This is a genomic window from Streptomyces sp. LBL, assembly GCF_029893585.1.
GTDB lineage: Bacteria > Actinomycetota > Actinomycetes > Streptomycetales > Streptomycetaceae > Streptomyces.
Genome location: NZ_JARXYX010000036.1, coordinates 55,961 through 110,403 on the forward strand (window position 1 = coordinate 55,961; position 54,443 = coordinate 110,403).

At 69.7% G+C, this 54,443-nt stretch carries 34 protein-coding genes and 6 pseudogenes; 14 read left to right on the forward strand and 26 right to left on the reverse strand.

What is annotated here, in order from left to right; genetic code table 11:
* Positions 1–18: 18 nt before the first annotated feature.
* Complete coding sequence (locus M2271_RS34545) at positions 19–2,805, forward strand: LuxR family transcriptional regulator (protein ID WP_280891376.1); 2,787 nt, start codon at positions 19–21, stop codon at positions 2,803–2,805.
* Positions 2,806–2,895: 90 nt separating this feature from the next.
* On the opposite strand, the gene M2271_RS34550 is transcribed toward M2271_RS34545, so the two are convergent.
* The 6 genes and pseudogenes from M2271_RS34550 to M2271_RS34575 all read right to left on the reverse strand — a co-directional run.
* The gene (locus tag M2271_RS34550; RefSeq protein ID WP_280891377.1) at positions 2,896–3,066 is read right to left on the reverse strand and encodes a hypothetical protein; all 171 of its coding nucleotides are present in this window, start codon (positions 3,064–3,066) and stop codon (positions 2,896–2,898) included.
* A 139-nt stretch (positions 3,067–3,205) separates the two neighbouring features.
* Positions 3,206–3,952, reverse strand: coding sequence for an SDR family oxidoreductase (locus tag M2271_RS34555; protein ID WP_280891378.1), 747 nt, complete (start codon positions 3,950–3,952; stop codon positions 3,206–3,208).
* Between the two features lie 74 nt (positions 3,953–4,026).
* Positions 4,027–5,727 (reverse strand): FAD-binding protein, encoded by a 1,701-nt coding sequence (locus M2271_RS34560; protein ID WP_280891410.1) that lies wholly within the window; start codon positions 5,725–5,727, stop codon positions 4,027–4,029.
* Between the two features lie 324 nt (positions 5,728–6,051).
* Positions 6,052–6,939 (reverse strand): annotated as a pseudogene (locus tag M2271_RS34565) (RNA polymerase sigma-70 factor); the annotation flags it as partial.
* A gap of 233 nt (positions 6,940–7,172) precedes the next feature.
* On the reverse strand, positions 7,173–7,337 hold the full coding sequence (locus M2271_RS34570; RefSeq protein ID WP_280891413.1) for a hypothetical protein: 165 nt from the start codon (positions 7,335–7,337) through the stop codon (positions 7,173–7,175).
* 17 nt (positions 7,338–7,354) lie between these two features.
* Positions 7,355–8,252, reverse strand: a pseudogene (locus M2271_RS34575) (hypothetical protein); the annotation flags it as partial.
* Between the two features lie 503 nt (positions 8,253–8,755).
* On the opposite strand from M2271_RS34575, the gene M2271_RS34580 reads away from it, so the two are divergent.
* Together M2271_RS34580 and M2271_RS34585 are read left to right on the forward strand one after the other, a co-directional pair.
* Complete coding sequence (locus M2271_RS34580; protein ID WP_280891411.1) at positions 8,756–9,127, forward strand: cupin domain-containing protein; 372 nt, start codon at positions 8,756–8,758, stop codon at positions 9,125–9,127.
* Positions 9,128–9,200: 73 nt separating this feature from the next.
* Complete coding sequence (locus tag M2271_RS34585) at positions 9,201–9,758, forward strand: DUF5134 domain-containing protein (RefSeq protein ID WP_280891379.1); 558 nt, start codon at positions 9,201–9,203, stop codon at positions 9,756–9,758.
* 343 nt (positions 9,759–10,101) lie between these two features.
* Here M2271_RS34585 and M2271_RS34590 read toward each other — a convergent pair whose 3' ends face one another.
* The gene (locus M2271_RS34590; RefSeq protein WP_280891380.1) at positions 10,102–10,371 is read right to left on the reverse strand and encodes a hypothetical protein; all 270 of its coding nucleotides are present in this window, start codon (positions 10,369–10,371) and stop codon (positions 10,102–10,104) included.
* Between the two features lie 5 nt (positions 10,372–10,376).
* The gene (locus tag M2271_RS34595; protein WP_280891381.1) at positions 10,377–19,967 is read right to left on the reverse strand and encodes an HYD1 signature containing ADP-ribosyltransferase family protein; all 9,591 of its coding nucleotides are present in this window, start codon (positions 19,965–19,967) and stop codon (positions 10,377–10,379) included.
* Positions 19,968–20,660: 693 nt separating this feature from the next.
* Here M2271_RS34595 and M2271_RS34600 point away from each other — a divergent pair.
* Both M2271_RS34600 and M2271_RS34605 read left to right on the forward strand, forming a co-directional pair.
* The gene (locus M2271_RS34600; RefSeq protein ID WP_280891382.1) at positions 20,661–22,628 is read left to right on the forward strand and encodes a tachylectin-related carbohydrate-binding protein; all 1,968 of its coding nucleotides are present in this window, start codon (positions 20,661–20,663) and stop codon (positions 22,626–22,628) included.
* Positions 22,629–22,722: 94 nt separating this feature from the next.
* A pseudogene (locus M2271_RS34605) lies at positions 22,723–22,943 on the forward strand (aldo/keto reductase); the annotation flags it as partial.
* Between the two features lie 10 nt (positions 22,944–22,953).
* Here M2271_RS34605 and M2271_RS34610 read toward each other — a convergent pair.
* From M2271_RS34610 to M2271_RS34655, 10 genes are all read right to left on the reverse strand, one after another.
* Positions 22,954–23,721 (reverse strand): SDR family oxidoreductase, encoded by a 768-nt coding sequence (locus tag M2271_RS34610; RefSeq protein WP_280891383.1) that lies wholly within the window; start codon positions 23,719–23,721, stop codon positions 22,954–22,956.
* Between the two features lie 107 nt (positions 23,722–23,828).
* The gene (locus M2271_RS34615; RefSeq protein ID WP_280891384.1) at positions 23,829–24,857 is read right to left on the reverse strand and encodes a sugar-binding transcriptional regulator; all 1,029 of its coding nucleotides are present in this window, start codon (positions 24,855–24,857) and stop codon (positions 23,829–23,831) included.
* Positions 24,858–24,939: 82 nt separating this feature from the next.
* Positions 24,940–26,445 carry a sugar ABC transporter ATP-binding protein gene (locus M2271_RS34620; RefSeq protein WP_280891385.1) on the reverse strand — a complete coding sequence of 502 codons (1,506 nt, stop codon included), beginning with the start codon at positions 26,443–26,445 and terminating at the stop codon, positions 24,940–24,942.
* 19 nt (positions 26,446–26,464) lie between these two features.
* On the reverse strand, positions 26,465–27,427 hold the full coding sequence (locus tag M2271_RS34625; RefSeq protein WP_280891386.1) for a substrate-binding domain-containing protein: 963 nt from the start codon (positions 27,425–27,427) through the stop codon (positions 26,465–26,467).
* A 172-nt stretch (positions 27,428–27,599) separates the two neighbouring features.
* On the reverse strand, positions 27,600–28,613 hold the full coding sequence (locus tag M2271_RS34630; RefSeq protein ID WP_280891387.1) for an ABC transporter permease: 1,014 nt from the start codon (positions 28,611–28,613) through the stop codon (positions 27,600–27,602).
* A gap of 118 nt (positions 28,614–28,731) precedes the next feature.
* The gene (locus tag M2271_RS34635) at positions 28,732–29,616 is read right to left on the reverse strand and encodes an SDR family oxidoreductase (protein WP_280891388.1); all 885 of its coding nucleotides are present in this window, start codon (positions 29,614–29,616) and stop codon (positions 28,732–28,734) included.
* Positions 29,613–31,292, reverse strand: a complete 1,680-nt coding sequence (locus tag M2271_RS34640; protein WP_280891389.1) for an FGGY family carbohydrate kinase — start codon at positions 31,290–31,292, stop codon at positions 29,613–29,615. The genes M2271_RS34635 and M2271_RS34640 overlap by 4 nt, the downstream gene beginning before the upstream one ends.
* Complete coding sequence (locus M2271_RS34645; RefSeq protein WP_280891390.1) at positions 31,285–32,271, reverse strand: transketolase C-terminal domain-containing protein; 987 nt, start codon at positions 32,269–32,271, stop codon at positions 31,285–31,287. Before M2271_RS34645 ends, M2271_RS34640 begins: the two co-directional genes overlap by 8 nt.
* A complete protein-coding gene (locus M2271_RS34650) occupies positions 32,268–33,149 on the reverse strand; it encodes a transketolase (RefSeq protein WP_280891391.1) in 882 nt (293 codons plus the stop codon). The genes M2271_RS34645 and M2271_RS34650 overlap by 4 nt, the downstream gene beginning before the upstream one ends.
* A 326-nt stretch (positions 33,150–33,475) precedes the next feature.
* On the reverse strand, positions 33,476–35,551 hold the full coding sequence (locus M2271_RS34655) for an ABC transporter ATP-binding protein (protein ID WP_280891412.1): 2,076 nt from the start codon (positions 35,549–35,551) through the stop codon (positions 33,476–33,478).
* 78 nt (positions 35,552–35,629) lie between these two features.
* Here M2271_RS34655 and M2271_RS34660 point away from each other — a divergent pair, with 78 nt between their 5' ends.
* Both M2271_RS34660 and M2271_RS34665 read left to right on the forward strand, forming a co-directional pair.
* Positions 35,630–36,721 carry a lysylphosphatidylglycerol synthase transmembrane domain-containing protein gene (locus tag M2271_RS34660; RefSeq protein ID WP_280891392.1) on the forward strand — a complete coding sequence of 364 codons (1,092 nt, stop codon included), beginning with the start codon at positions 35,630–35,632 and terminating at the stop codon, positions 36,719–36,721.
* Positions 36,722–37,038: 317 nt separating this feature from the next.
* Positions 37,039–38,136, forward strand: a complete 1,098-nt coding sequence (locus M2271_RS34665) for a mechanosensitive ion channel family protein (protein WP_280891394.1) — start codon at positions 37,039–37,041, stop codon at positions 38,134–38,136.
* A gap of 3 nt (positions 38,137–38,139) precedes the next feature.
* Here the strand turns inward: M2271_RS34665 and M2271_RS34670 are convergent.
* Positions 38,140–38,336 (reverse strand): annotated as a pseudogene (locus tag M2271_RS34670) (M1 family peptidase); the annotation flags it as partial.
* On the opposite strand from M2271_RS34670, the pseudogene M2271_RS34675 reads away from it, so the two are divergent.
* Both M2271_RS34675 and M2271_RS34680 read left to right on the forward strand, forming a co-directional pair.
* Positions 38,307–38,542 (forward strand): annotated as a pseudogene (locus M2271_RS34675) (hypothetical protein); the annotation flags it as partial. The pseudogenes M2271_RS34670 and M2271_RS34675 overlap by 30 nt on opposite strands.
* 191 nt (positions 38,543–38,733) lie before the next feature.
* The gene (locus M2271_RS34680; RefSeq protein ID WP_280891396.1) at positions 38,734–40,953 is read left to right on the forward strand and encodes an NADP-dependent isocitrate dehydrogenase; all 2,220 of its coding nucleotides are present in this window, start codon (positions 38,734–38,736) and stop codon (positions 40,951–40,953) included.
* Here the strand turns inward: M2271_RS34680 and M2271_RS34685 are convergent.
* From M2271_RS34685 to M2271_RS34695, 3 genes are all read right to left on the reverse strand, one after another.
* Entirely contained in the window at positions 40,872–41,264 is a 393-nt protein-coding gene (locus tag M2271_RS34685; protein ID WP_280891397.1) for a hypothetical protein, read from the reverse strand. The genes M2271_RS34680 and M2271_RS34685 overlap by 82 nt on opposite strands.
* Before the next feature lie 344 nt (positions 41,265–41,608).
* On the reverse strand, positions 41,609–42,496 hold the full coding sequence (locus tag M2271_RS34690) for an alpha/beta hydrolase fold domain-containing protein (RefSeq protein WP_280891398.1): 888 nt from the start codon (positions 42,494–42,496) through the stop codon (positions 41,609–41,611).
* Positions 42,497–42,765: 269 nt separating this feature from the next.
* A complete protein-coding gene (locus M2271_RS34695; protein WP_280891399.1) occupies positions 42,766–43,593 on the reverse strand; it encodes a helix-turn-helix transcriptional regulator in 828 nt (275 codons plus the stop codon).
* Between the two features lie 254 nt (positions 43,594–43,847).
* Here M2271_RS34695 and M2271_RS34700 point away from each other — a divergent pair, with 254 nt between their 5' ends.
* On the forward strand, positions 43,848–44,645 hold the full coding sequence (locus M2271_RS34700) for an N-formylglutamate amidohydrolase (RefSeq protein ID WP_280891400.1): 798 nt from the start codon (positions 43,848–43,850) through the stop codon (positions 44,643–44,645).
* A gap of 165 nt (positions 44,646–44,810) precedes the next feature.
* On the opposite strand, the gene M2271_RS34705 is transcribed toward M2271_RS34700, so the two are convergent.
* Both M2271_RS34705 and M2271_RS34710 read right to left on the reverse strand, forming a co-directional pair.
* Positions 44,811–45,680, reverse strand: a complete 870-nt coding sequence (locus tag M2271_RS34705; RefSeq protein WP_280891401.1) for a glutathione S-transferase C-terminal domain-containing protein — start codon at positions 45,678–45,680, stop codon at positions 44,811–44,813.
* A 401-nt stretch (positions 45,681–46,081) separates the two neighbouring features.
* Entirely contained in the window at positions 46,082–47,131 is a 1,050-nt protein-coding gene (locus M2271_RS34710; RefSeq protein WP_280891402.1) for a TauD/TfdA family dioxygenase, read from the reverse strand.
* A gap of 394 nt (positions 47,132–47,525) precedes the next feature.
* Here M2271_RS34710 and M2271_RS34715 point away from each other — a divergent pair, with 394 nt between their 5' ends.
* The 4 genes from M2271_RS34715 to M2271_RS34730 all read left to right on the forward strand — a co-directional run bounded on the left by M2271_RS34715 (position 47,526) and on the right by M2271_RS34730 (position 52,631).
* Complete coding sequence (locus M2271_RS34715; RefSeq protein WP_280891403.1) at positions 47,526–48,734, forward strand: ROK family transcriptional regulator; 1,209 nt, start codon at positions 47,526–47,528, stop codon at positions 48,732–48,734.
* A gap of 59 nt (positions 48,735–48,793) precedes the next feature.
* A complete protein-coding gene (locus tag M2271_RS34720; protein ID WP_280891404.1) occupies positions 48,794–49,915 on the forward strand; it encodes a substrate-binding domain-containing protein in 1,122 nt (373 codons plus the stop codon).
* A gap of 264 nt (positions 49,916–50,179) precedes the next feature.
* Complete coding sequence (locus tag M2271_RS34725; protein WP_280891405.1) at positions 50,180–51,220, forward strand: glycosyl hydrolase 53 family protein; 1,041 nt, start codon at positions 50,180–50,182, stop codon at positions 51,218–51,220.
* Positions 51,221–51,296: 76 nt separating this feature from the next.
* A complete protein-coding gene (locus M2271_RS34730) occupies positions 51,297–52,631 on the forward strand; it encodes a right-handed parallel beta-helix repeat-containing protein (protein WP_280891406.1) in 1,335 nt (444 codons plus the stop codon).
* Between the two features lie 328 nt (positions 52,632–52,959).
* Here the strand turns inward: M2271_RS34730 and M2271_RS34735 are convergent, their stop codons facing one another.
* Both M2271_RS34735 and M2271_RS42650 read right to left on the reverse strand, forming a co-directional pair.
* Complete coding sequence (locus M2271_RS34735) at positions 52,960–53,913, reverse strand: carbamoyltransferase C-terminal domain-containing protein (RefSeq protein WP_280891407.1); 954 nt, start codon at positions 53,911–53,913, stop codon at positions 52,960–52,962.
* A gap of 446 nt (positions 53,914–54,359) precedes the next feature.
* Positions 54,360–54,443, reverse strand: a pseudogene (locus tag M2271_RS42650) (transposase); the annotation flags it as partial.

The following is a 54,443-nucleotide window of genomic DNA, read 5'->3' on the forward strand; positions in this document are numbered from 1 at the left end:
CTGACCACGGAGGCTGCCATGACGAGCCGCGGTCCACTTGTCGGACTCCTCGGGCGGCGAAACGAGTGCCGGGTCCTTGAGGACCTCTTGGCAGGCGTCAGGTCGGGGCGAAGTGGGGTCCTGGTCCTGCGCGGTGAGGCAGGGATCGGGAAGACCGAACTGTTGAACTACGTCTTCGAGCACGCCACCGGATGCCGCATTGTCAGGGCTGTCGGCATCCAGTCCGAGATGGAGCTCTCCTATGCCGGCCTGCATCAGCTCTGCGCCCCCCTGCTGGACGGCATCAACAATCTTCCCGAGCCTCAACGCGACGCCCTCTGTACGGCGTTCGGGCTGCGTGGTGGTGATGCACCCGACCGGTTCCTCGTGGGCCTGGCCACCCTGAGCCTCCTCGCGGAAGCCGGCGGAAACCAACCGCTGGTCTGCCTCATCGACGACGCGCAGTGGCTGGATCGCGTGTCGGCGCAGACTTTGGAGTTCGTTGCACGTCGACTGCTCGCGGAGTCGGTCGTGCTCGTCTTCGCCGTCCGCGAGCCGACCGCCGGCGAGCCAGTTGCCGACCTGCCCGGCCTGCCCGATCTGCCCGATCTGCCCGTGACGGGCCTGACCGAGAGCGACTCCCGAACACTCCTCGACTCGGTCGTCACCGGTCCGCTCGACCACCGGGTACGCAGCCGCATCGTCGCCGAGACGCGCGGCAACCCGCTGGCCCTGCTCGAGCTGCCTCGCGGGTTGGCCCCGGTGGACCTGACCGACGGCTTCGTGCGTCCCGACGCACGGCCGTTGTCGAGCCAGATCGAGCAGGGCTTCCTCCGCCGCGTCCGGTCCCTCCCTGCCGAGACGCAACGCCTCTTGTTCACCGCCGCCGCCGAGCCGGTCGGCGACGTGACGCTGTTGAGGCGTGCGGCCGAGCGGCTCGGGATCGTCGTGGACACCGCTGTGGAGCACGCCGAGGCGTCAGGATTGATCACTTTCGGCACTTGGGTGCGCTTCCGGCACCCGCTGGTGCGCTCGGCGGCGTATCGCGCGGCGGGCCTGGACGGCCGTCGCGAGGTGCACGGAGCGTTGGCAGATGCGACCGATGCTCAGCTCGATCCCGATCGTCGGGCGTGGCATCTGGCGCGTGCGACGGCCGGACCTGACGAGACGGTGGCTGCCGAGCTGGAGCGCTCGGCGGACCGGGCGCAGGCGCGTGGCGGAATCGCTGCGGCGGCAGCCTTTCTCGACCGAGCTGCCGAGCTGACCCCGGACCCCGCACGCCGCGGAGCCAGGGCGTTGGCAGCGGCGCAGGCCAAGTATCAGGCCGGCGCGTTCGAAGCCGCGCGGGGATTGGCGGACGCGGCGGAGCTGGGCCCCCTCGACGAGTTCGGAGCTGCCCAGTCGACATTGCTGCGCGGTCAGATCATGTCTGCGTCGAAGAGCGCCAGCGCAGGTCTGCCGCTGCTGCTCGACGCGGCCAAGCGGCTCGAACCGCTTGACGCAAGGCGCGCCCGTGAAACCTACCGCGACGCGATCTACGCGGCTCTCACCGCCGGCCGGCTCCCGAAGGGCGGCGTCCTCGCAGTGGCGAAGGCCGTACTGAGCGCACCGAGGCCCGCTGAGCCGACACGCGACGATCTACTTCTGACGGGCCTTGCACGGGTGGCCACGGAGGGCTACGCCGCGGGCACGCCGATGCTGCTCGAGGCGCTGGCCGCATTCCGCACCGACAAGGTCCCGACGGCAGAAGGTCTCGGCTGGCTCCCGCTCGCATGCCGTTTGGCCCACAGCACGTGGGACTTCGAGAGCTGGTCCGTGCTCTCAGCGGGGTTGGTCGACCTGGCACGCGAGACGGGAGCTCTGTCCGTGCTGCCGTCGGCTCTCCTGCTGCGCCTGTCGAATCGGGTCTTCGCAGGCAACCTCGCCGACGCCGACTCCCTTGTCGTGGAGGCGACCGCGATCGGCGAGGCGACCGGCAGCAGATTCTTCGCGCACTACGGGGCGCTGGTCGTCGAGCCATGGAAGGGCCGGGAGTCGGAGACCCAGCACGCGATCGAGGCAATCACCCAAGACCTCCTCCTGCGAGGGGAGGGCAAGGTGGTGACCGCGACGCAGTGGGCGGCGGCGGTGCTCTACAACGGCCTCGGCCGATACCAGGAGGCCTATGCGGCCGCCAAGCGCGGTTGTGAGAACCCACAGGAACTCGGCCTGTACCTCCAGTCGATGGTTGAGCTCATCGAGGCATCAGCACGACTCGGAAGACCGGAACACGCAACCGAGACGGTCCAGACCATCCATGACATGGCGCAGGCCAGCGGCACCGACTGGGCTCTTGGCACCTCGGCCAGGGTCCGTGCGCTCGTGAGCGACGGGCAGGCCGCCGACGCTTTGTACCGCGAGGCGATCGAGCGGCTCGGCAACACCGAGGTCCGGACGGAGCTCGCACGCGTCCAGCTTCTCTACGGTGAGTGGCTTCGCCGCGAGAACCGCCGCGCAGACGCCCGTGCTCACCTGGCAGCCGCCCACGAAATGCTGAGCCGGATCGGGGCCGAGGCATTCGCGGAGCGTGCGCGACGCGAGCTGCAGGCCACGGGAGCGAAGGTTCGTAAACGCACCGCCACGACGCATGATGCCCTCACTCCGCAGGAGGCGCAGATCGCGCGTCTCGCCGGCGACGGGCTCACGAACCCCGAGATCGGCGCCCAGTTGTTCATCAGTCCCCACACCGTCGAATGGCACCTCCGCAAGGTGTTCTCGAAGCTCGGCATTTCCTCCCGCAAGGAAATCCGCACCATACAGCTCGAAGGCGAAGCGACGTCGGCCTAAATGCTCACCGACTCGCCTTTCCCCGAGGACACGCCGGCGCCCGGGGCGATCCCTCCTTCACCGGATTCGCTCACGTTCTCCCTCAGGAAGTCATGCGGGCGAGAGCCGGTACAGAGCGGCCGAGACGGCTGTCATGCGTCGGTCGACGTCCACCAGTTCCTGCCGCAGTGCGGTGACGCGAGTCTGCAGTTCGGCCGCTTCTGCGGTCAACACCACGACGGCGACCGCGATATCGGTGCATCCTTCATGGGTTTTGGCCATGGTGCTCCTTGTGCTGTCGCCGCGTTCCCATGGGACGACCGAAGACACATGTCGGTCGCCTTGCGGCGGAATCCGGTGAGCCGTTCCCTAAAATGCCCGGGTGGCCCGTCCCGGAGTAAAGGGCCACCCGAAACGATGTCTACTTCTGCTGTGCGAGCCAGTCGGCGAACCTCGTGCCGGCGATGTGTGCGTCGCTACCCGGCAGAAGCGTGGTCTCCTGCAACTCGGCGCCCCAGTACGTCGCCTGCGGGTCGGTGACGATCTTGCGGGGGTCGTTCTGGGCGGTGAGTCCCATGCGGATGAACTCCTCGAGCTGGAACGCTTCGGGACCGGCGACCTCGACCACGCCACCCACCGGGTCCCCGACCGCGGTGCGGCCGACGGCCGCGGCCACGTCGTCGGAGACGATGGGCTGGATCTTGGCGTCGGGCAGATGCACGGTGTCACCCTCGGTCACCCCGTCGGCGAGTCCCTTCGCGAACTCGAAGAACTGGGTGGCGTGCACGATGGAGTAGGGGTTGCCGGACGCCCTGATCAGGTCTTCCTGGGCCTGCTTGGCGCGGAAGTACCCGCTCCCCTGGAGGCGCTCGGTGCCGACCACGGACAGTGCCACGTGATGCGCCACGCCCGCCTCGGTCTCCGCCTTCAGCAGATTGGTCGTCGATGTGTGGAAGAAGTCCATGACGGCCTCGTCCTCGAACGAGGGCGAGTTCGACACGTCGACCACCACCGACGCACCTTGCAGAACCTCGGCCAGCCCCTCGCCCGTCAGTGTGTTGACGCCGGTGCTGGGCGCCGCCGCGACCGCCTCGTGCCCGTACTCGCCGAGCCTGGCGACCACCTTCGAGCCGATGAGCCCGGTTCCACCGATCACTACGACCTTCATAACGGAATTCCTTTCGGGTTTCCCTGATGCCTGTACCAGTAGAGACCGGGCACGGGCTCTGTTTGTGACAACCCCTACTCAACGAGTTTGCCCGCGGTCGAGACTTCCGCCATCAGCGAGGCAATCTCGTCGGGAACGGCCGGAATGCTCTCGCGGGTGACGCCCGTCGTCGGGGACCACACGAGATTCACCTGCAGAGCGGAATCCAGGCCGGGGTGGTCACTGCGGTTGTGGCAGCCGCGCGTCTCGCGACGCTCGAGGGCCGATTCGAGGGTGGCCCGGGCCGCGAGCGCGGCTGACTTGAGATCGAAGGCGTGCGCAAGGTCCTGATAGCCCGCGATGTCCGGGTGGATACCGACGGCCTCCATGCGCTTCTCGATCACCGCGAGTTCCGCCAGTCCGGCGCGCAGGCCGTCCTCGTCGCGTACGACGCCCGCGTGCTCGGTCATGGTGTCGCGGATGGCGCGTTGCAGGGCACGGACGTTCTCGGCCCCGTCGGCGGCGAGGAGTTCATCGATCTCCGCGCGGGCCTGCGCGATGGCCGACGCCGACCGCGGCTGCGCCTTGAGGGACTGCGCATACGCGGCGGCCGCCTGGCCGGTGAGGCGGCCGAACACCAACAGTTCGATGAGGCTGTTGCCGCCGAGGCGGTTGGCGCCGTGCAGCCCGCTCGACGCCTCGCCGATGGCGTACAGGCCACGGACGTCGGTGCTGTGGTCCTCCGGGCGCACCCACACCCCGCCCATCGAGTAGTGCGCGGTGGGCGCGATCTCGATCGGATCGCGGGTGATGTCCAGCATCTGCAGGTCCAGCAGGGTCTGGTAGACGCGGGGCAGGCGCGTCATGATCGTCTTCCGGGGCAGGTGGGAGACGTCGAGCCACACGCCGCCCTTCGGGGTTCCGCGCCCTTCCCTGATCTCCGTGTACGCGGCCAGGGCCACGCGGTCGCGGGTGGACAGCTCCATGCGCTCGGGGTCGTAGCGGGCCATGAAGCGTTCCCCGAGCGCGTTGCGCAAGATGCCGCCCTCGCCGCGGGCGGCCTCGCTGACCAGGGTGCCGGCGGCGTTCTCCGGTTCGATGATGCCGGACGGGTGGAACTGCACCAGCTCGGCGTCGCGCAGTCTGGCCCCGGCCTCCACGGCCAGGCGGAAGGAGTCCCCCGTGTTCTCGTCGCGCCGCGAGGAGGTACGCCGCCAGATGCGCGTGTGGCCACCCGCGGCGAGAATGACCGCGTCGGCGTGGATCAGGTAGCGCCGTCCGCTCGTGAGGTCGAAGCCGTACGCACCGAACACGGCGCCCTCGTGCACCAGCAGCCGGGTGATGTACACGCCTTCCAGCACAGGGATGTCCAGTTGCTCCGCGCGCCGGATGAGGGTGCGCTGGATCTCCAAGCCGGTGTAGTCGCCGGCGAAAGCGGTCCTGCGGAACTTGTGCGCGCCGAAGAAGCGCTGGGAGATCCGGCCGTCCTCCTCCCTGGCGAAGGCCATGCCATAGCGCTCCAGATCCTCGATGCCCCGGGCGGCACCCTGGGCGACGGTCTCCACGGTGCGGGGATCGGCGAGGAGGTAGCTCTCCTTGAGGGTGTCGGCGGCGTGCTGCTGCCAGCTGTCCTCGGGGTCCATGGTGGCCAGAGCCGCGTTGATGCCGCCGGCCGCCAGTACCGTATGGGCGTCCTCCTTGGAGCGTTTACCGACGGCGAGGACGTCGATGCCGGCCTCGGCCAGTTCGATCGCCGCTCGCAGGCCGGCACCTCCGGTGCCGATCACCAGCACCATGGTGGAAAGACGTTGTTCGGTGACAGCCACGGTCCACTCCGATCGCTGGGGTCGTCACCCAGTACGACCGGACAGCCCCGCGATCTGTGACGCCTCGGGGCCGTCTTGGCCCCACGGCCTTTCGTTTGGATCAGGCCGGGCGGCTGGATCGGCTCGGTCACCGCGTGACTCCCGTGGTGCTGCGACGTGCCGGACCGACTGTGCTGCGAGCCATGGTGAGCGTCCCTTTGGGCGTCCCGGATACCGGACGACTGGATGACCGACGAGTACCCGCTCTGGTGACGCGCACGGCGGCGTTCGGGAGGAGAACGTGGTGCCACCGTCCAGGGACGCCACGTAGGGTGCCAGTTTTTCCGGATTCATGACCCACATGGCCCGCTCGATGCCGCGTTCCGAGATGTCCAGGGTCAGCAGAACCACGGCCGTCCCGCCGGCCGACACGAGGGCGGCCGGCCCGCCGTTGGCCTCGACCCAGTGGATCTCCTTCTGCGGCCAGAAGCGCGGGGCGAAGGCGGCAAGGTACCTGGAGACGTGCACCAAACCGACGACCGGAAACTTGGATGCCCCGCGCAGCCCGTTCCCGTCGGTGTAGCTGACCACGTCGTCGGCGAGGATGCCTTCGAGCACGGCCAGATCGCCGGTCTGTGCCGCGGTGAGGAAGACCTCCATCAGCCGTCGGTGCTCGGTGGCCTCGACGGGCTTGCGGCGCTCCGACGAGATGTGCTTGCGCGCGCGGCTGACCAGCTGGCGCGTATTGGTTTCGCTGGTCTCCAGCATGTCCGCGATCTGCTGGTAGGGGTAGTCGAAGGCCTCCCGCAGAACATAGGCGGCCCTTTCCACGGGGTTGAGCCGCTCCAGCAGGAAGAGCACCGCCGTGTCGAGCGCCTCGGCCCGCTCGGCGCCCAACTGCGGATCCGCGCGCGTGTCGACCGGCTCCGGCAGCCAGGGGCCGATGTACGACTCGCGCCGCACCCTGGCGGACTGGGCGACATTGAGCGCCAGACGGGCGGTGACAGTGGCGAGGAACGCCTTCGGCTCGCGGACGACGTCACGGTCGGCGCCCTGCCACCGCAGCCACGCCTCCTGCAGTACGTCCTCGGCCTCCGTGGTGCTGGCGAGGACTCGGTAGGCGATGCCGAAGAGATGGGGACGCGCCGCCATGAACACGTTCGTCGCCTCGTCGAGGGAGTCCGTGTCGTCCCCGATACTCATGCGTGCCGCCTTCAGTTCCGACCCCGTTCTCGCAAGCGCTTGCCCTGGTACGGCGGGCGGGGCACCACCTGGCAGAACCTGTCGTGGCCGTACGAGGCGCACAGCCAGGGCGGAAGGATCCGGCCGTTTCGGGCAGCGCGATGAAACCGTTCTTCTCCAGTTCCGCAATCATCATCGCACGGGAGGCCGGCCACAGCCGGACCGTCTCGTCGTGCCGACGCAGCACGTGCCCGTCATCGCGCACCCGGTATGCGAACCGTGCGGGACCGGGCCGGCTCCCCCGCGTGCACGGGAACCCGCGATTCCAGCAGACCCAGCAGACCCAGCAGACCCAGCAGACCCAGCAGCGTGACACACCCGGTGCCCGCACCGACGTCCAGCACACCGACCCGGGCCATGCCGACATCGTCACGTGCCGGAACAGGTAGATGCCTCGCACGATGCCTTCCTCGACACCGGGCCCGGCGGGCATCGCCGGCTGCTCCTTGGGTTCGTTGTAGACCGTGAGGTAGTAGAAGACGTCCTCGGGCCGGTCACCGTACATGCGGCGCAGCCCGTCCCGCACGATCACCGCGATCTCGTACGCGAAGGCCGGGTCGTAGGACACGGCGGCCGGATTCGTGGACGCCAGCAGATGGGAATGCCTGTCGGCGTGCTGCAGCCCCTCGCCCGTCATGTGGTACGGCCCGCCGTCGCCCCGATGACGAACCCGCGCCCCATCTGGTCGGCGAGCGCCCAGAACTGGTCGCCGGTGTGCTGGAAACCGAACATGGCGTAGAAGATGTAGAACGGCAGTCCATGACCGTCGACCTCCCGCCGGAAACCGTCCAACTGCGCCTCGCTCAGGCGCCCTTCGAGGAACACACGGGCGTAGATGCCCGGCGAGGCATGCCCCTGGAAGTACAGCTGATCGCCCGAGCCTTCCCCGCCGTCCTTGCCCCGGAAGAAGTGGTGGAACCCGGTCTCGTACAGCCGGGCCGCCGAGGCATAGGTGGATATGTGGCCGCCGAGCCGAACCGGGCGCCGCGGGTCACCATCGCCGCCGCGTTCCACCGGTTCAGGGCGGTGATCCTGGACTCCATGGCGAGGTCACCGGGACAGGCCGGCTGGGCCGAGGCGGGGACGGTGTTGATGTAGTCGGAGGACAGGAGCCCGGGCAGGGACACACCGGACCGGGCCGCGTACTCGTGCACCCGTCGCAGCAGGTACACGGCTCGATCCGGCCCCGCGTTCCGCACGGCGGCGTCGAGTGACGCCTGCCATTCGGCGGTCTCCTCGGTGTCCTGGTCGGGTAGTTGGTCGAGCTCACTCATGGCCGTTTCCTGTCAGGGCGTGGGGCGTGGGGCGTCGGGCGTCGGGCGTCGGGCGTCGGGCGTCGGGCGGAGGAGACGTTCGGGTGCCGCCGACGTCATCGCCGCGCGATCCACTCGGAGAAGGTTTCGTGCCCCAGGTGGGCGTCAGCCCCGGGCTGCAGCGCCCGTTGCCCGAGGATCGCCCCGAAGAAGGGGGTGTGGGCGTCGGAGACCACGTCCCATTTCGGGCCCCTTCCTGCCGAAGGGTCGATGCCCCCCGGATGGCTTCGTAAGGCCGCGGCGACGTCAGTCCCTCACACCATCTAGGACAGGACTCACCTCAATGTTGTGACACTGATGTGGCCGCGGGTGTCACAGATCCGTGCGGAGCCCGGTCAACACCATGACGGCCATGGCAGCCATGGCCGGGTGAATCCAAGGGAGGCCGACGTATGTCGGAAACGGACGCAACGCAGGAGACCGGACCGCAGACCCACCCGGAGGGATGGAAAACGGCGGCGAAGATGCTGCAGGACACCGCACCGCTCACCGTCCCCGATGGCGCGTCGGCGATGACCATTTTCGTCGAGTGGGAGCCCGGAGACCCGGGAAGCCCGCCCCACCGCCACTCGGGGCCGGCGTTCGGTTACGTCGTCGAGGGCGCCGTCCGTTTCGAGCTCGAGGGCGAGCCCGAGCGCGTGATCGAGACGGGCGGGACGTTCTGGGAGCCCGGCGGCGACGCGATCCACTACCAGGACGGCAACGCGCTGTCCGACGGGCGCACCCGGTTCGTCGTGACGATGCTGTGCGCGCCGGGCAAGCCCATGCTCGAACTGGTCACGGAGGAGGAACTGGCCCAGCGGGCCCATCTCCGCGCCCCGCGCCCCACCGACTGACTGTCCACTGCCGGCCCCGTACAGGGCGGTCGCGAACGGAGACTGTCCGCTCCGTGGGAGGACGCGGTGAGGCATGAGCGCCACTGATGTCGTGTACGGCATGCTGACAGCGCTGTTCGCGGCCTCGGCCGTCTACGCGCTGCGGCAGGTCGTGCTGGCACGAAGCTTCGGGCGGCGCGCACGAGTCGACCAGCTCCTGCACACCGTCATGGCCTCGGCCATGTCGGTGATGCCGTGGCACCGGGTCAGCGAAGTGCCGCCGCCGGGGCAGGCGGTCTTCTTCGCCACCGTGGCCCTGTGGTTCCCGTTGACCTCGGTCCTGAGCCGCCGCGGCCCCAGACTGGTCGGCCTCGTGCGGAGGTCGCCCCACGCGGTCGGCATGGTCGCCATGGCGTGGATGCCGGTGAGGCATGGCGGCGTCACGGACGCGCGGACCGGCGACGCGATCACCGGCGTGCTGACGCTCTGTCTCCTGGCCTACGCTCTCCGGTCGCTGACCCGGGACATGCCCAGACTGCGCGGAGCCTCGGGCGACGTGGGCGTCTCCATCGGCATCGGCGGCCCTTGCGACCGCTTCTGGCACGGATCGACGGCCATGGGCACGGCCATCATGCTGCTCATGCACCACTGACACCGGGTGGCACCGGACAATCATTGTGTCTGTTACAGCTCGGTCGCCTCCTGCTGAGCCTTCCGAACGGCGGGTCCGGTCCGGCTCCAAGCGCGTTGTCCCGGGACGTCGACGACACTCTCTACTTCACGGCTTGGCGTCCGATGACGGCTTCGCCAGACAGGCCGGACCACCGCACGCCTACCGGACTGCAGTTCGCTGACGCTGCCGTCAGCGTTGCCGTCAAAAGGCCTTGAAGGCCCGCCGGAAGCTTCCTGGCGGGCCTTGCCACATCCTCGGCCCACCAGCACGGCGACTGAGGGGCCTCCCGAGTTCCGTCAAAAATCCCAACGCGGCTATCGCCCTATTTTCGATCTCTGTACCCCTCCACCTGTTCGGCGATTTCCTCCACAGCCTCCGCTCCGATGACCTTCTCCAGGGAGTCACCCACGAATTCACGGGCTCGAGCCAATCGCGCAGGGAGACCGTGCTCCACCACATACTCAAGGAGTATGCGAGGGTCTTCTCCTGCCCCGATACGCGACAGCACCCGATCCAGAGAAACCACGTATTCCTCCAGATCCCGGAACAAATCGGCGAATCCCACCAGCTCTACTGGGATACTCTGAGGCACGCCCATCACCTTTTCACCCGAATGTTCTCGACCGGCAGATCACCGTCAGCGACCCACTCGGTGATGCCCATCGTCGAATTATATCTCGACCGAACCCGGCCGGCCGGGACGTCGAATTCGAGCACGTGATTTCCCCTGCCTCGACCGATCCCCAACGCGCTTTCGGCGTCACGCGGACTCATCGGTTTTCCCTTGGCTGGAACGAGGAAGACCTTGTTCTGGTCACTCGCTCTGATGACCTTGCTCTGGACGATTCCCGCCTTGCCCCGCGCATTCGTGTAATGCCGCATCCGAAGGAGCGCTTCAGGGGCATCATCGCCACCTGAAGGACAGTTGTGGACGAGGACCGGAGCATCGCCCGCCAGCACATAGTACGTATGCGCCCTGTCGACCGTCAGGTTGTAGACCGCGGCCTGCTGGGTCCATGCGCTGACCGCGTCGACCTGGACCCGCGTACCGGAACCGGTCCGGAGCCACTGGCCGGGCTTCAGTTCGTCGGCCTTCAGCCACTTCTTCAGGTCGGGGACCCAGAAGGGGTGGCCCTCGGTCGCCGTGATGGTGTCGGTCGCTTGGCCCTTGTCGCCGTCCGTGTCGATCGTGAGCTTGACGAGGTTCTTCGCGCCCTTGCCCTCGATCGTGTCGGTGACCTTCTCCTTGGACGTCCTACCCGTCGTCGGGTCGGTGGCGAGGACCTCGTCGCCCTCCTCGACCTTCTCGATCGGTTTGCGGCTGCCGTCGGCCATCACGACTTCCGTACCGGGTACGAAGCTGTTGCCGCTGGCGAGTGAGGCCACGTCCCTGGCGGTCGAGACGCATTCCGCCATCGCCTCGGCCTCGTTGAGGACCTTCTTGCCCTTCTCCGCCGCCTTCGCGATCTCGTCCGCGTACTTCGCCGCCTTCGCCGCCATCCGTCCGGCCTTCGCCGCGCGGACCGCCGCCGCGCCGGCGCCGCCGAGGACGATGCCGCCCACGGTCGCCGCCGCCCAGGCGCAGGACTCCATGTCGCCCGTGGTGACGCAGCTCTTGATGTCGTTGAAGCCGGTGACGTCGCCGACGATGTTGCCGACCATCTTGGCGTCGTCCCAGACCTCACCCCAGTCGACCGCGTCCGAGACGGACTCGACGACGCTGCCGACCTGCTTGACGACCTCGTCGCGGATGGCGTCCGCGGCCTTGGCGGCGTCGGCGACGACCTGGACCGCCGCGCCGACGATGATCGCCGGGAGGTTGGGGTCGGCCGTGACGATCGCCTTGCCCACGGCGATCAGGGGCTTGGTGGCCGCGATGATCGCCGGGATCGGGTTGTGCTGGGCCGCGAAGGACGCCGCCAGCCTGGCCTTCTTCGTGACGTAGACCTTGGCCTGATAGGCCGCCCTGGCTGCCTGTCTCGCCTTCTCCCGGGCCCACTCGGTGACGCCCGTCTTCTGGCCGACCCATGTGACGGCGTTGACGGTGGCGTCGACGACCGTCTTGAGACCCGACTTCTTGTAGACCCAGTTGGCGGCCTTGCCGACGTAGCTCAGCGCCAGCTTGAACGCGGCCCCCGGGTTGCGCCACGCCCACTGCACGCCGTGCCAGACGGACTGGGCGGTCTTGGAGACGTAGCTCGCGCCTTGCCGGAGCTTCTTGCCCGCCCAGCTCGCGGCCTTCTTGCACCAGCCACAGCTCGGCCAGTGACCGTCCGGGTCGGTGTAGTCCATCGGGGCGCCCGCACCGTAGGTGTAGCGGTTGGCCAGGATCGACGCGCCGGAGCTGTAGCCGTACGAGTCCCGCGAGTCGAAGGCACCGGTTCCCGGGTCGTACCAGCGGGCCCCCATGTTGACCTGGTCGGTGTCCGGGTCGGTCCAGTCGCCCTGGTACCCCACGTTCCCGTCCGTGTCGGACGTGCCGAGCACCTGGCCGAACGGGTCGAAGGCCGTGGACTCGTCCAGGGCGGGAGCCGCGCCGTCCGCCGCGGACATGCTGCCGACGACGTCGCCGTGCTTGTCCTCCAGCGTGAGCCGGGCCGTTCCGCCGTTCTCGGCCACCGCCAGGAGCTCGTCCGCCGCGCCGCGGCCGTACGTGGCGGTCTGGTCCTTCACCGGGTCGGGCGCGAAGCCGGCGTAGGAGAAGTCCACGCCGTTGCGGGACGCGACACGGTCCAGCGAGTCGTAGCCGTACTCCGTTCCGGATTCGCCCGCCTTCGTCAGCCGGTCGAAGGCGTCGAAGGTGAAGTCCTCCTTCAGACCGGAGCTGGTGCGCGACGCGAGCGTGCCGCGTGCGGTGTAGTCGTAGGTGTAGTCACCGTCGGAGAGCAGCCGGTCTCGCTCGTCGAAGGTGGCGGTCTTGCTGCCGTTCTTCACACGGTTGCCGCTGTCGTCCCAGCCGTACTGGGTCGCCGTGCCGTCGGCCGTCCAGGAGGCGAGGCGGCCGGCGTAGTCGTAGCCGTAGGTGTTGGTCCCGGCCTTGGCGGTGCCGACCGTGGTCTTGGACGTCAGCCGGTCGTCGTCGTCGTAGCCGTAGTCGGTCGACGCCATCTTCTGCCCGGCACTGTTCTTCAGCGTGTCGGTGTCGACCCGGCCCAGGTCGTCGTAGGTGAAGGCACGGGACTGGCCCGCGCCGTAGTCGACCTTCTTCACCGCGCCCGCGCCGTCGTAGGTGTAACTCTGCCGCACACCGGTGAGCGGGTCGGTCGCCGAGGACAGCTGCTGCTTGACGTAGCTGAAGCCGGCGGTGCCGGCCGCGTCGGTGCGGCTGGTGAGCAGGCCGTCGCTGTCGTAGGTGTACGTGGCGTCACCGGACGGGCCGGTCGCCTTCAGCAGCCCGCCGCGGTCGTCGTACTCGTAGGTGTCGTCGCCCTTCGGGGACGAGGCCTCGACCAGCCGGCCCACCGGGTCGTACTGGAACCGCTTCTCGGGGGTCGTCACGTCGGCGCCGGTGCCGGTCTCACGGACCAGCTGCCCCGTCTTGGCGTACTCGCGCTCGCGGACCACGTTGCCCGGGGCGGTGAGCTTCACGGGCTCACCGGCGCCGTCGTACGCGGTCGTCCAGGTACGGGCCCCCGGTGACGGGTCGCGGTCGGTCGCCGGCTCGATCACCGACTCGGCGAGGCCGAGCGAGTTGACCGTGTAGATCGTCGAGTTGCCGCGGCCGTCCGTGTAGCGGGTGCGGTTGCCGAGCGCGTCGTAGCCGAAGGACGTGGTGATGGACTTGGTGTCGGAGACCGGCTCGGTCTGGCCGGTCAGCCGGTTGAGGGCGTCGTGGGTGTATGTCGTCGTATGGTTCAGCGGGTTGGTCGACGAGGCCAGGTTGCCCGCCTTGTCATAGGTGTAACTGACCTTGCGCAGCTGGCTGTTGACCGGGTCCAGGTCCTGGTCCTGGACGAGCTGGCCGAGCTGGTCGTAGCTCTTCGCCGAGGTGCGGCCCATGCCGTCCGTCTGGCGGACCTCACGTCCCTCGGCGTCGTAGCCGAGCTGGGTGAGGATGCCGCTGGGCTGCTGCATCCGGGTCAGCTGGCTGAGGTTGTCATAGGTGAACTGGCTGACGGCGCCGCTCGGCGAGGTCTGCTTCACCACGTTGCCCGCGTCGTCGTACTCGTTGCGGGTGGTGAAGGCACCGGGCAGGGGCTTGCGTTCGATCTGGGTGGTGGTGACCGGGCGGTCCAGGTCGTCGTAGGTCGTCTCGGCGCGGGCGTTGTTCGGGTCCGTGACCGAGAGGATCTCGCCGGTGCGGGTGTACGTGTACTTCCACTGGCCCCGCTCGTCGCCCGTGCCGACGGGGACGTCCTTGACGGTGAGCCGGTTCTGGCGGTCGTACTGGAACGTGGTGACGCCGCCGAGCGGGTCGGTGGTCTCGATGAGGTTGCCGAGCGCGTCGTAGGTGTTGGCGACCGTCGGGGCGACGGTCTCGGTGGAGCCCGGCGCGGTGTAGGAGGGCGCGGTCTCGGTGACCGCGCGGCCCAGCCGGTCGTAGGCGGTGCGGTTGACGTTCCCGAGCGCGTCCGCCGACTCCGTCACCGCGCCGAAGGTGTCGTAGCCGGTGAAGGTGGTGGGCCGGGAGGTGGTGGGCGTGCTGCCGCCGGACTCGGTCTGTACGGCGGGCGCGGTGACGGAGACCGCCCGGCCGAGCTCGTCGTAGCCGTACTCGGTCTTGTTGCCCGCCGGGTCCGTCTGGGACGTGGTGAGCCCGCGGTCGTCGTAGGTGTAGTCGGTGGTGCGGGAGTCGGTGCCGTTCTCGACCGTCTCGTGGGCGACGTTGCCCGCGTCGTCGTACTCGTAGCGGACCGAGTCGCCGCTGACGCTCACCGGCCAGGGGACGTTGGAGGGCGAACCGCTGGAGGCGGTCGTCAGCACGTTGCCCGCGGGGTCGTAGGTGTACGTCGTGCGCCGCGCCAGCCCGTCGGGGTCCGTGACCTCGGACTTCACCCGGCCGACCGGGTCGTAGGTGTACTCGGTGACGAGCTTGCCGCCCGCGGTCGTCTCGGTCAGGACGTTGCCGGCACCGTCATAGGTGTCGGACTCCACGACGATGTCGCGCTTGGTGCCGTCGGGGTTGTGGAAGTCCTTGAGCGTGATCGACTTGACCAGGTCGTCGCCGTAGTACTGGTACATCATCGAGCGGCCCATCGAGTCCGTGTGCCGGACGAGCCGGCCGCCCATGTCGTAGGCGTACGACTGCAGGACCGTGTAGCTGTCGTCGCCCCCGTCGTCGTCCCAGTCGCGCAGCCGGGTCTCGGCCATCATGTTGCGCGCGGTGTAGACGTAGTCGAAGTGGTTGCCGCCTGCGTCCACCATCGACGTCTTGTTGCCGAAGACGTCGTAGGTGTACGAGGTCTCGTTGCCCTCGGCGTCGGTGACCCGCTCCGGGCGGCCGTTGTCGTCGAGGTCGAAGGTCATCACCCGCGCGGCGTCGCCGCCCAGCAGATCGCTGATCTCGGTGCGCACCACGTTGCCGTCGGCGTCGTAGTCCGTGGTGGTCCGCTGCTGGTGCCTGCCCGAGGTGACGGCGTTGGTGACCGCCGGATCGGTCAGAGTGTGGACCCGGGAGAGCTTGTCGTAGGTGAAGGTGGACGTCGTGCCGGCCGGCTGGACGTCCGTGACGACGGTCTCGGTGAGCTTGCGGCCCAGCGTGTCGTACGTGTACTTGGTGACGCGGCCGGACGGCTCGGTCACCCAGGCCAGGTCACCGTTCTTGTAGTACTGGTAGCGGGTGATCTTCGAACGCGGGTCGGCGGTGGTGAGCGGCAGGCCGGTGGGCGTGTTGCCGCCGCCGATGGCCGGCTCGGCGCCGGTCGTGTAGGTGTTCCTGGCCGTGCCGCTGTCGGCGGCCGTCTGGGTGAGCAGCGCACCGCTGGTGTTGTACGTGTACTTGGTGAGGAAGCGGTTGTCGGCGGGGCCCGACGAGCGGCCGTCGCGGGTCTCGGCCGGCTGGTCGGCACGCAGGTCGAAGTCGCCGGTCGCCGTCGGGTAGGTGGTGTACGAGGTCTGGCAGGCGCCGGCCGAACGGCAGGTCGTCCGGCTGGACACGTTGCCGCGATCGTCGTAGCCGAGGGTGACCTTGTCGCCGTTCTCGCTGGTGATCCCGGTCTGGAAGCCGTTGTCGTCGTATGCGAAGGAGCGGATGGCGACACCGTCGACGGGGTACCGGATGAAGTCCGGTCCGTCGCCGCTCCGACCGGGCGGGTCGGTGCAGAAGGCAGGGTCGCCCGGATCGGGATGGGTGCAGATCTGGCCGGGGTCGGTCGGCGACGGGGACGGGGCCTCGGTGACGGGCTCACGGGCGCCGAGCGCCATGGGCTCGCCGTAGCGCAGCAGCCGCGACGACAGCCCGTCGTACTCGTAGAAGTACGGGGCGTCCATCGGGTCGCGCACCTCGACGGTGCGGCGCAGGTCCTTGTCGTTGCCGAAGACCGCGGGCGGACCGATCTTCCAGGTGCCGCCGTTGCGGTCGGTGTACTCCTCGACGCGGTCGAGCAAGGCGTCGTACCGGACTTCGGAGGCGACGCGGCTGCTCGGCAGCGTCGTCCTCGTCAGGACGTCGGCGCCGCGGCCGCCCTCACGGTAGTGGGCGGCGACGGCCGCGGTGCCCAGCGGGTGGTGGTAGACGGCGACGTCGTCGATGGTGCCCGCGAAGGACTTGGCGGGGGTGGGACCCCAGCCCGGCCAGGAGGCGGGGGTGGTGGCGTGGGCGGCGCCGATCTGGTTGTAGGTGAGGTTGGTCTGCAGCGGCTGCTTGCCCGTGATGCTCCCGGAGAGCTTGCCGTCCAGGTAGAGGCTCTGGGTGGAGCCGGACATCGACAGCGCCGCGTGGTGCCACTGGCCGTCGTTGACGTTCTTGGTGGTGTCGGTGATCGGGGCTGCCGCGCCGGTCCAGAACTGGCCGCGGAGCTTTCCGTCGGTACCGACGTACAGCATCGGGACGCCGGTGCCGGGCGTGGTGCCCCAGGCCTTGTCCTGGTAACCGACGAGCGGGCCGCCGACGCCGCCGGCGATCGTCTTGAACCACACCTCCACCGCGTCGTCACGGCTCTTCTTCAGCGTGCCGGCGGGCAGGTCGACGCGTGAGGTGGTGCCGTTGAAGGACGCGGCGGTGCCGGGGTCGCCGGTGATCGCACCGGCGGCCTTCAGGGTGACGTTCTGGTAGGTGCCGCGGTCCTTGCCGAGGTTGGCCTTGTTGGCGCTGTCGGCCGCGGTGCCGTCCTCCTCGCCCAGGCGCCAGTAGGACTCGGGGCGGGAGTCGAGCACGGTGGTGGCGTAGTGGCTGCCGGTGCCGTAGGCGTACTGGGTGCAGCCGTTCAGCGGGTCGCAGACCTTGTCCAGCAGGTCGCCGGTGTAGCTGTACGTCCAGGTCAGCGGGGCGCCGTCGACGGCGGTCGTCTGGACCTTGGTGACGTGCGCGCCGGTCCAGGTGAAGGTCAGCGAGCGGGAGGTGCGGTTGTTCGTCGCGGTCGCGAGCTTGCCGGCGCTGTAGGTGTAGGTGACCGAGTTGGAGTACGGGTCGGTGATCTTGGCCAGCAGACCGGTCGTGCTGAAGTCGTACGTCGTGCCGGACTTGTCCTGCAGCTTGTAGGCGTTGGCCGTGGAGTCGAAGGTCAGCTTGGCGAAGCGGCCGGGCGGCGGAGCGTAGGTGCCGTCCGCGTTCTTGCCGAAGCGGACGTCCTGACCGTCGGGGTAGCGGATGACGACGTTGCCGCTGCCGTCGTCGTCCGGTGTGAGCCGCATGTCGAAGCGGGTCGTCCAGCCTGCGCCGAAGGCGAGGTCACGCCGCGGGTCGAGGCTGTTGTACGTGCGGATCAGCGTCAGGTCGGGACCGACGCCGGCAAGGGACGCGTCGGTCGCGCTGGAGGTGAAGTTGCCGACGTTCGGGTCGAACTCCTTGCCCTGCGTGCCGGAGAGCCGCGAGGTGATCTCGGGCTGTGGAACGGTGACGACCAGGGCCACCTGCTGGGTGGGGACCTCGTTGGACGCGTCCTTGACGAAGCCGCGCCACAGGTAGGTCTTGCCCCACTTCAGCCGGCCGGACGGGACCGGGTAGGCCGAGCTCGTCTGGTAGGACGAGGTCGTGCAGGCGGTCGGCTTGCCGTCCTTGTCCGCCTCGCAGATCTCGAACTTGTACTGGAGCGAGGAGCCGGGGGGCGCGTCGATGTCGACGCCGGCCGCCCACAGTTGCGGGGTCGAAGTCTGGGCCTGGTAGCCGTTGGGCGGAAACTGTTCCTTCACCACCGGCGCGATGTCGAAGACCTGGATGGTCAGCCGGCCCGGCGGCACCTGCTCGTCCGTGAAGACCTTCCCGCCCTGGCGGACCATCGTGAAGTCGAGCATGTAGACGCCCGGCGGGAGCGCCTTGATGGTGGCGTCGACCGTCGCCCTGGCGCCGTGGGCCACGTTGCCGGTGAGGCCGCCCGCCCGCTGCTGGGTGACCAGCTTGCCCTTCTTGTCGTAGGCGCGGTAGGCGAGGTAGTAGGTGGACGGCGTCCAGGTCTCGGCACCCTTGTTGGTGACGGCGACCTTGACCTGTCCGGCCTGGTTCTGCAGCACCGGCGGGTCGGGGACCGGCTTGGGGAAGCTGTAGGACGCGTGGTACGGGGAGTGCGTGACGAACAGCTTGGGCGGGTTGGCCGTGGCATGGCCGGTGAACTTCTTGAACGCGAGCGAGTCGGTGGCCGAGGCCCGCAGCGACAGACCGTAGTTGGCCTGAGTGCCGTTGACCCAGCGCTGCACCAGGTCGCGACCGCCCTTGCCGAGGTCGAAGAGCTCACCGGCGGTGGGGCAGGCGGACTTCGACTGGCCGAAAGCGATGTGGCCGTAGGCGAAGGACTTCGACGCGAGGGCGCTGCCGACCGAGGGGCCGGGGTAGGGGGTGCCGGTGCCGGCGGTCCACGACTCGGTCACCGGGTGGACGGAGACGGAACGCGGCTTGCAGGAGCCGGAGTCGAAGTTCACGACCTGCAGTTGCGCACCGAAGATCTGGTGGTACTTGAGCTCCTCGTCGAGTTGGGGGAAGCCGAGATAGGCGGCGGAGGCGCCGTCCGGGCCCTTGCCGACCTGCAGTTCGCTGGAGCCGACGACGGAACCGCCGCTGCGGACCGTCATGGAGGTGGAGGCGGACGTGGTGTCGACGGAGGGGTCGATGCGGACGGGGAAGGCACGGGCCGGGTCGGCGAGCCACTTCCGGTCGGCGGTCACCTTCAGCGCCTGGCCGCCGTCCTGCTGCCCGACGAGTTCGTACGACACGGCGTGCGAGACGGACTGGGCGGCGTCCTCCATAAAGCCTGCCGGGATGACGGCGCGGGTGCGGCCCTCGGCGTCGGTCAGCAGAATCGATCCGCCGTCAGCTTCGGCGGTGAGGCCCTTGAGGTGGAGCGGGAAGACGAAGCTGTTCGGGGCGGTGGCGGACCTCAGGACGAGGGTCTCCTTGACCCCGCCGGCGTGCGAGTCCAGCCAGAGGTCGGTTTCGGGGAGCACCCGCTCGTAGCTGACGCGGGCACCGTCCGCGCTGCCCGCCACGGAGGCGGCGCCGCTCAGCCCGTACCCGAAGGACTCGCCGGTCGGCAGGGTGACGGAGGCGATGTCGCCGGCGTCGGCCCGGTCGGCGAAGCGCAGGGCCACGGAGTCGGCGGCGTTGGTCCAGCCGCCGCGGTCCTCGACGAGCGAGGTGTTGATGGGCTGCCAGACTCCGTCGGCAGCCCGGTAGTTGACGGGGTCGGTGGAGATCTCGCTGGTGCGGGTGCCGTCCTCGTTGGCGTACGTACGGCTGCGGGCGTCGCGCTCCGAGACGATTTCTTCGCTCGTCCCGCGGTCGAAGCCCTTGACCTTCGCGGGGGCCGGGGTGGTGACCTCGACCGTATTCTTCCGCGTCGCGGGCCGTGCGGCGGGCGGGCTCTTCAGCGGGTACTTGGCCCGCAGGGACCGCGGCGCGTCGTTGTTGCGCCTGCCCCCCGCGAAGTGGCTCAGCCCCTCGGCACTGCCCCAGCGCTGACCGGGCCCCTTGGCGGCGGCCGGCTTCTCGGGGAGGAGGAGGATCCCGGCCCCTGCGACGGCGAGCGAGCCGACGGCGATGACCGTCGCCACGGCGAGTGCGACGGCCTTGCCCCAGTGCGAACGCAGAAGCCTTGGCATCAGTAATCTGCGCGCGAGTATCCGGTACGCCGGCACGGTCCCCCCACAGGACGAACGAATGATCGGATGTGATGCTGACGGTTCGTCGGGCGCCTTGTCGACTCATTGACCAGTCCATTCACCTGGGCGTTATCCCATTGTGATCATCTCTCCTCAAGGTCGAACTCAGGTTTCCTGACTGCCACTTACGGCACGAGCTCACAGGGGGCTTCCGCCGGAAACCATGAATCAGGCTGCCCTGGGGCACCTTGTTCGACGGAAGGACATGACGAATCCATATGACATTCACTCCAGACCGCAGAGTCGGCCGACTGGCCTCCGCGACAGCGGCCGTGGCGGCCGCACTGCCGCTGCCGGTCGCCGCGCCGGGCACGGCACAGGCCGCCGATTCGGCGACCTGCCCGGCCGACGGCCGTACGTCAGTCACCGACGCGGCTGCCGGTCTTCTCGATCGGCGCGCGAAGTCGGGCGCGAAGTCGGGCGCGAAGTCGGGCGCGAAGTCGCCGCGCGCATGCGTGCGGGACCCGGCAGCCAGGTCGCGCTGGCGGTCCGCGCACCTGCTGATGCCACATCAACTAGGCACTGGTCACGCGCGGTTGAGCCCATCCGTTCACTTTCAAGATCCTTATCGAAGTTCATTGTTCACCTGATTGCAACGGCAGCGTTCACCGCCGGACGTTAAACGTCCATGCTATGAACGGAATTTCACCTCGCGCACTCATCTCCGCCACAGCTCTGGCCGCGGCCCTGGCGACCGCCCTTCCGCTCGCCGGCGCACTGCCCTCCGCGCCCGCAGCGGCTGCCGTGTCGCTGACCTGCAACTCCAGTGCGGCCACATACACCCTGGACTCCGCCGGCAAGCTCAACAGAACCGACATGCCGGACCCTGCGGCCGGCAACGCCCTGCCCGCCGGCAGCACCATCGACTCCACCTGGACCGGCTACGGCCACATGCTCGCCGGCCCTGGTGCGACCTTCTACGGCATCAAGTCGGACGGGCTGTACTACAGCCACCGGATCAGCTCCAGCGACACCTGGGACGTCCACCACCGCAAGATCAGCTCCAGCTTCGCCCAGTTCAGGGCCGCCGACCGGATCGACGACATCACCATCGACCGCGGCGGCTACATATGGACACTCTCCGGCGCCACCAACGATGTGCGCTGGTACCGCTACGACGCGGCCGCCGACGACTTCGTCGAGGGCAGCGGCAAGATCGCAGACATGGGCTGGAACTACGCCGCCATCTACGCGGGCGACCGCGGCGTCATCTACGGCCGTGACGCGACCGACGGCAAGCTCTACCGCTCGCGCTACGACTACACCAGCCAGCGCTGGATCGAACGGCATGTACTGGAGTCCTCCGCCGACTGGAGCGACACCAAGTTCATGTCGTCGTACGGCGGTGACACGCTGTTCCGCGTCAAGGGCGGCGGCTCGGTCACGCACTACCGCTTCGACGAGGACATCCGCGACTGGCCCGTCTACAACAAGCAGGTCGAGGCGTCCGGCTGGGCCGGCTACGTCTCGGTCTCGGCCGCGCCCGACGTCTGCAGGCTCAACGTCAACCACACGCCCGCGGCGACGCCCGTGCCTCTGGAGTCGTACACCCCCAACTCCGTCATGCAGGCGTCCGACGGCAAGCTGGAGCTCGCCTACACCGACAACATCGGCCGCCTGGTCCATGGCCGCACCGACCCGGCCGACGTCAACGGCGCCCAGTGGACGGTGATCTCCGGCCAGGATGCCTTCACCGGCCGGCCCTCGCTCTCCGCGCACACCGACGGCCGCGTCGTCGTCACCGCCCACAACACCTCCGGCAGCATCTGGCAGCGCAACCAGACCGCCGCGAGCAGCGCCGACTGGGGCAACTGGATCGATCTGGCCGGCGCCATGCAACAGCACGCCGTCACCGGCAAGACCCCCACCGGTCTCATGACCCAGTTCGCCCTCGACGCCAACGGCAAGCCCTGGTACCGCGTCCAGGTGCGCGCCAACGCCGACTTCATGGGCTGGATGCCGCTGTCCGGCACCGGATTCACCGGCGCCCTCACCGCCGTCACCGTGCGCGACGGCGTCCAGCTCTTCGGCAGGAAGGCCGACGGCACCCTCTCCACCGCCCTCTTCAAGGAGGCAGGCACACTCTCGGCATGGACCGGCATGGGTGCCCAGGCCATCGCCGGCACGCCGTCCGTCGTCGTCTACCCCGGCTACCGCAAGCGTGTCTTCGCCACGGACGCGAGCGGCAACGTGATCACCACCAGCCAGGCCGTGGAGGGCGGGGCCTACGGAGCCTGGGAGACCGTCGCAGGCATCACCGCGCAGGGCTCCCCCAGCACCGTGATCTCCCCGCTGACCGGCCTCACCGAGGTCGTCGTCCGCGGCACCGACGGCTACGTCCACAACACCGGCGAGACCACTCAGGGCAGCGGTACCTGGCGCGCCTGGCAGCAGGTGAGCTTCGAAGCGTCGGCCACCGAGCCGACCGCCTTCACCTACACCAACCCCACCGGTCCGACCTGGGCCTACACCTTCCGTACCGCCGACAACCAGACCCGCATCTACCAGGTCCAGCAGACCTCCTCGCTCAGCGCGATGCGCTCCGCTGCCGACGCGCCGGACTTCAAGGGCAGCAAGCTGCCCACCCCGCCGGTCAAGTGATCACACCGTAGAGGAGACGTGACGGCCGACGGCCGTCACGTCTCCGCCTCCGCTGCCGCCCGCTCGCGTGCGGTCCGCCGCTCCGGTATCCGATGCCCAGCTCACCGAGGCGCAGGCCATGGCCCCCGTCGTCACCGTGCAGAACCTCTACAACCTGGCCAACCGCCAGGACGACGCCCTCGTCGAACGATGCGCGGCAAGAACATCGCCTTCACCCCGTTCTTCCCCCTGGGCGGGTTCTCCCCGCTCCAGTCGCAGACCCTGACCGACGTCGCCGCACGCCGGGGCGCGTCACCCCAACAGGTCGCCCTGGCGCGGCCCGTCCCTACCAGCACGTCACGCCACCGTCGACGATCACATCCGTCCCGGTGACGAAGCTCGCGGCGTCGCTCAGCAGGAAGACGACGGGGCCGACCATCTCGTCGACGGTCGCCATCCGTCCCAGCGGGGTGTCGGCCTCGAACTGCTTGACGCGTTCGGCGACTTCGGCTCGCCGGTTCATGGGCGTCGCGGTGTAGCCGGGGCTGACGCTGTTGACCCGGATGCCGCGGTCGCACCACTCCGTGGCCAGGCTCTTCGACAGGTGCATCACGCCCGCCTTGGACGCGTTGTAGTGCGCCTGCGTCAGCCCTCGGTTGGCGATGGTGCCCGACATCGACGCGATGTTGACGATGGAACCACCGCCGCCGGCGAGCATGGCGCGTCCCTCGGCCTGGCAGGAGAGGAAGACACCGGTGAGGTTCACATCGATGACCTTGTTCCACTGTTCGAGGGGCATGTCCTCGGCAGGGGTGGCGTCGGCGATGCCCGCGGCGTTGACGGCCAGCCGCAACGGTCCGAGGTCCCTTTCCAGCAGGGCCACCACCTCGGCCAGTTCGTCGGGCCGGGTGACGTCGGCGGGCGCGGCGACCGCTCGCCGTCCGGTCTCCTCGACGGCCTTCACGGTGCCGGCCAGATCGCTCCCCGGCAGGTCGACGCACCCGACGTCCGCGCCCATCTCCGCCAGGCCGATCGCCAGTCGGCGGCCGATGCCGCTGCCTGCTCCCGTGACGAGGGCGACGCGGTCGTCGATACGGAAAGAGGGTGCGGCCATGAGTTCTTCCTCCACTGGATGGCGGACAGCCGGTTCTCGGCGGTCCTCGGCGTGCGGGCGTGTGCGGGCGTTCCACGGGCTCTCGCCGGGGCGCACGTCTCCGGCCGCTACGGAAGCTGTGCCTCCGGCCGGTCGGCGAGGCGTCTGGCCACGCTCAGGTCGGTGATCAGGACATCGACCCACCCGCCGAGCACGGCCGCGCATATGGCGGCGTACTTGCGGTGTCCCCCGGCCACCGCGATGCGGCGCGGGACGGCACGGTAGGTGTCGGGGTCGATGCCGATGACGCGGTCGTTGAGTTCGGTGTCGAGCAGGGTGCCGTTCTCGTCGAAGAAGTGCATGCAGATGTCGCCCACGGCGCCGAGGGCGCGGAGCCTGTCCTGGTCCTCGAGCGAGAAGATGTTGCCGCTGCGGCGCAGCAACGGCGACGGTTCGAGGCTGCCGATGCCCACGATGGCGAGGGTGAGGTGCTTCCACGCAGCGGCGACACTGGTGACCTTCGGGTCGGCGAGGATGGCGTCACGGATCGCCGGGCTCGCGACGACGCCGGGAGCCGACATGAAGACCGGTTCGGCGCCGGTCGTCTCGGCGAGCCGTCCCATCAGACGGGTCGCCTGGACCTGTACCTGTGGGTCGCCGACGCCGCCCATCAACTGGACCACCTCTTCCAGGGACCGTTTCCCGGGGCGCGACCTCATGGCCTCGACGGCCGCCAGGAGAGTGGCGCTCCAGGAGGAGATGCCGAGCCGGTCGCCCTCCATGAGCGTGGTCTCCAGGTAGACGGCGGTCGCCGCACCGAGGGCCGGGATGACCTCGTCCCCTTCGCCCTCGACATCGACGACCACGACGTCACGCAGACCGTAGCGGGTCGCGATCAGGTCCTCCAGGTCCGCGAAGACACCCTCCGGCGGCACCACGATGGTCCGGACGATCCCCAGCTTGGTGGCCTGGGCGAGCAGCCTGGAGACGCGCGCCTGGGAGATGTGAAGCTCCTCGACGATCTGCGGCTGCCGCATGCCCTGCTCGTGGTAGAGGCGTGCGACCCGCGTCATCAGGCGCAGTTGCTCGTCGGTGGTCGCCATGCGCGTGGTACGGCGGTTCACCGGCTGACCGGTACGGCTGCGGGGGTCCATCATGTCCTTTCAGCAGGCCCGTCATGTCAGCAGGCCCGTCCTGCGGGTCGGGGCCACCGCGGGCCAGTCGACGGCACCCGTTGCATCATGCCGTGGCGAGGCGCATCACGGCGACGCCCGTCGCCTCCTCCGCCGGCAGAATGCCCTGCTGGCGTCCTCGGCTGAGGACGAGCACGCGGTGGGACAGTCCCAGGACCTCGTCGAGATCGGAGCTGACCACGACCACCGCCATACCGGACCGGGCCAGATCCGCTATCACCTCGTAGATCGCGGCGCGGGCGCCGACGTCGATACCGCGGGTGGGCTCGTCGAGGATGACGACCTTCGGTTTGCGTTCCAGCCACTTGGCGATGACCACCTTCTGCTGGTTCCCGCCGGACAGCGTCCGCACCGGCTGGCTCGCCCGTCCCTTCACCGTCAGGAGGTTGATGGCGTCGGTGGCCACCTCGGTGACGCGCTGGGGAGTCAGCCAGCCCCTGCGGGCGACCCGGTCGAGGTTCGGAAGCGCCACGTTGTCGCCGATCGACATGTCGAGCACGGCGCCCTGGCCCTTGCGGTCCTCGGGTACGAGGGCCACTCCCGCCTCGATGGCGTCCCGCGGCCCGCGCAGCCGCAGCACCCGGCCGCCGACGGCCACTGTGCCGGAGGTCACCGGGTCGACGCCCGCGATGGCCCGTACCAGTTCGGTACGGCCGGCGCCGACGATGCCCGCGATTCCGAACACCTCGCCTTCGCGCACGCTGAAGGACACGTCCTGGAAGGAGGGGTTGGTGAGCCCCTCCACCCGGAGGACCTCGTTCGCCCCGGGGGCTCCGGTGTCCGGGAAGATGCGCTCGATGCTGCGCCCCACCATCTCCTCGACGAGCTGCGGCACCGGCACCTGTGCGGTCGGATGGGTGGCGACGCACTGTCCGTCCCGCATCACCACGATGCGGTCGCAGATACGGGCGATCTCCTCCAGTCGGTGGCTGACGTAGACGAACGACACTCCTTCGTTGCGGAGGGCGTCGATCCGCTCGAAGAGGTGGTCGGTCTCCTCGCCGCCGAGTGCGGCCGTCGGTTCGTCGAGGATCAGGAGCCGTGCGTCGAGCGTCAGCGCCTTGGCGATCTCGACCTGCTGCTGCGCCGCGACCCGCAGCGTGCGCACCGGCCTGGTCGGGGAGATGTCGAGGCCGAGCCGCCGCAGCTGTTGTTCCGCCCGCCGGTTCATCTCGGCACGGTCGATGCGGCCCCCACGGGCCGGCAACCGGCCGAGGAAGACGTTCTCGGCGACCGAGAGGTCCGGCAGCAGACGCATCTCCTGGTGGATGAGTCCGATCCCGTGGTTGATGGCGTCTCCGGGCGACTTCGGCTCGTAGGGCCGCCCCTGCCAGACCATGTGGCCGGTGTCGGAGGGGAACGTACCGGCGATGATGTTGGACAGTGTGGACTTTCCCGCGCCGTTCTCGCCGAGCAGGGCGACCACTTCGCCGGGGCGCACGTCGAGGTCGATCTGGTCGAGGGCCTGGGTCGCGCCGAAACGCTTGGACACTCCCCGGACGACGAGGCCGTTGTGGCCCTCGTCCCCCGGGAGGCGGCTGATGTCCGTCATGGCGATGTTCTCCCCGCGTTCAGGGGTGGGTCTTGATGTACTGGGCGGCCTTCGCCTGGTCGTCCTTGGTGAGGAGGAAGGCGGGCTGGAGCTGCTGGGCCGGGACCTTCTTGCCCTTCAGGATGTCCAGTGCGGTGTCCACGGACATCCGGCCCATCTTCTGCGTCTGCTGGACCATGGTGGCGTCGATGGTGCCCTTGGCGACCGCCTTGATGCCCGCGTAGTCACCGTCGAAGCCGACGATCAGCGGCTTCTTCCCGGCGCCCTTGGCGGCCTGGGCCGCGCCCAGTGCCATCGCGTCGGCCTGGCCCCACATGATGTCGATGCCGGGGTGGGCCTGGAGCATGTCCTGGGCGACCGAGTACGCCTTGTCCTGCGCCCAGTCGGCGGTCTGCTGGGAGACCACCTTGACGCCGGGTGCGCCGGCGAGTGCCTGCTGGAACCCCTTCTGCCGGTCCACCTGCGGGGTGGTACCGATCTGGCCCTGGAGGATGGCCAGTTGGCCCTTGCCACCCTTCTGCTTGATCACCCACTCGCCGAGCGTCTTGGCGGCCGCGACGCTGTCCGTGGCGATGAAGGACTTGCCCGGCACGTCGGGCGGGTTGCGGTCGACCGTGACGACGGGGATGTTCGCGCGCTGCGCGGCCTTCACCGGCACACCGGCCGCGGTGGCGCCGGCCGGGATGTAGATGATCGAGCTGACCTGACGGCTGATGAAGTCCTGGATCTGGTTGACCTGGGTGGCCGCGTCGCCTCGGGCATCGGAGACGATGACCTTGACGCCCTTCTTCTTGGCCTCGGCTTCGACGGACTGCTTGATCTGGTTGAAGAAGTCGGCCTGGAGGTTGGCCACGGACAGCCCGATCGTCACCGGCTTGCCGTCGGACGTGGACGCTCCGGCGTCCCCGCCTCGTCCGCAGGCGGTGGCGCTCAGCGCCAGGGTGGCCATGATGCTGACCGCTATCGCAGGTTGGGTCTTCATGAGAACGACTCCTTCGGGAAGTGTCCCGGCGGCTCGGGGAAGGGGGTTGATGACCTCGGGGAGAACGACTAGTGAGCCTCGGGTGAGCGGTGGTGAGGCTGGGGAGAGCGGTGGGTGAGGCTGGGGAGGGTGAAGGGGGCGGGTCGTACGGTGGCAGCGCGTCGCAGGGTGGTCAGCGCGTGTCGCGTCGCCGCAGTACGTCGAGCATGACGGCCAGCGCGATCACCACACCGATGACGATCTGCTGCACGAACGGGGAAACGCCCAGCAGGTTCAGGCCGTTGCGCAGCACTCCGATGATCAGGACGCCGAAGAGCGTTCCGGTGATGGAGCCGACGCCGCCGCTGAGGCTCGCGCCGCCGATCACCACGGCGGCGATCGTGTCGAGTTCGTAGCCGGTACCGGCGCTCGGCTGCGAGGAGTCCAGACGCATCGCCAGGAAGACCCCGGCCACACCGGCGAGCAGACCGGTCACGGTGTACACGAGTACGGTCCGTTTCCGCACACTGATGCCGGCCAGCCGCGCCACCTCGGAGCTGCCCCCGATGGCGTACAGCTCGCGTCCGCCGGACCGGTAGCGCATGTACGCCCACCCTGCCGCGTACAACACCACCAGCACGAAGGTGGTGAAGGTGAAGATGCCGACGTAACGGCTGGTGGAGAGGTTGTCGAACCAGTCCGGGAAGCCGACGATCTGCTGCCCGTCGGTGATCACGTTGGCCAGGCCGCGGGCGACGGACATCATCGCCAGGGTCGCGATGAACGGCGGGAGTCTGGTGAAGGTGATGCCCAGCCCGTTGGCCAGACCGCACGCTCCGGCGACGCCGACCGCGGCGACGGCGCTGATCCACAGCGGCCATCCCTGGTCGTGGGAGAGCCAGCCGAGCACCATGGTCGCCAGGGCGAGGACCGCGCCGACCGACAGATCGATGCCGCCGGTGACGATCACCGCGGTCATGCCGAGGGCCAGCAGACCCAGGATCGCCGTCTGGTCGACGATGTTGAGCAGGTTGCTCTGGGTGAGGAAGTACGGCGTCGCTATGTAGAAGACGACGCACATGACCAGCAGGCCGGTGGCGGGACCGCGTGATCCCGTGAGCAGTCGGGTCGCCCAGGAGCGTGCTCGCAGGCGCCGTTCGTCCGGTGGTGCGTCAACGGCGCTTGCCGCGTCGCTGGTTGTGCTCATCAAAACCTCCGAGTATCCGATATGCCACGTATATCCGACTCGTGAGGGGTGTTCTGAACCGCGCGTCCGGTCGACCGGCGAGGTCGTCGCGCCCGACGCCATCGCGCCGGGTGGCGCGCTAGTTCATGAACATCCCGCCGTCGACGTTGATCGTCTGGCCGGTGATGTACTCCGCCTCCTCGGAGGCCAGAAACAGCAGCAGGTTGGCGATGTCGTCGTGGGTACCGGCACGCCCCAGCGGGATCCCGGCGATCCACTCGGCCATGAGTTCGCCCGGCTTGTAGTCGCCGAGCAGCCGGCCCCATTCGCGGTCGTTGTAGTCCCACATGTCGCTGCCGACGATGCCGGGGCTGTAGGCGTTCACCGTGATCCGGTCCTTCGCGAGTTCCTTCGCCAGACTCTGGGTGAGTCCCACGACCCCGAACTTGCTCGCCGCGTAGTGCGGTGTGTACACGAACCCCTGGCGGGCCTGTCCCGAGGCGGCGTTGAGGATGCGCCCTCCGCGTCCGTGCCGGCGCATGATCCCGGCGGCGGCCTGTGCGCACAGGAACGTACCGGTGGTGTTGACGGCCAGCACCTTCTCCCAGTCGGCGAGGCTCAGGTCCTCCAGTCGGCTGATCGTGATGACGCCGGCGTTGTTCACCAGGACGTCGAGGCCGCCCCAGGTCTCTTCCGCGAGCGCGAAGGCGCGGGCCACGTCGTCGGCGGAGGTCACGTCCGCGCGGACACCGAGCACGCTGCCGACGGTGCCTTCGGCGGCGCTCTCGGCGGCCGATTTCTCGGTCACCTGCTCGGCCGTCTTCTCGGCCGTCTTCGCAGCCATCTGCTCGGCCACCTGATCGGCCGCCTCCTCGACGGTCGGCGACGCGTCGAGCATCAGGACGTCGGCACCCTCCGCGGCGAACCGCGCGGCGACCCCGAGGCCGATGCCGCCCGCGGCTCCGGTGACGACGACGCTCTTGCCTCGGAAACGGCTTCCTCCGCGGCGACCGGACCCGGTCATGATCCGTCTCCGATGTCCGAGGGGTGCGGCCGCGGCCCGGGCGCGGGGTCGTGCCGCGTCGCTCCTGTGCCGACGAGAGGCCGCTTCCGTGACGGCGCGGGCGGCGTTCCGACCCCGAGGACGGCATGAGGTTCCGCAGTGGCCACGGCGTGGGATATGCCCTCGTCGTCCGAAGCCCGTCGGCGTGACCGCCGTACCGCCGCGTGCCAGTGCGCACGCCGGGCCGCCCTGCTGTCGGGGTTCTCGTCCGGTGTGTAGACATCCCGTGGGCGGTGCAACCGCTCCAGGTCCGCCTTGCTCCACACACCGCCGCCGAGCCCCGCGAGGTGGGCGGCGCCCAGCGCCGACAGATCGCGGGCCCGGGCCCGTTCGACGACGCGCCCGCTGGTGTCCGCCTGCAACTGCATCAGCAGCGGGTTGCCGGTGGGGCCGCCGTCCGTGAGCAACCGGACCACGGGGCCGATGTCCCGCTCCACCGCGGCCACGACGTCCTCGACCTGGAACGCGATCGACTCCAGCGCGGCCCGTACGAGCTGCGGTGCCTCCGTGCCGAACGTGACGCCACTGATCAGGCCGACGGCCTCGTCGTCCCACCAGGGCGCGCCGAGCCCTCCGAAGGCCGGGACGATGACGACACCGTCGCTGCTGTCCGCGGCCAGGGAGGCCAGCGCGGACACGTCGGTGCCGAGCAGCTTGGCCAGCCAGGTCAGGGTGGCCCCGGTGGAGCGGATGTTGCCCTCCACAGCCCACGCCGGCTCGCCGACGTCCCAGGCGACGGTGAGGCACATCCCTGAGGAGGGGCGGGTCGAGGAGGGCGCGACCGCCATGACGGACGATCCGGTTCCGTAGGTCGCCTTGACCGTGCCGTCCTGCCATCCGGCGTGCGCGAACAGGGCCGCGTGCGAGTCGCCGAGCACCGCGGTGACGGGGACACCGTCCGGCAGCGGTGCGAGGTCGCGTGCCGGCGGGAACGGACCCTGCGAGGACACCACGCGGGGAAGCACCCCGGGCGGCACGTCGAACAGCCGCATGAGCCGTTCGTCCCAGGTGAGGCGGTGCACGTCGAACAGTTGGGTGCGGGCCGCGTTGCCCACCTCGATGAGGTGGGCACCGCCCAGCTTGAACAGCAGCCAGGAGTCGACGGTGCCGAGACAGAGTTCGCCGGCGCGGCTGCGCCGCCGCTCGGGGTCGTGGTGGTCCAGGAGCCAGGCGGCCTTGGGGGCCGAGAACATGGGGTCGAGCGGCAGGCCGCTGATGTCGCGGACCAGGTCGGCGGAGTCCAGGGCCCTCAGCAGGGCGGGGTCCCCGGCGGTGCGCTTGTCGAGCCAGCTCACCAGCGGGCTCAGTGGAGTTCCGGTGGCTCGCTCCCACAGGAGCAGCGACTCGCGCTGTGTGCTGAGGCCGACGGCGGCGACCCGGGTGGCGTCCTGGCCGTCCAGGCACTGCGCGACCGCTCGGCGACAGCTCTGCCAGATCTCCTCGGCCGACTGTTCCACCCAGCCGGGTGCCGGGGTGGACAGGGCCACGGGCGCGGATCCGAGCGCGACGATGTCTCCTCGTACGTCGACGAGGACCGCCTTGGTCGCGCTGGTGCCCTGGTCCACCGCCAGTACGAGCGGACCGTCCGCCCCGCCCATGGTGCCGACGCCTTCGGCGGCACTCATCGACTCAGCCATGATCACGCGCTCCGTCCGGGTTCACGGCCATCAGCTCGCGCGCCGCGGCGGCGATACCGTCGGCGGTCAGCCCGAAGTGCTCCAGCAGGAAGGCGGCGCTTCCGGTCGGCGCGAACTGCCGGGGCACACCCAGGATGCGCATGGGCACGGGGTGGTTCTGCGCGACGAAACTCGCCACGGCCGCGCCGAGGCCGCCCGTGGTGGTCGCCTCCTCGGCGGTGACGATGCCCCGGGTCTCGCGGGCCGCCCGCAGAACCGCTTCCAGATCGAGCGGCTCGACGAAGGTCATGTTGAGCACGCGTACGCCGATGCCCTCGGCCCGCAGCGCCCGGGCCGCCACGACGGCTCGGGAGACCATCGTCCCCACGGCCATGACGGTGATGTCGTTCCCGTCGGTGAGTTCGACACTGCGCCCGGGTTCGAACGACGCGCCCTCCGGCGTGACCGAGGGGACCTTGAACCGCGGGACGCGCAGATAGGTCGGCCCGTCCTGCGCGGCCGCCCAGCGCACGGCGGCGCGGGTCTGGGCCGGGTCCGCCGGCACGGCGACGGTCAGGTCGGCGATGGCCCGCATCCAGGACAGGTCCTCGATCGAGTGGTGGGTCGGGCCCAGTTCCCCGTAGGCCATGCCGGGGCTCTGACCGCAGAGCACCAGCGGAAGACCGTTGTAGGCGGCGTCTGTCTTGATCTGTTCGGTGGCCCTGCCGGTGAGGAACGGACCGGCCGCGCTGATGAACGGGATGAACCCGCCGATCGCCAGTCCCGCGCCGACGCCGACGAGGTCCTGCTCGGCGATCCCGACGTTGATGAGCCGGTCCGGGTACAGCTCCCGGAACCGTACGAGGTTGCTCGACCCGACGGAGTCGTTGCAGACGGCGACGATCCGCTCGTCCTCCGCGGCCAGGGCGATGAGTGCGTCCGCGAACGCCTGGCGGCAGTCGTAGGTCTGGGCGGTATCGGGCATGAGTTCGGCAGTCATCGGCTGAGCTCCTCAAGCGCGGCGTGGACCTGTGCGGCGTCGGGCACCTTGTGGTGCCACTCCACGCGGTCCTCGATGAACGAGACGCCCTTGCCCTTGATGGTGTGGGCCACCACGGCGACCGGCTGCCCGGTCGTGGAGGGGCTCAGGGCGGACAGCAGTTGCGCGTGGTCGTGTCCGTCGACATCGCGCACCTCCCAGCCGAAGCTCGCCCACTTGTCCGCGAGCGGCTCCAGGCGCTTGGTCTCCTCGGTCCCGGCGCCCTGTTGGAGGCGGTTGCGGTCGACGATCGCCGTCAGGGAGCCGAGGGAGTAGTGGGCGGCCGTCATCGCCGCCTCCCAGTTGCTGCCTTCCTGCAGTTCGCCGTCGCCGAGCACGACGAACGTGCGGTACGCGGAGCCCGACAGCCTGGACGCCAGGGCACAGCCGACACCGACGGGGAAACCGTGCCCGAGTGGTCCGGTGTTCGTCTCGACGCCCGGTACCTTCCGCCGGTTGGGGTGACCGTTGAGCGGGGACAGCGGCGCCATGAACGTGTCCAGCTCGGGCGTCGGGAAGAAACCGCTGTGGGCGAGGGTCGCGTACAGGGCCGCCGCGCAGTGCCCCTTGCTGAGGATGAACCGGTCCCGGTCGGGCTTGCGCGGGTTCTCGGGATCGACGTCGAGGACGCCCCCGAACAGGGTGACGAGGATGTCGGTCACCGACAGGTCACCGCCGATGTGACCGAGTTGAGCGCGGTCGATCATCCGCACGATGCTGCGCCGCACCTCGGTCGACAAGTGCCGGAGATCGCCGAGACGGACGTCCGGATCTCCTTCGGCGATACGCCGGCGTCGGGCCCGGAACCGGGTGACGCCTTCTGGGTCTGTGCTGAGCATCTGAGTGTCCTTGATCGCTGACGCTTCGGGGGCGACGGGCCTTCCGGGTGCGAAGGGTGCGAATATATATTCATTAGTGAATCGCGACGCCCCTGATACTCGTAGCGTTTCAGCCATGTGTCAATAGGGTGAATCCAAGGCGCTGGAACCCGTCCGCACGCGCCACGGTCGGCGCGGCGGCAGCGCACCGGAGCACGCAAAAGGCGCCTGACCTGGGCCGGTGCCCGTCAGACGCCTTTCGAGGATGTTCACGCCGCGCGGCGTCACCTGGCCACGACGAAGAGAGTGGCGGCCGCGCCAGGTGTACGGCGGTGGCGCGTCCGTGTCTACGCCGCCGCGTCGTCGGTCGGCGCGTTGTTCAACGCCGCGTTGGCCACCGCCCCGTTGTCCGTCGGAACGTTGTCCGTCGGAACGTTGTCCGTCGGAACGTTGCCCTTCGGAACGTTGGCCACCGCCACGTCGTCCGTCGGCGCGTCGTGGGTCGGCACGTCCGTCGGCGCGTCGTGGGTCGGCACGTCCGTCGGCGCGATCTCCGTGACGCCGCCCGGCCGGTGGGCGAACTGTGTGCGGTAGAGCTGGGCGTACCGTCCGTCGAGGGCGAGCAGTTCCTCATGGGTGCCGCGTTCCACGATCCGGCCCGCCTCCACGACCAGGATCTGGTCGGCGGCGCGCACGGTGGAGAGGCGGTGGGCGATCACGATCGCCGTCCGGCCTGCCAGTGCCTCGGTGAGCGCCTCCTGGACCGCCGCCTCCGAGGTGTTGTCGAGGTGGGCGGTGGCCTCGTCGAGGATGACGACGCGCTGGCGGGCCAGCAGCAGCCGGGCGATGGTCATCCGCTGGCGCTCGCCGCCCGACAGCCGGTAGCCGCGTTCGCCGACGACGGTGTCGAGGCCGTCGGGCAGGGACCGTACGAGATCGTCGAGGCGGGAGCGGCGCAGGGCGTCCCACAGTTCCTCCTCGGTCGCCGTGGGGCGGGCCAGGAGGAGGTTGGCGCGGACCGTTTCGTGGAAGAGGTGGCCGTCCTGGGTGACCATGCCGAGGGTCCCCCGCAGGGACCCCGTGTTCAGGTCGCGGACGTCCACGCCGCCGACGCGGACGGCGCCCTCGTCGACGTCGTAGAGGCGCGGCAGCAGCTGCGCGATCGTCGACTTGCCGGCGCCGGACGAGCCGACGAGGGCGACGGTCTGGCCCGGTTCGGCGCGGAAGGAGATGCCGTGCAGGACCTCGGCGCCGCCCCGGGTGTCGAGGGACGCCACCTCCTCCAGGGAGGCGAGGGAGACCTTGTCGGCGGAGGGGTAGCCGAAGCGGACGTCGTCGAACTCGACGGAGACCGGGCCGTCGGGGACCTCGCGGGCGTCCGGCTTCTCCTCGATGAGGGGCTTGAGATCGAGCACCTCGAAGACGCGCTCGAAGCTGACGAGGGCGCTCATCACCTCGACGCGAGCTCCGGCGAGGGCGGTGAGCGGGGCGTACAGCCGGGTCAGCAGGAGGGCGAGGGCGACGACGGCGCCCGGGTCGAGGGTGCCGCGCAGGGCGAACCAGCCGCCGAGGCCGTAGACGAGGGCCAGCGCCAGGGCCGAGACCAGGGTCAGGGCGGTGATGAACACGGACTGGGCGGTGGCCGTCCGTACGCCGATGTCCCGGACCTGGCGGGCGCGGACGGCGAACTCCTCGGACTCCTGCTCCGGCCGGCCGAAGAGCTTGACCAGGGTGGCGCCGGGTGCGGAGAAGCGTTCCGTCATGCGGGTGCCCATCGCCGCGTTCAGCGCGGCCGCCTCCCGCTGCATACGGGCCATCCGGCTGCCCATGCGCCGGGCCGGGATCACGAACACCGGCAGCAGCACCAGCGCGAGCAGGGTGATCTGCCAGGAGATGGTGAGCATCACCACGAGGGTGAGCACCAGCGTGACCAGGTTGCTCACCACGCCGGACAGGGTGTTGCTGAAGGCTCGCTGGGCGCCGATGACGTCGTTGTTGAGACGGGAGACGAGCGCTCCCGTACGAGTGCGTGTGAAGAACGCGACCGGCATGCGCTGCACATGATCGAACACAGCCGTCCGCAGATCGAGGATGAGCCCCTCCCCGAGCCTCGCCGACAGCCGTCTGCCGAGGATGCCCAGTGCCGCCTCCACGACCGCGATCAACGCGATGAGCAGGGCCAGCCGGACGACCGTGCTCTCGTCGTCGCCCGCCACGATCGCGTTCACGACGCGCCCGGCGAGGACCGGGGTGGCGACGGCGAGCAGCGCGGTCACCACCCCGAGGGCCACGAACCGCGCGATGGGGCGGCGGTGCGGGCGGGCAAAAGCGCCTATACGGCGCAGGGTCGCGCGGGCCAGGGGGCGGCGTTTCTGTTCGGCGTTCATGACACTGTGCAGCTGTGTCCAGGCCGTGGTCTCCATGCTCATGAGAGGAACCGTAGAACCTCAAGCAAGATTGGGGTCAATCAAATCCCGCAGTCCGCTGGTGCGAAGGATCCGATGACCGTACGTAAGCCCCTGTCCCCGCTTCCGCAACCCGCAGTTGGTGCGGGGTGGAAAACCTCTCCTACTGTGACAGCGGTACACATCCCCGAGATCCCCGAGATCGCCGACCTCCCCGAGATCCCCGACCTCCCCCAGGGACGACTCCCCCGTCGCGTCCCGGTCCGTCGGGTACGCCAGATCCTGTGTCTGCTCCCGCTCCTGCTGGTCACCGTCGTCGCGGTCCAGCACCGGTCGGTGCTCGCCGAGGGCTTCGGCCATCTGCGGAACGCCCAGTGGCCCTGGCTGCTGGCCGCGGCCGGTGCCACCTGTCTGACCTGGGTGGCCGCCTCCGTGACCCGGCAGGGCGCCGTCGTCGAGTCCCTGCCCAAACGCCGGCTGCTGGCCACCCAGTTCGCGGCCGGGGCGGCCAACCATCTCCTGCCGACCGGCCTGGGCGCGAGCGCGGTCAACCTGCGGTTCATGACGGTGTGCGGGCTGCCGCTCGCCCGCTCGTCCGCCGCGCTCGCCCTGTATCTGCTGGCCGAGACGGTCGGCCGGCTGAGTCTGCTGGCCACGCTGCTCGTCCTCTTCCCGGACGCGTTGCGGCTGGGCTCCCTCCTTCCCGACGGGGCGGTCGGCTCGCTGCTGCCGGCCGTCGGCGCGGTGCTGCTGGTCGCCGTCGGCGTGCTGGCGTGCGTACGACGCCTGCGGACGGCCGCGTGTTCCTTCCTGCGGACCGCGCTGGGCGAGGCCCGGTCGGTGCACACCCGGCCGGCCCGGGCGTTCGCCCTGTGGGGCGGCGCGTTGGCCTTCCCGGCACTGCAGGCGGCCGGACTGGCCGCGGTGGGGCAGGCGATGGGGCTGCCGGTGCCGCCCGCGCACATGGCGGTGGCGTATCTGGCGGCGACCGTCGCCGTCGCGCTGGTACCCACTCCCGGCGGGATCGGTTCCGTCGAGGCGGCGCTGGTCATGGCCCTGGTGGCGGCGGGCGGCCCGGCCGTGGTCGCCACGGCCGTGGTCCTGGCCTTCCGGATCATCACCGTCTGGCTTCCCCTGGTGCCGGGGGCGTTGACGCTGGGCGCCCTGGTACGGATGAAGGTGATCTGATCGCCTGAGGCACGTACGGCACACCTGCCACGGTCGCGTACTCCGACCGGGAACAGGTCGAACAACCTGAACTGGCCGAACTGGCCGAACTGGCCGCACTGCCGACGGAATCGTCTGATACCAGGCGGTCCGGCGCCGCTCGCGGTACGAACTCCCGTGCCGGATACGGCAGGATGAGCGGTCGCGCCGACCACGGGGGCTCTCGACGGCCGGCACGATCGCACATCCCGCAATCGAGCAGGTGGCAACGTGACGCAACTTCACATCCAGCCGTCGGCGAAGGTCTTCGCCGCACCAGTCCTCCCCGGAGGTGACCGGTGAAGCGGGACCTCACCATGGACGACCTGGTGCTCGCCGGCATCGCCTTGATCGCGGGTCTGCTGGCGGCGTTCCTGCTCCGCATGCTGCTGCGCTGGCTGGGCAAGCACGCCGACCGCACCCGCTGGGGCGGCGACGACCTCATCGTGGACGCGCTGCGCACGGTGGTGCCGTGGGTGGCGATCACGAGCGGCGCCGCGTCCGCCGCGGCGGCGCTGCCGCTGACCTCCGCGGTCCAGCACACGGTCAACCAGGCCCTGACCGTGCTGCTGATCTTCGTGGTCACCGTGGCGGCTGCCCGGGTGGTCGCCGGCCTGATGCGGGCGGTCACCCAGTCCCGCTCCGGCGTCGCCGGGTCGGCCACGATCTTCGTGAACATCACCCGGGTGCTGGTCCTGGCGATCGGCTTCCTGGTGGTGCTGCAGACGCTGGGCATCTCCATAGCGCCCATGCTCACCGCCCTGGGCGTCGGCGGACTGGCCGTCGCTCTGGCTCTCCAGGACACCCTCGCCAACCTCTTCGCGGGCATCCACATCCTCGCGTCCAAGACCGTGCAGCCCGGTGACTACATCAAGCTGGCCAGCGGCGAGGAGGGCTACGTCGAGGACATCAACTGGCGTCAGACCACGGTCCGGGCGCTCTCCAACAACCTGATCGTCATCCCCAACGGGGAGCTCGCGAAGACGAACATGACCAACTTCATGCGTCCCGAGCAGCAGTTGACGATCCTGGTCCAGGTCGGCGTCGCCTACGACAGTGATCTGGAGCAGGTCGAGCGAGTGACCTGCGAGGTCGTCACCGAGGTGATGACCGAGATCACCGGCGCCCTCCCCGATCACGAGCCGCTGGTGCGCTTCCACACCTTCGGCGACTCGCGGATCGGCTTCACGGTGATCCTGGGCGTCGGCGAGTTCAGCGACCAGTTCCGGATCAAACACGAGTTCATCAAGCGCCTGCACCGCCGCTACCACGACGAGGGCATCCGGATCCCGGCGCCCGCGCGCACGGTGGCCTTGCAGCAGGGTGCGGTGGTCATTCCGCAGCAACGCGGCGCGGAGAACGAGCCGGGCGAAGTCCCCTCCGCCCGGCTCGACTGACCCTTAGCCCGCTGAGCCCAACAGCGTGGCCGAGTTGTCGTGGTGGTGCCCGTGCGTCCGGGCGTTCGGCGCGACGGGCGACGACGCCGCCGGCGTGACCGTCCAGTCCGGGTGGCCGGGCATCCGCGGGGCTTCGTGCCGTACACCCTGTCCCGCAGGAATCCGGACAGATCCTTGCCGGAGATCTCGGAGGCGACCGCGCGGCCCCGGCCACCGCCCTGATCGGCACCTCGGCGGCCCTGACCGTCGGTTCCGCGGCTCACGCGGCCCCGGCGGCCTCCTCCCCGGGCGCGGAGACCCTCGGCGACCCCGTCTTCCCGGCCTCGGCAACGACGGCTACCGCGTCTGGGCGTACTGCCTGGACCTGGCCTACGACGCCACGACCAGGCTCGTCACGGCCACGGCGCCGGGTGGTCGGGTCGGGTGCGGCCGTCGGTCAAAGGGTGATCACCGTGCATGACCACAAGGTCAGACGCACGGGTCGCCTGACTGGATGCACGAGATCGCCGGAAGCTGGTGAGGACCGCTGTCGAGACCGGGTCGGTCAGGAGATATCTTGATGTCGAGCAATGTTGCAGACGTGGAGCGGAGCACCCGGTGACTGACTCGACCATCATCTATACGCACACTGACGAGGCCCCGGCCCTGGCGACGTATTCCTTCCTGCCGGTGGTCCAGGCGTACGCCGCGCAGGCGGGTGTCGCCGTGGAGACGCGTGACATCTCGCTGGCCGGCCGCATCATCGCCCTGTTCCCGGAGTACCTCACCGAGGACCAGCGGATCCCGGACGCCCTGGCGGAGCTCGGCGAACTCGCCAAGACGCCCGAGGCGAACATCATCAAGCTGCCGAACATCTCGGCGTCGATCCCGCAGCTGAAGGCCGCGATCGCCGAACTGCAGAGCCAGGGCTACGCGCTGCCGGCCTACCCGGACGACCCGAAGACCGACGAGGAGCGGGACATCCAGGCCCGCTACGACAAGGTCAAGGGCTCCGCGGTCAACCCGGTCCTGCGCGAGGGCAACTCCGACCGCCGCGCCCCCGGGTCGGTCAAGAACTACGCCAAGAACCACCCGCACCGTATGGGCGCCTGGACTCCCGAGTCCAAGACCGACGTGGCGACGATGGGTGTCGACGACTTCCGCTCCACCGAGAAGTCCGTGGTGATCTCCGAGGCCGGCTCGCTGAGGATCGAGCTGGTCGGCGACGACGGCTCCACCAAGGTCCTGCGCGAGTCGGTGCCGGTCCTCGAGGGCGAGGTCGTCGACGCCTCCGTCATGCACGTGGCCCCGCTGCGGGAGTTCCTCACGGCACAGATCGCCAAGGCCAAGGCCGACGGCGTGCTGTTCTCCGTGCACCTGAAGGCGACGATGATGAAGGTCTCCGACCCGATCATCTTCGGTCACGTGGTGCGTGCCTTCTTCCCGAAGACGTTCGCGAAGTACGGCGAGACGCTCGCGGCCGCGGGCCTCACCCCGAACGACGGTCTGGGCGGCATCCACAAGGGCCTTGAGTCGCTGCCCGAGGGCGCCGAGATCAAGGCCGCCTTCGACGCCGAGCTCGCCGAGGGCCCGGAGCTGGCCATGGTCGACTCCGACAAGGGCATCACCAACCTGCACGTGCCGTCCGACGTCATCGTCGACGCCTCGATGCCGGCCATGATCCGCACCTCCGGCCACATGTGGGGCCCGGACGGCCAGGAGGCCGACACCCTCGCTGTCCTGCCGGACTCCAGCTACTCCGGCGTCTACCAGGCCGTGATCGACGACTGCCGCGCCAACGGCGCCTACGACCCGTCCACGATGGGCTCGGTCCCGAACGTCGGTCTGATGGCGCAGAAGGCCGAGGAGTACGGCAGCCACGACAAGACCTTCGAGATCCCGACCACCGGCACGGTCCGCCTCGTCGACCAGGCGGGCAACGTGGTGATCGAGCAGACGGTCTCCGCGGGTGACATCTTCCGCGCCTGCCAGACCAAGGACGCCCCGATCCGGGACTGGGTGAAGCTGGCCGCCACCCGCGCCCGCGCCACCGGCAACCCTGCGGTGTTCTGGCTGGACGAGACCCGCGCGCACGACGCCAACCTGATCGCCAAGGTCAACACGTACCTCCCGGAACACGACGTCGAGGGCCTGGACATCCGGATCCTGAACCCGGTCGAGGCCACGAAGCTGTCGGTGGAGCGCATCCGCCGCGGCGAGGACACCATCTCGGTGACCGGCAACGTGCTGCGTGACTACCTCACCGACCTGTTCCCGATCCTGGAGCTGGGCACCAGCGCCAAGATGCTGTCGGTCGTCCCGCTGATGGCGGGCGGCGGCCTGTTCGAGACGGGCGCCGGCGGCAGCGCGCCGAAGCACGTCCAGCAGCTGGTCAAGGAGAACTACCTGCGCTGGGACTCCCTGGGCGAGTTCTTCGCACTGGTGCCGTCCCTGGAGCAGTACGCCGACTTCACCGGGAACTCCCGCGCGAAGGTCCTCGCCGACACCCTCGACCGCGCCACGGCGAGCTTCCTGAACGAGGACAAGTCCCCGACCCGTCGCGTCGGCGGCATCGACAACCGCGGCAGCCACTTCTTCCTGTCCCTGTACTGGGCGCAGGAGCTGGCCCGGCAGACCGACGACGCCGACCTGGCCAAGGCCTTCGCCCCGCTCGCCGAGACCCTCGCGGCGAACGAGCAGAAGATCGTCGACGAGCTGAACGCCGTCCAGGGCAAGCCGGCCGACATCGGCGGCTACTACCAGCCCGACCCGGCCAAGGCCGCCACGATCATGCGCCCGTCGACCACGTGGACCGAGGCGCTGGCGTCCCTGAGCTGACGCCACGCCCCTGCCCCCTGAGGGGCCCGTGTGTGACTCCGCCCCGGCCGGCACCAGCAACTGCCCGTCCGGGGCGGAGGCATGTCCGGGGCCGGAGGCACGTCCGGGGCCGTGCCCTTGATCAGCATGAACACCTCGTCCTCGCGGGTGTGCAGGTGGAACGGCGGGGCTTCGCCCTTGGCGACGTCGAAGCGGCCCACGGTCAGCTTGCCCTCAGTGGCTTCCTTGTCGAGCAGCACGGAGAACGTTCCCCCGTCGTGCCATTCGAGCTTCTGCTGCTGTTCGGGCTGCGCCAGATAGGCCATGGTCATCGGAGACCTCCAAGGAAACTCCGGCCTTCGGGCCGGCGCGGAATCGGACTCCTGCGGAGCGGGGCAAGGGTCGGGAATCGCCCCCGGAGAGAATCCCGGTGCTCTGACTCGCAGGCCTGAACTTGACTGGTGGTGCTGTGAGTTTGTGCGTGCGACCGCGCACCGTGTGAAGCGGGCGTTCACCTTCGGTGAGGGAGGGACACAGGGGGGGACATGGGCAAAGCAGGGGACGGTGTGGGCCGCACACGGCGTATCCGCATATCGCGGGGATACGGACTGACTGGAGAAGGAGAGGACCGGCTGGTTGCCGGCGGCCGCGCGGGGCCGGCCCCCGCGGGAGGAGGTCAGCCGACGGTGCGGACGAGCTTTCCGCGGCTGTGGCCGGCGTCGCTGGCCTGCTGGGCCTTGGCCGCGTCGGTAAGCGGGTAGGTCGCGCCGACCGTGATCGCCAGTGTGCCGTCGGCGGCCTGCCGGGCCAGTTCGGCCAGCCGGGCGGCCGAGCGCCGCGCCGGGCCCTCGGCGAAGACGACACCGAGTTCGCGGGCCCGGAAGTCGGCGGTGGTGACGATCCGGTCGGTGCCGCCGCGCAGGGTGATGGAGTCCTCCAGCGCGCCCTTGCCCGCGGCGTCGAGCACCGCGTCCACGCCGTTGGGGGCGAGCGCACGCACCCGCTCGACCAGACCCTCTCCATAAACCAGCGCGGTGGCGCCGAGCGAGGTCACGTACTCCTGGTTGGCCGGACCGGCGGTGCCGATGACGCGGGCGCCGCGGGCGACGGCGAGCTGGACGGCGTGCTCGTGCAGCCAGCGCAGGGCGGTGTACGCGTCCTCGACCGGTGTGGGGAGGGAGTGTTCGGGGGCTCGGCGGTATTCGACCGACAGCATCGGCACCCCGCTGGCGGAGACGTAGCGGGCAACGGGGCCGTCGAACAGGTCGATGTGGCCGAAGATGTAGCCGCCGCCGTGGAAGAACAGCGCGGCCGGACCGGTAGGGGCGTCCGTCTTGGCGTACCAGCGCATGGTGATCTTCGTGCCGTCGTCGGCGGTCGCGTAGTACTCGGTGGTCGTGACGTCGGCCGGGACCGGTTGGGCCGCCGAGGCGGCACCGATGATCGGTTCCCACATGGCGCGGCGCGCGGCGACGTCGCCGACCGGCGGAGGGGTGGCGCCCGCCATGGCCTCGGCCATGGCGGCGAACACCTGGGCGAACTCGGGGTCGAAACTGAGTGACATGGCTGTCCTGCCTTCTTGGCTGGTTGGGTCTGCTCTGGTCATTCGTGGAGTCAGCGGACCCAGAAGTTCCGGGTTTGGCGGGCAAGGGTTCGCCGTTGGACGGTGCAGGAGACCTGGCCGTCTGGAGTCCCGCGCCGGCTCGACCGTCGGCCGGGAGACGCGACCTCAACGTCGCTCCACGCAATGTGCTTCAGTTTTGAAGCGTTGGGAGGGTGCAGGACACTCCGGTTTCGAAGCGGCATTACAGGGTGAGAGGGCGGCGACTGCCGCTAGGGACCGACAGCGAACAGCATCTGGAGCTTGCCCTGGCTCGGGGAACCGGGCACGGCGGTGAAGACCAGCAGCTGCTGGCACTGCTCGGGATCCACCAGCATCTCGGAGTAGAGCTCCAGTTCCCCCAGCTCGGGGTGCAGGTAGCGCTTGAGGTCGTGGTGATGGGTCACCCCCACCTCGTGCAACCGCCAGATCTCCGCGAACTCTGAACTGACCTCGAGCAGAGCCGCGACGATCTCACCGGCCTTCCCCGTGGGATCGGCCGTGTAGGCGTCCCGGATCTCCGCGGCGAAAACCCTGCCCCGCAGCGAATGATCCTCCACCGGGTACAGGCCGCGGACCTGCGGGTCATGGGTGAACCAGCGGTAGACCAGGTACCGGGACAGACCCGAGTACCGGGTGAAGTCGCCGAGCAGCGCAACCGCCGGACGCGTCTGCAGCAACGCCTCACCGAACCGTGACAGCACGATGGCGGGCACGTCCGAGAGGCCGGCGACGATCCGCATCATCGTGGGACCGACATGGTCATCACGTACGATCCGCCGAAGCGCCGGGATCCCGCCGAGGACGAAGAGATGGTCACGCTCGCTCAGGCTGAGCCGCAACGCCCGGGCCAGCGCAACGAGCATCCGTTCCGACGGTGCCGGACCACGCTGCTGCTCGATCCGGCTGTAGTAGTCGGCCGACATACCAGCCAGCGCCGCCACCTCCTCGCGCCGCAACCCACCGGTGCGGCGCCGCTGCCCACGAGGAAGCCCGACATCCTCCGGCTGCAACACCGCACGACGCGCGCGAAGAAAATCTGCCAGCAACGCCCGGTCCATCGTCCGACCTCCCCTGTTCGACACACCAATCCTGGCGCGAACCGAGAATTGGATGAAGGCCGACTTTAACCGCGGACAAGTTGTCCCTGGCTGGGCTTCAGTCGGCTCGCCCGGGCCTGCGCATCTGCCTGTCGGACGGGTACCGTCCCCAACACCCGGACCACCGGTTCGAGACCTACCGGAGCGGTTCACCCGAAAGCCCTCCGGGAGCCTGCACGCCATCCACTCATTGACAACGCCCCGGGAGCAGCCCCATGACGTCTGCCGCACCGTCCTTCGAGCTTCTGTCCGGTGCCGGGAAGTCGCCGGTGATCCTGCATGTGCCGCACTCCGCACGGGAGATACCGGACGACGTACGCGCCGGCATCGTGCTCGACGACGAGGCCCTGGAGCGGGAGCTCGACCACATCGTCGACGCGCACACCGCGGAGATCGCCGAGGCAGCGACCGAGCTGTCCGGCGTCACCCCCTGGCGGTTCGTCAACCGGCTCTCACGGCTGGCCGTGGATCCGGAGCGGTTTCCGGACGAGCGGGAGGAGATGCTCGCCGTGGGGATGGGGGCCGTGTACACGCGGACCACGCATCGCGAGCCGCTACGGCCCGTGGACACCGACCCCGAGCCGTTGCTCGCGCGGTACTTCCGGCCGTACGCCGCCGCGATGACCGAAGCGGTGGCCGAACGGCTGGCTGCCGCCGGGCGGGTCGTGATCATCGACGTGCACTCGTATCCCACCCGGGCGCTGCCCTACGAGCTGCACGGCCACGGGCCCCGGCCGCCCGTCTGCCTGGGCACCGACTCCTTCCACACCCCGCCGGAGCTGCTCGCCGCCGCACGGAACGCCTTCGCGGGACGTGGCAAGGTCGGGCTCGACAGCCCGTTCGGCGGGGCGTACGTGCCGTTGGAGTTCTACGGCAGGGACCCACGGGTGAGCGCGCTGATGGTGGAGATCCGCCGGGACACGTACATGAGCGAGCCGGGCGGTCCCGCGGGACCTGGACTCGACCGTCTCGCGGAGGCGCTGGCCGCTCTCGTCGACGCCGTGACCGACTGACCTCTGCGTCGACGAGAGCGAGGCCCTGGTCGTGGTCTTCAAGGAACGGGACGGCGAGCCCGGCCACCGGACAGAACCAGGCCGGCCGTGGCCCGGAGGCGGGACCACCGCCGGACCGACTGCCAACGCCACCAGTACCGCCACCGCCACCACCGGGCGGAACGGTCAGGGTGTGCGGGCGGCGTGGGACGCCCAGTCCAGGATCTGCACGGCCGCACCGGCGGCCTCCAGGCCCCGGCAACGGGCGTGGTGCCAACGGGTGATGCCGGTGAGGTCGAGCTGGGAGCCGAACGCCGGGTGGGCGGTCAGGCGGCGGGCGTAGGCCCACAGGGTGGGGTGGCCGGCGATGCGGTGCACCGTCGCGGCGTCCAGGTGGTGCCGGTGCACGGTGTCGAGTTGCACCAGAGCAACCCACAACTCGACGTCGGCGGCCGTGATCTGATCCCGGATCAGGTATTCCCGCTCGACGAGCCACCGGTCCAGTGAACCCAGTGTCTCCAGCAGCTTGTCGAGCGCCGCGTCGTGCGCTGCCGGCTCCGAGTCCACTGCGCCGGCCTGTTGCGCGGCCTCCTCGATGCCCTGCCGGCACAGCCGCTCGACGGCCTCGATCTCGGACTCCGCACCGCACGGGTACAGCGCCGAGCGGCCTCCGCCGAAGTGCCGGGCCAGGTCACGGGTGATGTCGGGGGCGTGGGTGCTGACGATCCGCCCCGACCAGTCGTCGCTGAGCACCGGTCCGGCCGCCGGACCGGCGTAGCGGTGCGCACTCGCCTCGTACAGCGGTCGCAGGACGGAATGTCCCCCGTCGGGACCGTCGGGGACCGCGTCCAGGAACGTGATCGGACAGACGTCGTCAAGACCGAGCAGGCTGTGCACGACGGAGATGCGCAGGCCGCTCGGACAGGCGGGTGCGAGATGGAGCCGGTAACGGCGCGGGACGGCGTAGTGCCCGCTGCGCGCATCCAGGCCGATCCTCCCCCGGAACGCGGGGGCGGGCTGGACGGGGCGAACGGTGGCGAGCGGTGTGACGGACATGGGTCTCCCCGGGGGTGTCGGGTGCGCAGACGTACGCGCGGCGGAAGCGTCGTCGGGGGCGGCCGGGTTCAGCCGAGGGGGCTGATCGCGCTGCGGATTCGCAGCAGATCGATGTGCCGGCGGGAAGTCAGCAGAGGGGATTTCGGCGACGTACGGCTCACTCGGCCGCTGCCCGACTCATGGCGCCCCATGCTTCCCTACCTGTTCACTAGGATTCCCCCCTGGAGTGTCGATCCGCCCCGGGCGTGCGTCAAGAGGGCGTCCAGGGGGCGGGCATGTCGTCCGCGCGCCCCCTGAACACCCTCTTGGGGAGATCTCGCACCCCTGCACACGTTTCCGCCTCCGCGAACCCCCGCCCAGGTCGGGCGGAGCGCGGTGGCGAACCGTGCCGGGCCCTCGGGTCAGACCTGTGCGAGCACTCCGTTCGTCGAGGCGCCGGAGGCGATGCCGTACGTCGGCTCGGGCACCGACCGCGGCGCGAGGAGCGTGGAGGGGCGTCCGTCCACGCCGACCGGTACGTCGCCGTCGATGGTGATGCGGCGCAGGGTGCGCTCGTGGGCGTCGGAGTCGTCGACGCCGTAGTGCTGGGTGGCGCGGTTGTCCCAGATGGCGACGTCCCCGGCACGCCACTGCCAACGGACGGTGTTCTCCGGGCGTTCGACGTGCGCCTGGAGGACACCGATGAGGGCGCGCGAGTCGTGGCCGTTGAAGCCGGTGAGCTTCTGCAGGAAGCTCCCGAGGATCAGCGTGCGTTCGCCGGTCTCGGGGTGGACGCGTACGACCGGGTGCTCGGTCTCGAACTTGACGGCGGTGAACACCTTGCGGTGCTCTTCCAGCTCCCGGGAAGGCGCGCCGGGGCGGCTGGCGGCGTAGTCGTAGTCGTTGGTGTGCACACCGCGCACACTGTCGGCCAACACCCGCAGGGGCTCGGGGAGTTCGGCGTAGGCGGCGGCCGTGTTGGCCCACAGGGTGTTGCCGCCGTAGGGCGGGATGACCTCGGCGCGCAGGATGGAGAAGGCCGGGTAGGCGGGCACGAAGGTGACGTCGGTGTGCCACTGGTTGGCGCGGCCGCCGTGGTCGTTGTCGATGCCGAGGGCGTAACGGCCGTCCACAGAGGGCACGGTCGGATGCGCGACGAGCTCCCCGAGCAGCCGCCCGAACGCCTCGTGCCCCTCGACGTCGAGGTGGTGCTGGTCGCGGAAGAAGACGACCTTGTGCTCCAGGAGGGCGGCGCGGATCACGGCGACGGTGGCCTCGTGCAGGTCACCGCCGAGGCGGACGCCGGAGATCACGGCCCCGATACGGCCGCCGACCTTGTCGACGCCGAGGGCGGCGGGGGACGGGGCAGTGGTGGCGGAGGCAGTGGTGGCGGGTGGGGTGGCGGGTGGGGTGGCGTCCGGGGCAGTGGCGTCCGGGGCAGTCGTGGGAGCGGCGGGAGCGGCGGAGGTCATCGCGGGGCCCTTTCGATGGGTGCCTGAGGTGCGGGCGGCTGCGCGAAGCGGTCGCGGGTGCACTGTTAGTTACGCTCGGAGCGGAAGGAAATCCACGCAGGTGATTGCGCTAGCCTGGCACGAGATACGGGCTGGCGCTGCGGTCAGCGACACGCGCGGACAGCCGGGGCAGGACACCCCAGGCCGGCACGAAGCCGCGGAACGAGGAGATTCATCGCGGTCATAGCCACGATCATGGGCATCGCCCGGTGCCCGGTCAAGGCTCTCCGGCCCCGCTTCACGACCCTGCAACACGCCTGACACTCCCGGCACGACCACAATGGTCCCGCCACCCGGGTCCCGAACGGTCTCCGGGCACGGCATTTTGGTGGCCACCGCGTAGGGAAGGACTCGCATGTCGACCACCGTTCCCCCTGCCGTCCGCTCCCCCGGCGACGGCCGCCGGGAGGCCAACGCCGCGTCGGTGCTGCGGGCCGTGCTCGACCACGGTCCGGTGGCCCGCAGCGGGATCGCCCGGCTGTCCGGGCTGAGCCCGGCGGCCGTCTCCCGGCAGTGCACGGACCTGGCCCGGCTCGGTCTGGTGCGCGAGGTGCCGGAGCTGATCGCGGCGAGCGGTGTGGGTCGCCCACAGATCCCGGTGGACCTGCGCACCGGTGACGCGGGCGGGCCCCTGGTCGCGGGGGTGCACATCGGGGTGCCCTCGTCCGGCTTCGGCCTGACGGATCTGCGCGGCACGCTGGTGGCCCGGCAGAACCTCTCGCACGACGGGATCCCCGCCACCGAACTGCGCGAGCGGGTGGGCCGGGCGCTGGCCGCTTTCCTCGCCGACCGGACCCCGCCCGGCGCCCGGGTCCTCGGGGTGGGCGCGGCGATCGGCGGCTGGGTGGATCCGGCCGCCGACACCGTCGTACGGCATGACGCGCTCGGCTGGCACGGGTATCCGCTCGGAGCGGACCTACGGCGGCACACCGGGCTGCCCGTCCGGGTCGACAACCACGCCCGTGCCGTCGCCCAGTCCGAGCTGCTCTTCGGCCGGCCCGCGGCCCGGCGTTCCCTGCTGCATCTGTTCGTCGGCAACGTGGTGGACGCGGCGCTCGCCGTCGCGGGCGTGGTGCACAGCGGTCCCCGCTCGGGCGCGGGTGACGTGGCGCATCTCCCGGTGCCGGACAGTTCGGTGCCGTGCCCGTGCGGCCGTACGGGCTGCCTGGAGGCGACCGTCTCCGACACCGCCCTCGCCGGGCGCGCGGTCGAGGCCGGTCTGATTCCCGAGCCCGCCGCCGGGCTGCTGGTGGACGCGGCGGCGGCCGGGGACCGGCGGGCCGACGCGTTGCTCCGGGAGCGTGCGCGAGCGGTGGGGCGGGCGACGGGGCTTCTCCTCGACGTGCTCAACCCCGACCTGGTCGTGATCACCGAACGGTCGAGCGCGCTCCAGCCCGAGTACCTCGACGAGATCCGGACGGCGGCGATCGCCCACGCCCACGTCTGCGACGACCCAGAACGGATCGTGGTCCCCCACGCCGGCCCGGCCGTCCTCCTCGTGGCGGCAGCGACCGTCGCCCTGAACCCGCTGTTCAAGAGCCCGTTGCAGATCGACGCCGGGTGACCGATGCAGTGTGCGGGTTAGGATGCTTCACATCTGCTCACAGGGGGGCCGTGTCCGACATGCTCGTTGCACAGCGGCATGAGCAACTGGTCAGGGAGCTGGAGGCATCCGCGGGGCTGAAGGTCACCGACCTCGCCGCGCGCCTGAACGTCTCGCGCGCCACCATCCGGCGGGATCTGCTGGACCTGGAGGCCGAGGGGCGGGTGACCCGGGTCCGCGGGGGCGCCGTGCCCGCGACGCCCCACCGCGCCGGGCAGCCGTCCGAGCCGCGGCCTGTGGTCGCGCCGTCGGCTCCTCCCCACGCCCACCCCGGGCCGACTTCGGTCCATACGCTCGGGTTGCTGGTCCCCTCGGCGCACTACTACTACCCGCGGATCGTCGCCGGTGTGCAGGCGGTGGCCGCCGAGCGGGGCGTCCGCGTCGTCATCGGCCTGAGCGACTACTCGTACCCGAACGACACCCAGCAGATCCAGGAGTTGGCCGCGTCCGGCGCGACCGGGCTGCTGGTGGCCTCCGCCACGGGCCACACCCTGCCTCGGGAGCCGTTCGAACAACTGCGGGCCGGCGGGCTGCCGTTCGTCCTGATGGAACGTCAGCCGTACGACCGCTACGCGCCGTGCGAGTTCGTGGCCACCGATCACCGGCAGGGCGCGTTCGGAGCGGTCGGACACCTCAGGGACCTGGGGCACGACCGGGTGGGTCTGTTCACCAACAGCAGCCCCACCGCGCCCCTGCTCCGCGAGGGGTACGAGGCGGCCGTCCGGCACCTGGGCCTCGCCTCCGGCGCGCCGGTCCTGGACAGCGGGCGCCCCAGGCTCGGCCCCGAGGAGGCCACCCGGCTCTATGACCGGTTCATCAAGGAGTGCCTGGCCGACGGCACCCGGGCCGTGCTGGTGCACTCCGACCACGACGCGATCGAGCTGATGCGGCGGATGCGCTCCCATGGCCTGCGCACGCCGGACGACCTCGCGCTGATCGCTTACGACGACGAGATCGCCGCCCTGGCCGACGTGCCCCTGACCGCGGTGGCGCCGCCCAAGCACGAGATCGGTACGCAGGCCGCGCGGCTGCTACTCGACCGCCTCGACGCGGCCGACCCGTCGGCCGTGCCCGTCCGCCAAGTACTCATCCAGCCCCGCCTGATCGTCAGATCCTCCTGCGGAGCCGCCGCCCGGGCCTGAACACCCGCCCGCGCCACCGCCTCTCGGGTTTGTTCCTTCCTGGTTCAACTTGGCGGTTTCTCTTGACACTTGATGGACCCGAGTGCAGCATCATGCAGCAATCTGTTGCTCAGTGATTCAAAATGCCGCACCACCCCACCTGATGTCTGACGCTTGATGTCTGACGCTTGATGTCCGAGCCGGACCTGTCATGAACTTGCCATTCACCGTCTGTTGCACCCGTGGCATGTCCGCCGCCTACCGCAGAGAGGTCTGGAAGTGGACATGGGACAGGAACATGCACAACGACCGGCCGGTGTGCGCCGCCGAACGGTACTGCTGGGCGCCGCGGCCGGTGCCGGAGCGGTGGCGCTCGGAACCGGCATCGCCCCCGCCCAGGCACAGGCCGCGCCGTTCGTCCGGGGCGCGGACATCAGCTGGATGCCGCAGATGGAGGCACGGGGCTACTACTGGACCAACAGCGCCGGAGTACGGCAGGACCTGTTCACGATCCTCAAGGGGTACGGCATCACCGCCGTCAGCCTGCGGTCCTGGGTCAACCCCTCCAGCGATCCGGCCAACGGCCACTGCAGCGTCGAGGAGACCGCTCAGCTGGCACAGCGGGCCAAGAACGCCGGCCTGCAGGTCCTCATCGGATTCCACTTCGGCGACACCTGGAACTCGGCCGGAGTGCAGAACCCGCCGGCGGCCTGGGCCGGCCTGGACTACGGCGGGATGCGTGACGCCATGTTCGACTACGTCTACCACTCGTGCAACGTCATCAAGTACTACGGCGTGACGCCGGCCTGGGTGAAGATCGGCAACGAGACCAACTCCGGCATCTGCAAACCGGTCGGCAGCCTCAGCAGGCCCGCGCAGATGACCGGTCTGCTGAACGCCGCGTACGACATGTCCAAGCAGGTCTTCCCGAGCACCCCGGTGCTGGTGCATCTGGCCCAGCCACAGAACCTCTCCGGCGTCGAGAACTTCCTCGACGCCTACCGGGACAACGGCGGGAAGTGGGACGTCACCGGCCTGTCCTCGTACGCGCAGGGCGGCAACGTACCCGGCGTGCTGGCCAACATGCAGACCATCCAGTCCCGTTACGGCAAGCCGGTCATGCAGGTGGAGTACGGCGGTCCGGTGGGCAAGCCCACCCAGGTGCGCGACTCGCTGCGGGCGTTCGTCACCGGGCTGCAGAGCTTCGGCGGCCTGGGCACCTTCTTCTGGGAACCCGAGGGCTACCCCTCGTTCAACAGCTACAACAGCTCGGCCTGGGACGAAAGCACCCGGCGCCCCACGGCGGCCCTGGACGGCTTCCTATGAACGCCCGTCCGCCCGTTGTCGGATCCGCGCCAGAAACGTCCCCAGCCGCCGTCCGGAGCGAGCCATGAAACCTGCCATGACCGTGCCCTCTGCCCTTCTTCTCTCGACCAGCACGTTCCTGTTGAGTTCCCTCGCGATGGCTCCCCCTTCGGCAGCCGTGAGCGGCAGCGCGGCCGCAAAGATCTATTACGTCGCCCCGAACGGCAGTGACACCGCCGCGGGGACGCAGGCCGCTCCCTGGGCCTCGATCGCCCATGCGCAGACCGTCGTCGGGGCGGGTGACACGGTGTACTTCCGGGGCGGCACCTATGCCTACTCCCACGGGATCAACAGCTGCGCAAGCCAGACGGACAGAGTCGACGCGATCACCCTTGCCAAGAGCGGCAGTTCGGGCAACCCGATCCACTACGTGGCCTACCCGGGGGAAAACCCGGTCTTCGATTTCTCGCGCATGACGGACGACTGCCGGATCAAGGGCTTCGACGTCACCGGCAGCTGGATCCACCTCAAAGGGCTGGAAGTCACCGGCGTGCGGCAGAACAACAAACTGAACCACGAGTCCTGGGGGATCTGGGTCTCCGGGAGCAACAACACGTTCGAGCAGATCGACTCCCATCACCACATGGGACCCGGCCTGTTCCTCCAGAAGGGCGGCGGCAACCTCGTTCTCAACTCGGATTCACACGACAACTACGACCCGAACAGCTCAAGTGGAGCCGGGGAGAACGCCGACGGATTCGGCGCGCACATCTCGGCCGGCAGTCCCGGGAACGTGTTCCGGGGCTGCCGGGCGTGGGGGAACTCCGACGACGGGTTCGACCTCATCAGCGCCTACTCGTCCGTGACCATCGAGAACTCCTGGGCGTGGCGGAACGGGTACATACCGGGAACGACCACGGGAGCCGGCAACGGAAACGGCTTCAAGGCGGGTGGTTACGGCGGCGACTACGACGCCGGCGCCGTCAAACACACCGTCCGCACCTCGGTGGCCTTCGCCAACAGGGCGGCGGGTTTCTACGCCAACCACCACCCGCTCGCCAACGACTTCTTCAACAACACCGGCTACGGAAACCACCCCGACTTCAACATGCTGGGAGTCGACTCGAGCGGCGCCGCCGTCGGCCGGGGAAAGCTCCGCAACAACATCGCCTACACCGGGACCCTGACGTCGAACATGAGCGGCACCGATGCCGCCTACAACTCCTGGAACCTGGGCATCGCCCTGTCGGACTCGCAGTTCCGGAGTGTCTCGACGTCCGGTTGGGACGCGCCCCGCCAAGCCGACGGCGGTCTGCCCGTACCGCCCGGCCTCCGCCTCGCGGCGAGCAGCACTTTGATCAACAAAGGCGTCGACATCGGTCTGCCGTACAGCGGTCCGGCACCGGATCTCGGTGCGTTCGAGACCTCCTGAGCCATCGGCTCCGTCCGGACACGACGGAGGCCGTCTTCCCATTCCTGAGAAGACGGCCTCCGACCTGCCAAGAAGCTGGTCGGGACGACGCCCGTGTGCGTACTGTTCAGGGGAGCGGGCACCGTGTGGTCCCCAACTGGTCCCCACGGTAGTGAGGTCGACGAGGGGCGTTGGCCTCTCGCAGAGGAATCCCTGCTCGGTCGGGCAGACGGGCGCAAGAGGCATCTTCCCGGAAGGCACTCTGGAGTGGTTCCACGACGTGACCCAGTCGTTGCGATCCTCGGACACCCCGCAGGCAGCCGCCACAGATCGGCACCCCGTCGGAGATCTACGGCGCTCCGCGCACCCGCTTCGTCGCGGAGTTCGTCGCGGAGTTCGTCGGAGCCATGAACCGCATCGAGGCCCACGTGGTCGACGGAGCGAGCGGTGAGGTCAGACACAACGACGCGGTCCTGCGCCTGCACGCCGCACGCGGCCTGCCGGACGGCGCTCCCGTGCTGATCCTGATCCGGCCCGAGGCCCTGACGGTCGCCCCGCTGTCCGGGAGCGGGGCCGAGCCGGGCTTGGGCAGGTGTACCGCCGCGGCCCGGGTGATCGCGCACGCCTTCCTCGGGCCCGTCACGCGGTTGAAGGCCAGGGCCGACCAGCTCGGCACGCTCTCCGTCGACGTGCCCAGCGCGAAGATGCAGGGGCTTTCGAGTTCCCAGAACTCGCCGCCCGTCGGCCCGGTCTCGGCAGGGCTGTACGCGCTGCCGTCCACGCCTTCCGCGGCCAGCCGACGCCGGAAGTCCTCCCCCAGCCGCTCAGCCAGCGGGGCCAGGAACAGTCCAAAGAACAGGTCGCTGCGGCTGGTGCCGTCCACGGGCCGTGGTGCGGGAACCGGTTGCTGGTCTTCCGAGATGCTCACGGGCGGTGCGGCAGCCGTTGGTTTGCCCGTGACGATCAGCTGGTTCACGACCAGCACGTCGATGTCCGTATGCCGGTAGCACTCCCACGCGTCGTGCGGGGTGCACACGATCGGCTCCCCACGCACGTTCATCGACGTGTTCACGAGCACCGGGCACCCCGTCAGCTCGCGGAACGACTCCAGCACGGCGCGGAACTCCGGGTTGCTGCCGGGTCCCACGGTCTGCAGTCGGGCACTGTGGTCGACGTGGGTGACCGCGGGTACTTCGCTGCGGACCTGCCGGACGAGGGCGAGCAGATCGGCGTCGGTGTCGCCGTCGGACGCCGCGTCGGGTTCCGGTGTGACGCGCCGCTCCTGGCTCACCGGAGCTGTCATGAGCTGCACCGGTTGCCGCCCGGTGGGTCTGGCCCCCAGCGTTGGATCCTGCACCGGTACGCAACTTGGCACCTCCTTCGCCGACGAAGCCGCGGCAAGGAGGTCACCCACTACCAACTCGCGGTTGCGCGGCAACATCGCCGCAGCCATGCCGTCCTCGCCCGAACAGACTCACCCTGGCTGTTCCCCGGAGGCCAGCCCGGCCCGATCAGCGCCTGGGCCATGGGCGAAAGGCTCCGAAAACTCGGCATCCGGCTCGCGGAAGCCCGCTCGACCACACTCTTCCAGCTCGCCGCCGGGCTCCCCGCAGCAGTCCTCGCACGCGCCCTCGGCATCGACATCACCGTCGCAGTCAAGTGGCAGCGAGCCGCCGCCGGGACTGGGGCGCCTACGCCGCCGAAGCCAGCCGCCGGACGACTGCGGAGCAAGCATGATCTAGTGCCGCATCAGGCAACGTTCGCCCTGTCGACGACGGTGCGTAGGCGCTTGTCGTCGGCATGGTGGTTTCGCCAGATGATGTAGCGGCGAAT

Bases quoted from the DNA above. Each gene is read 5' to 3' on its own strand.
- M2271_RS34640 (WP_280891389.1), bottom strand. From the start codon at position 31,292: ATGGCTGAGTCGATGAGTGCCGCCGAAGGCGTCGGCACCATGGGCGGG.
- M2271_RS34705 (WP_280891401.1), bottom strand. From the start codon at position 45,680: ATGTCCGTCACACCGCTCGCCACCGTTCGCCCCGTCCAGCCCGCCCCC.
- M2271_RS34615 (WP_280891384.1), bottom strand. From the start codon at position 24,857: ATGATGGACCCCCGCAGCCGTACCGGTCAGCCGGTGAACCGCCGTACC.
- M2271_RS34625 (WP_280891386.1), bottom strand. From the start codon at position 27,427: ATGAAGACCCAACCTGCGATAGCGGTCAGCATCATGGCCACCCTGGCG.
- M2271_RS34720 (WP_280891404.1), top strand. From the start codon at position 48,794: ATGCTCGTTGCACAGCGGCATGAGCAACTGGTCAGGGAGCTGGAGGCA.
- M2271_RS34545 (WP_280891376.1), top strand. From the start codon at position 19: ATGACGAGCCGCGGTCCACTTGTCGGACTCCTCGGGCGGCGAAACGAG.
- M2271_RS34570 (WP_280891413.1), bottom strand. From the start codon at position 7,337: ATGGCCCGGGTCGGTGTGCTGGACGTCGGTGCGGGCACCGGGTGTGTC.
- M2271_RS34655 (WP_280891412.1), bottom strand. From the start codon at position 35,551: ATGGAGACCACGGCCTGGACACAGCTGCACAGTGTCATGAACGCCGAA.
- M2271_RS34645 (WP_280891390.1), bottom strand. From the start codon at position 32,271: ATGACTGCCGAACTCATGCCCGATACCGCCCAGACCTACGACTGCCGC.
- M2271_RS34580 (WP_280891411.1), top strand. From the start codon at position 8,756: ATGCTGCAGGACACCGCACCGCTCACCGTCCCCGATGGCGCGTCGGCG.
- M2271_RS34595 (WP_280891381.1), bottom strand. From the start codon at position 19,967: ATGCCAAGGCTTCTGCGTTCGCACTGGGGCAAGGCCGTCGCACTCGCC.
- M2271_RS34730 (WP_280891406.1), top strand. From the start codon at position 51,297: ATGACCGTGCCCTCTGCCCTTCTTCTCTCGACCAGCACGTTCCTGTTG.
- M2271_RS34685 (WP_280891397.1), bottom strand. From the start codon at position 41,264: ATGACCATGGCCTATCTGGCGCAGCCCGAACAGCAGCAGAAGCTCGAA.
- M2271_RS34630 (WP_280891387.1), bottom strand. From the start codon at position 28,613: ATGAGCACAACCAGCGACGCGGCAAGCGCCGTTGACGCACCACCGGAC.
- M2271_RS34610 (WP_280891383.1), bottom strand. From the start codon at position 23,721: ATGGCCGCACCCTCTTTCCGTATCGACGACCGCGTCGCCCTCGTCACG.
- M2271_RS34690 (WP_280891398.1), bottom strand. From the start codon at position 42,496: ATGTCACTCAGTTTCGACCCCGAGTTCGCCCAGGTGTTCGCCGCCATG.
- M2271_RS34550 (WP_280891377.1), bottom strand. From the start codon at position 3,066: ATGGCCAAAACCCATGAAGGATGCACCGATATCGCGGTCGCCGTCGTG.
- M2271_RS34735 (WP_280891407.1), bottom strand. From the start codon at position 53,913: ATGACAGCTCCGGTGAGCCAGGAGCGGCGCGTCACACCGGAACCCGAC.
- M2271_RS34715 (WP_280891403.1), top strand. From the start codon at position 47,526: ATGTCGACCACCGTTCCCCCTGCCGTCCGCTCCCCCGGCGACGGCCGC.
- M2271_RS34555 (WP_280891378.1), bottom strand. From the start codon at position 3,952: ATGAAGGTCGTAGTGATCGGTGGAACCGGGCTCATCGGCTCGAAGGTG.
- M2271_RS34710 (WP_280891402.1), bottom strand. From the start codon at position 47,131: ATGACCTCCGCCGCTCCCGCCGCTCCCACGACTGCCCCGGACGCCACT.
- M2271_RS34635 (WP_280891388.1), bottom strand. From the start codon at position 29,616: ATGACCGGGTCCGGTCGCCGCGGAGGAAGCCGTTTCCGAGGCAAGAGC.
- M2271_RS34600 (WP_280891382.1), top strand. From the start codon at position 20,661: ATGAACGGAATTTCACCTCGCGCACTCATCTCCGCCACAGCTCTGGCC.
- M2271_RS34650 (WP_280891391.1), bottom strand. From the start codon at position 33,149: ATGCTCAGCACAGACCCAGAAGGCGTCACCCGGTTCCGGGCCCGACGC.
- M2271_RS34695 (WP_280891399.1), bottom strand. From the start codon at position 43,593: ATGGACCGGGCGTTGCTGGCAGATTTTCTTCGCGCGCGTCGTGCGGTG.
- M2271_RS34560 (WP_280891410.1), bottom strand. From the start codon at position 5,727: ATGGTGCTGGTGATCGGCACCGGAGGTGCCGGCCTGCGAGCGGCGATC.
- M2271_RS34585 (WP_280891379.1), top strand. From the start codon at position 9,201: ATGAGCGCCACTGATGTCGTGTACGGCATGCTGACAGCGCTGTTCGCG.
- M2271_RS34620 (WP_280891385.1), bottom strand. From the start codon at position 26,445: ATGACGGACATCAGCCGCCTCCCGGGGGACGAGGGCCACAACGGCCTC.
- M2271_RS34725 (WP_280891405.1), top strand. From the start codon at position 50,180: ATGGGACAGGAACATGCACAACGACCGGCCGGTGTGCGCCGCCGAACG.
- M2271_RS34660 (WP_280891392.1), top strand. From the start codon at position 35,630: ATGACCGTACGTAAGCCCCTGTCCCCGCTTCCGCAACCCGCAGTTGGT.
- M2271_RS34700 (WP_280891400.1), top strand. From the start codon at position 43,848: ATGACGTCTGCCGCACCGTCCTTCGAGCTTCTGTCCGGTGCCGGGAAG.